General features: G+C 38.1%; 54 protein-coding genes and 1 pseudogene (1 of these 55 running past the window's edge). 21 read left to right on the top strand and 34 right to left on the bottom strand.

Annotated features, from left to right (window positions below):
- The 7 genes from Q1B07_RS14505 to Q1B07_RS14475 form a co-directional block, all read right to left on the bottom strand.
- A protein-coding gene (locus Q1B07_RS14505; protein WP_299091343.1) for a YhgE/Pip domain-containing protein crosses the window boundary here: on the bottom strand, positions 1-1,005 show its start. Its footprint begins 1,218 nt before the window's first position; only the first 1,005 of its 2,223 coding nucleotides appear in the window; its start codon is at positions 1,003-1,005; its stop codon lies beyond the left edge, outside the window.
- 75 nt (positions 1,006-1,080) lie between these two features.
- Positions 1,081-1,653: a TetR/AcrR family transcriptional regulator gene (locus Q1B07_RS14500; protein WP_299091345.1), complete on the bottom strand. Its 573-nt coding sequence runs from the start codon at positions 1,651-1,653 to the stop codon at positions 1,081-1,083.
- Positions 1,654-1,802: 149 nt separating this feature from the next.
- Positions 1,803-2,819 carry an SDR family oxidoreductase gene (locus Q1B07_RS14495; RefSeq protein ID WP_299091348.1) on the bottom strand — a complete coding sequence of 339 codons (1,017 nt, stop codon included), beginning with the start codon at positions 2,817-2,819 and terminating at the stop codon, positions 1,803-1,805.
- A 142-nt stretch (positions 2,820-2,961) separates the two neighbouring features.
- Positions 2,962-5,028, bottom strand: coding sequence for an alpha-glucuronidase family glycosyl hydrolase (locus Q1B07_RS14490; RefSeq protein WP_299832955.1), 2,067 nt, complete (start codon positions 5,026-5,028; stop codon positions 2,962-2,964).
- A 279-nt stretch (positions 5,029-5,307) separates the two neighbouring features.
- On the bottom strand, positions 5,308-6,240 hold the full coding sequence (gene hemH / locus Q1B07_RS14485) for a ferrochelatase (RefSeq protein WP_299091350.1): 933 nt from the start codon (positions 6,238-6,240) through the stop codon (positions 5,308-5,310).
- A gap of 58 nt (positions 6,241-6,298) precedes the next feature.
- Positions 6,299-7,351, bottom strand: a complete 1,053-nt coding sequence (gene hemE, locus Q1B07_RS14480; protein WP_299091351.1) for a uroporphyrinogen decarboxylase — start codon at positions 7,349-7,351, stop codon at positions 6,299-6,301.
- Between the two features lie 387 nt (positions 7,352-7,738).
- On the bottom strand, positions 7,739-9,880 hold the full coding sequence (locus Q1B07_RS14475) for a transglycosylase domain-containing protein (protein ID WP_299091353.1): 2,142 nt from the start codon (positions 9,878-9,880) through the stop codon (positions 7,739-7,741).
- A 139-nt stretch (positions 9,881-10,019) separates the two neighbouring features.
- Here Q1B07_RS14475 and Q1B07_RS14470 point away from each other — a divergent pair, with 139 nt between their 5' ends.
- From Q1B07_RS14470 to Q1B07_RS14460, 3 genes are all read left to right on the top strand, one after another.
- Positions 10,020-10,523: an antibiotic biosynthesis monooxygenase gene (locus Q1B07_RS14470; protein WP_299091355.1), complete on the top strand. Its 504-nt coding sequence runs from the start codon at positions 10,020-10,022 to the stop codon at positions 10,521-10,523.
- Between the two features lie 120 nt (positions 10,524-10,643).
- The gene (locus Q1B07_RS14465; RefSeq protein WP_299091358.1) at positions 10,644-10,826 is read left to right on the top strand and encodes a hypothetical protein; all 183 of its coding nucleotides are present in this window, start codon (positions 10,644-10,646) and stop codon (positions 10,824-10,826) included.
- A 157-nt stretch (positions 10,827-10,983) separates the two neighbouring features.
- Positions 10,984-12,372, top strand: coding sequence for a hypothetical protein (locus Q1B07_RS14460; RefSeq protein WP_299091360.1), 1,389 nt, complete (start codon positions 10,984-10,986; stop codon positions 12,370-12,372).
- A 67-nt stretch (positions 12,373-12,439) separates the two neighbouring features.
- Here Q1B07_RS14460 and Q1B07_RS14455 read toward each other — a convergent pair whose 3' ends face one another.
- From Q1B07_RS14455 to Q1B07_RS14425, 7 genes are all read right to left on the bottom strand, one after another.
- On the bottom strand, positions 12,440-12,970 hold the full coding sequence (locus Q1B07_RS14455) for a chromate transporter (RefSeq protein ID WP_299091362.1): 531 nt from the start codon (positions 12,968-12,970) through the stop codon (positions 12,440-12,442).
- On the bottom strand, positions 12,967-13,542 hold the full coding sequence (locus Q1B07_RS14450) for a chromate transporter (RefSeq protein ID WP_299091365.1): 576 nt from the start codon (positions 13,540-13,542) through the stop codon (positions 12,967-12,969). The genes Q1B07_RS14455 and Q1B07_RS14450 overlap by 4 nt, the downstream gene beginning before the upstream one ends.
- A gap of 326 nt (positions 13,543-13,868) precedes the next feature.
- A complete protein-coding gene (locus tag Q1B07_RS14445) occupies positions 13,869-14,318 on the bottom strand; it encodes an Lrp/AsnC family transcriptional regulator (RefSeq protein WP_299091367.1) in 450 nt (149 codons plus the stop codon).
- 123 nt (positions 14,319-14,441) lie between these two features.
- Complete coding sequence (gene ggt, locus Q1B07_RS14440; protein ID WP_299091370.1) at positions 14,442-16,022, bottom strand: gamma-glutamyltransferase; 1,581 nt, start codon at positions 16,020-16,022, stop codon at positions 14,442-14,444.
- Positions 16,019-17,266 (bottom strand): MFS transporter, encoded by a 1,248-nt coding sequence (locus Q1B07_RS14435; RefSeq protein ID WP_299091373.1) that lies wholly within the window; start codon positions 17,264-17,266, stop codon positions 16,019-16,021. Before Q1B07_RS14435 ends, ggt begins: the two co-directional genes overlap by 4 nt.
- Before the next feature lie 332 nt (positions 17,267-17,598).
- Positions 17,599-18,582: an aldo/keto reductase gene (locus tag Q1B07_RS14430; RefSeq protein ID WP_299091375.1), complete on the bottom strand. Its 984-nt coding sequence runs from the start codon at positions 18,580-18,582 to the stop codon at positions 17,599-17,601.
- 113 nt (positions 18,583-18,695) lie between these two features.
- Positions 18,696-20,147 carry a YfcC family protein gene (locus tag Q1B07_RS14425; protein WP_299091378.1) on the bottom strand — a complete coding sequence of 484 codons (1,452 nt, stop codon included), beginning with the start codon at positions 20,145-20,147 and terminating at the stop codon, positions 18,696-18,698.
- A 609-nt stretch (positions 20,148-20,756) separates the two neighbouring features.
- On the opposite strand from Q1B07_RS14425, the gene Q1B07_RS14420 reads away from it, so the two are divergent.
- Positions 20,757-21,959: a M20 family metallopeptidase gene (locus Q1B07_RS14420; protein ID WP_299091381.1), complete on the top strand. Its 1,203-nt coding sequence runs from the start codon at positions 20,757-20,759 to the stop codon at positions 21,957-21,959.
- Positions 21,960-22,031: 72 nt separating this feature from the next.
- On the opposite strand, the gene Q1B07_RS14415 is transcribed toward Q1B07_RS14420, so the two are convergent.
- Positions 22,032-23,531 (bottom strand): flotillin family protein, encoded by a 1,500-nt coding sequence (locus Q1B07_RS14415; RefSeq protein WP_299091384.1) that lies wholly within the window; start codon positions 23,529-23,531, stop codon positions 22,032-22,034.
- A gap of 290 nt (positions 23,532-23,821) precedes the next feature.
- On the opposite strand from Q1B07_RS14415, the gene Q1B07_RS14410 reads away from it, so the two are divergent.
- Entirely contained in the window at positions 23,822-24,439 is a 618-nt protein-coding gene (locus Q1B07_RS14410) for a hypothetical protein (protein WP_299091387.1), read from the top strand.
- A gap of 138 nt (positions 24,440-24,577) precedes the next feature.
- Here the strand turns inward: Q1B07_RS14410 and Q1B07_RS14405 are convergent, their stop codons facing one another.
- The 3 genes from Q1B07_RS14405 to Q1B07_RS14395 are packed head-to-tail and all read right to left on the bottom strand — an operon-like array spanning position 24,578 to position 27,248.
- Positions 24,578-25,285, bottom strand: coding sequence for an EcsC family protein (locus Q1B07_RS14405; RefSeq protein ID WP_299091390.1), 708 nt, complete (start codon positions 25,283-25,285; stop codon positions 24,578-24,580).
- A gap of 3 nt (positions 25,286-25,288) precedes the next feature.
- Positions 25,289-26,515: an ABC transporter permease gene (locus tag Q1B07_RS14400; RefSeq protein WP_299091392.1), complete on the bottom strand. Its 1,227-nt coding sequence runs from the start codon at positions 26,513-26,515 to the stop codon at positions 25,289-25,291.
- On the bottom strand, positions 26,502-27,248 hold the full coding sequence (locus tag Q1B07_RS14395) for an ABC transporter ATP-binding protein (RefSeq protein WP_299091394.1): 747 nt from the start codon (positions 27,246-27,248) through the stop codon (positions 26,502-26,504). Before Q1B07_RS14395 ends, Q1B07_RS14400 begins: the two co-directional genes overlap by 14 nt.
- An 870-nt stretch (positions 27,249-28,118) precedes the next feature.
- Between Q1B07_RS14395 and Q1B07_RS14390 the strand changes: the two genes are divergently transcribed.
- The 3 genes from Q1B07_RS14390 (at position 28,119) to Q1B07_RS14380 (ending at position 30,527) form a co-directional block, all read left to right on the top strand.
- Entirely contained in the window at positions 28,119-28,541 is a 423-nt protein-coding gene (locus Q1B07_RS14390; RefSeq protein ID WP_299091396.1) for an HIT family protein, read from the top strand.
- A 198-nt stretch (positions 28,542-28,739) separates the two neighbouring features.
- Entirely contained in the window at positions 28,740-29,825 is a 1,086-nt protein-coding gene (gene serC / locus Q1B07_RS14385; protein ID WP_299091465.1) for a 3-phosphoserine/phosphohydroxythreonine transaminase, read from the top strand.
- A gap of 177 nt (positions 29,826-30,002) precedes the next feature.
- The gene (locus Q1B07_RS14380) at positions 30,003-30,527 is read left to right on the top strand and encodes a tryptophan transporter (protein WP_299091399.1); all 525 of its coding nucleotides are present in this window, start codon (positions 30,003-30,005) and stop codon (positions 30,525-30,527) included.
- A 90-nt stretch (positions 30,528-30,617) separates the two neighbouring features.
- Here Q1B07_RS14380 and Q1B07_RS14375 read toward each other — a convergent pair whose 3' ends face one another.
- A complete protein-coding gene (locus Q1B07_RS14375; protein WP_299091402.1) occupies positions 30,618-30,809 on the bottom strand; it encodes a hypothetical protein in 192 nt (63 codons plus the stop codon).
- 329 nt (positions 30,810-31,138) lie between these two features.
- On the opposite strand from Q1B07_RS14375, the gene Q1B07_RS14370 reads away from it, so the two are divergent.
- Together Q1B07_RS14370 and Q1B07_RS14365 are read left to right on the top strand one after the other, a co-directional pair.
- The gene (locus Q1B07_RS14370; RefSeq protein WP_299091404.1) at positions 31,139-31,495 is read left to right on the top strand and encodes a YtxH domain-containing protein; all 357 of its coding nucleotides are present in this window, start codon (positions 31,139-31,141) and stop codon (positions 31,493-31,495) included.
- Between the two features lie 297 nt (positions 31,496-31,792).
- A complete protein-coding gene (locus Q1B07_RS14365) occupies positions 31,793-32,383 on the top strand; it encodes an HTH-type transcriptional regulator Hpr (protein ID WP_299091406.1) in 591 nt (196 codons plus the stop codon).
- Positions 32,384-32,401: 18 nt separating this feature from the next.
- Here Q1B07_RS14365 and Q1B07_RS14360 read toward each other — a convergent pair whose 3' ends face one another.
- Positions 32,402-32,731: a DUF1878 family protein gene (locus Q1B07_RS14360; protein WP_299091409.1), complete on the bottom strand. Its 330-nt coding sequence runs from the start codon at positions 32,729-32,731 to the stop codon at positions 32,402-32,404.
- A 351-nt stretch (positions 32,732-33,082) separates the two neighbouring features.
- On the opposite strand from Q1B07_RS14360, the gene Q1B07_RS14355 reads away from it, so the two are divergent.
- Entirely contained in the window at positions 33,083-33,262 is a 180-nt protein-coding gene (locus Q1B07_RS14355) for a hypothetical protein (protein WP_046586239.1), read from the top strand.
- 131 nt (positions 33,263-33,393) lie between these two features.
- On the opposite strand, the gene Q1B07_RS14350 is transcribed toward Q1B07_RS14355, so the two are convergent.
- Positions 33,394-33,477 carry a YjcZ family sporulation protein gene (locus tag Q1B07_RS14350; RefSeq protein ID WP_299091467.1) on the bottom strand — a complete coding sequence of 28 codons (84 nt, stop codon included), beginning with the start codon at positions 33,475-33,477 and terminating at the stop codon, positions 33,394-33,396.
- A 107-nt stretch (positions 33,478-33,584) separates the two neighbouring features.
- On the bottom strand, positions 33,585-33,671 hold the full coding sequence (locus Q1B07_RS14345; protein WP_299091469.1) for a YjcZ family sporulation protein: 87 nt from the start codon (positions 33,669-33,671) through the stop codon (positions 33,585-33,587).
- 304 nt (positions 33,672-33,975) lie between these two features.
- Between Q1B07_RS14345 and Q1B07_RS14340 the strand changes: the two genes are divergently transcribed.
- Positions 33,976-34,869: a peptidylprolyl isomerase gene (locus Q1B07_RS14340; protein ID WP_299091416.1), complete on the top strand. Its 894-nt coding sequence runs from the start codon at positions 33,976-33,978 to the stop codon at positions 34,867-34,869.
- Between the two features lie 78 nt (positions 34,870-34,947).
- Here Q1B07_RS14340 and Q1B07_RS14335 read toward each other — a convergent pair whose 3' ends face one another.
- The 6 genes from Q1B07_RS14335 to Q1B07_RS14310 all read right to left on the bottom strand — a co-directional run bounded on the left by Q1B07_RS14335 (position 34,948) and on the right by Q1B07_RS14310 (position 43,017).
- The gene (locus tag Q1B07_RS14335; RefSeq protein ID WP_299091418.1) at positions 34,948-35,163 is read right to left on the bottom strand and encodes a sporulation YhaL family protein; all 216 of its coding nucleotides are present in this window, start codon (positions 35,161-35,163) and stop codon (positions 34,948-34,950) included.
- Between the two features lie 103 nt (positions 35,164-35,266).
- Complete coding sequence (gene yhaM, locus Q1B07_RS14330) at positions 35,267-36,211, bottom strand: 3'-5' exoribonuclease YhaM (RefSeq protein WP_299091420.1); 945 nt, start codon at positions 36,209-36,211, stop codon at positions 35,267-35,269.
- Between the two features lie 180 nt (positions 36,212-36,391).
- Positions 36,392-39,376: an AAA family ATPase gene (locus tag Q1B07_RS14325; protein WP_299091422.1), complete on the bottom strand. Its 2,985-nt coding sequence runs from the start codon at positions 39,374-39,376 to the stop codon at positions 36,392-36,394.
- Positions 39,373-40,620 (bottom strand): DNA repair exonuclease, encoded by a 1,248-nt coding sequence (locus tag Q1B07_RS14320; protein ID WP_299091424.1) that lies wholly within the window; start codon positions 40,618-40,620, stop codon positions 39,373-39,375. The genes Q1B07_RS14325 and Q1B07_RS14320 overlap by 4 nt, the downstream gene beginning before the upstream one ends.
- Positions 40,621-40,871: 251 nt before the next feature.
- Positions 40,872-42,125 carry an ABC transporter permease gene (locus Q1B07_RS14315; protein ID WP_299091427.1) on the bottom strand — a complete coding sequence of 418 codons (1,254 nt, stop codon included), beginning with the start codon at positions 42,123-42,125 and terminating at the stop codon, positions 40,872-40,874.
- A complete protein-coding gene (locus Q1B07_RS14310; RefSeq protein ID WP_299091430.1) occupies positions 42,118-43,017 on the bottom strand; it encodes an ABC transporter ATP-binding protein in 900 nt (299 codons plus the stop codon). Before Q1B07_RS14310 ends, Q1B07_RS14315 begins: the two co-directional genes overlap by 8 nt.
- 129 nt (positions 43,018-43,146) lie before the next feature.
- On the opposite strand from Q1B07_RS14310, the gene Q1B07_RS14305 reads away from it, so the two are divergent.
- Complete coding sequence (locus Q1B07_RS14305) at positions 43,147-43,332, top strand: YhzD family protein (RefSeq protein ID WP_299091431.1); 186 nt, start codon at positions 43,147-43,149, stop codon at positions 43,330-43,332.
- A gap of 75 nt (positions 43,333-43,407) precedes the next feature.
- Here the strand turns inward: Q1B07_RS14305 and Q1B07_RS14300 are convergent, their stop codons facing one another.
- Together Q1B07_RS14300 and Q1B07_RS14295 are read right to left on the bottom strand one after the other, a co-directional pair.
- Positions 43,408-44,184: an enoyl-CoA hydratase gene (locus tag Q1B07_RS14300; RefSeq protein WP_299091433.1), complete on the bottom strand. Its 777-nt coding sequence runs from the start codon at positions 44,182-44,184 to the stop codon at positions 43,408-43,410.
- 148 nt (positions 44,185-44,332) lie between these two features.
- Complete coding sequence (locus Q1B07_RS14295) at positions 44,333-45,829, bottom strand: coproporphyrinogen III oxidase (protein ID WP_299091435.1); 1,497 nt, start codon at positions 45,827-45,829, stop codon at positions 44,333-44,335.
- A gap of 189 nt (positions 45,830-46,018) precedes the next feature.
- On the opposite strand from Q1B07_RS14295, the gene Q1B07_RS14290 reads away from it, so the two are divergent.
- Positions 46,019-46,348: a hypothetical protein gene (locus tag Q1B07_RS14290; RefSeq protein WP_299091437.1), complete on the top strand. Its 330-nt coding sequence runs from the start codon at positions 46,019-46,021 to the stop codon at positions 46,346-46,348.
- Positions 46,349-46,380: 32 nt separating this feature from the next.
- Here the strand turns inward: Q1B07_RS14290 and Q1B07_RS14285 are convergent.
- Positions 46,381-46,644 (bottom strand): annotated as a pseudogene (locus Q1B07_RS14285) (phosphatidate cytidylyltransferase); the annotation flags it as partial.
- A gap of 15 nt (positions 46,645-46,659) precedes the next feature.
- On the opposite strand from Q1B07_RS14285, the gene Q1B07_RS14280 reads away from it, so the two are divergent.
- The gene (locus tag Q1B07_RS14280; protein ID WP_299091439.1) at positions 46,660-47,163 is read left to right on the top strand and encodes a hypothetical protein; all 504 of its coding nucleotides are present in this window, start codon (positions 46,660-46,662) and stop codon (positions 47,161-47,163) included.
- Between the two features lie 250 nt (positions 47,164-47,413).
- Here the strand turns inward: Q1B07_RS14280 and Q1B07_RS14275 are convergent, their stop codons facing one another.
- From Q1B07_RS14275 to Q1B07_RS14265, 3 genes are read right to left on the bottom strand one after another with little or no spacing between them, the layout of a single operon-like run.
- Entirely contained in the window at positions 47,414-48,367 is a 954-nt protein-coding gene (locus Q1B07_RS14275; protein ID WP_299091441.1) for a proline racemase family protein, read from the bottom strand.
- On the bottom strand, positions 48,364-49,401 hold the full coding sequence (locus tag Q1B07_RS14270; protein ID WP_299091442.1) for a proline racemase family protein: 1,038 nt from the start codon (positions 49,399-49,401) through the stop codon (positions 48,364-48,366). The genes Q1B07_RS14275 and Q1B07_RS14270 overlap by 4 nt, the downstream gene beginning before the upstream one ends.
- Positions 49,398-50,573, bottom strand: coding sequence for an FAD-dependent oxidoreductase (locus Q1B07_RS14265; RefSeq protein WP_299091445.1), 1,176 nt, complete (start codon positions 50,571-50,573; stop codon positions 49,398-49,400). Before Q1B07_RS14265 ends, Q1B07_RS14270 begins: the two co-directional genes overlap by 4 nt.
- Positions 50,574-50,909: 336 nt before the next feature.
- Between Q1B07_RS14265 and Q1B07_RS14260 the strand changes: the two genes are divergently transcribed.
- The 6 genes from Q1B07_RS14260 to Q1B07_RS14235 all read left to right on the top strand — a co-directional run bounded on the left by Q1B07_RS14260 (position 50,910) and on the right by Q1B07_RS14235 (position 57,469).
- Complete coding sequence (locus Q1B07_RS14260) at positions 50,910-52,583, top strand: sigma 54-interacting transcriptional regulator (RefSeq protein WP_299091448.1); 1,674 nt, start codon at positions 50,910-50,912, stop codon at positions 52,581-52,583.
- Positions 52,584-52,657: 74 nt separating this feature from the next.
- The gene (locus tag Q1B07_RS14255) at positions 52,658-52,930 is read left to right on the top strand and encodes a (2Fe-2S)-binding protein (protein WP_299091450.1); all 273 of its coding nucleotides are present in this window, start codon (positions 52,658-52,660) and stop codon (positions 52,928-52,930) included.
- On the top strand, positions 52,927-53,259 hold the full coding sequence (locus tag Q1B07_RS14250; protein ID WP_299091453.1) for a (2Fe-2S)-binding protein: 333 nt from the start codon (positions 52,927-52,929) through the stop codon (positions 53,257-53,259). The genes Q1B07_RS14255 and Q1B07_RS14250 overlap by 4 nt, the downstream gene beginning before the upstream one ends.
- Positions 53,256-54,500, top strand: coding sequence for an FAD-dependent oxidoreductase (locus Q1B07_RS14245; RefSeq protein WP_299091456.1), 1,245 nt, complete (start codon positions 53,256-53,258; stop codon positions 54,498-54,500). The genes Q1B07_RS14250 and Q1B07_RS14245 overlap by 4 nt, the downstream gene beginning before the upstream one ends.
- 540 nt (positions 54,501-55,040) lie before the next feature.
- A complete protein-coding gene (dapA, locus tag Q1B07_RS14240) occupies positions 55,041-55,922 on the top strand; it encodes a 4-hydroxy-tetrahydrodipicolinate synthase (RefSeq protein WP_299091458.1) in 882 nt (293 codons plus the stop codon).
- A 92-nt stretch (positions 55,923-56,014) separates the two neighbouring features.
- The gene (locus Q1B07_RS14235) at positions 56,015-57,469 is read left to right on the top strand and encodes an aldehyde dehydrogenase family protein (RefSeq protein WP_299091460.1); all 1,455 of its coding nucleotides are present in this window, start codon (positions 56,015-56,017) and stop codon (positions 57,467-57,469) included.
- The last annotated feature ends 202 nt before the right edge of the window (positions 57,470-57,671 follow it).

The following is a 57,671-nucleotide window of genomic DNA, read 5'->3' as shown; positions in this document are numbered from 1 at the left end:
CTTATTAACCCCAGCAGTCACCTGTGATAAATTTTGTGATAAATCCGCTGCTCCATCACGAGCAGCAGTGCTTCCATCTGCAAGCTGTTTAGTGCCTTCCACCAGGTTCGGAGCACTATTTTTTAAGGCTCCAGCCCCCTTTGTCAAGCTTGGAAGATTATTTTGCAATTCCTTCATGCCTGTTAATGAATCATTTAATCCTGCTACTAATTGTGAAGACCCCGATTCCAGTTTGGCAGATCCGTCATATAATTCCTTCTGCCCCTGTTTCATGGCAGCTAAACCACTATCTAATTCACTTACCCCCTCTACAAGCTTCGTTGACCCTGATGAGGCGTCCTGTAACCCATCTTTAAAAGTAAGTGATTTCGTTACAAGCTGATGGAGATTTTCTGAAAGTTTGCTTGAGCCTTCCTTTAGCTCGCCAGTACCATCGTTAATTTTTTCGGCACCTTCGCTTGCATCTCCAATTCCGTCTGCCATTAGCTCAATATTATCAAAAATCGTTTCTGCATAAGTTTTCGTTATTGTATTAGCGACCTCTTCTTTAATTTTTGCAACAGCACTTTCACCGATTTGTCCGGAAATAAAGTTATTCCCTTTATTTGTGATAAACGTAAGCTCTAAGTGCTCCGGTTCGTTGCTTTGTAATGTTGTCGCATTGCTTGAAAAGTTTTTTGGAATTTCAATGACCATATAATAGTCTAGTTGTTCAAGACCTTCTTCTGCTTTTTGCTGATCGACAAAATGCCACTCAAACTTCCTGTTTTCTTTTAAATGATCAACTAATTCATTCCCTACATCCAGCTCTTTTCCCTCATAGGTGGTGCCAGTGTCATTGTTGACAACCGCAACAGGCAGCTGATCAAGCTTTCCATATGGATCCCAAAAGGCACCAAGGTAGCCGCCGCTATACATTAGCGGAATAAAAAGAACCCCGATGACAGCGATCAAAACTTTTTTATTTTTAAATAATGCCTTCCATTCTTGTTTGATTAATGACAATTTCCTTCAACCTCCTGTATATCTAAATGACCGTTTTGTTCATTTGGTCATAATATGACAAAAAAGTGAGGATTATCAAATTGATAATCCCTTTAACAAATACTGATCAAATACTTCAGCAATTTTTTCTTTTTCGAGCGGTTCATGATGTTTTTCCCAATCAAAAATTAATGAGATATAGAGCTTTAGTAAAATAAAAGCGGTCAGCTCCGGGTCACATGGTTTGATCTCTTTATTTTCAATTGCCACAATGATTTTTTGCTTAATATAATTCAAAATCATCTGTTCAACCTTTTTAACACCTTCATTCACAGTAGGTGTTCCAAGCTCATTACTTTCCTGAAAAAGCTTGATCGTTAATTGATGTGTTTTTCGAAATTCCAAAATACTGTATAACGCTCTGTGGACATTTTCTAAAAATGACCTATTGGGATCAAACGCATTCTCTGCAGCTTCCTTCATATCCGCCAGCAGATCATCAATGATTTCAGAGAATAGTTCTTCCTTATTTTTATAAAACGTATAGATCGTTCCTTTTCCGACGTTTGCAAGCTTTGAGACTTGATCCATTGTTGTTGCTTTATATCCAAATTGGGTAAAGGATCTTGTTGCGGCCTCCAGAATTAGCTGCTTTCGATTGATGCCCAAGCTATTCACTCCTATTACTAGAATGACCAAATGAACAAATCGGTCAGTTTTTATATTGTTACTATAACATTTGGTTTAATTGATTTCAATAGCTGGTTTGGGAGACTGTCTTTTAATACAGCATCTCTCTTATCTACCTATCTTTAAACCTATTCATTTATCGCTTTTAACGCACCCTGTAAGGCATCAATAACCCGATCACACCAAAGGTCGAATTCCTTATCTTCTGTTTGAAGCTCTGGGTTAGCTAATATGTTTTCAATCGTTTGCTTAATTCCTTGGTCAACTCGGGTTGTTGCAACAAAATCTGGAACAAGTCGTTTTAGCTTTGAATTATCGAATACAACGGTATTCGCCTTATCTCCTAATAATCCGCCTCTGTAATCCTCTTTACTGCATGCGGCTAAAAATTCGGATGGAACATGGACAGCATTAAGTTTTACGCCAAGGGCATCGGCAATTATTTCGTAAATTTGATTCCAGGTAACGCTTTCATCTGAGGTAATGTGAACAGCTTCTCCAATCGCATGAATATTGCCCATTAAACCGATAAAGCCTTTAGCAAAATCACGATTATGTGTCAACGTCCATAAGGATGTACCATCCCCATGAATAATCACAGGTTTGTTCTCTAACATCCGCTTAGCAACCTGCCAGGATCCCTTTCTTCCATGTACACCAAGCGGAATGGAACGTTCATCATAGGTGTGGCTTGGCCTTACAATTGTTATAGGGAAGCCAGTCTCACGATATTGTTTCACCAAATACTCTTCACAGGCAATTTTATTGCGGGAATACTGCCAATATGGATTTGCCAAAGGCGTTCCTTCTGTAATTCGATAATCTGACAAAGGTGTTTGATACGCGGAAGCAGAGCTTATAAAAATAAATTGCTTCGTTTTGTCGTTAAATAAACGATAATCTCTTTCCAACTGAGCTGGTTCAAACGCGATGAAATCTGCTACAACATCAAACTCTAAATCTTCGATAAGTTTAGCTACATGCTGTTCATCGTTAATATCAGCTTGAATCAAGTTGACAGATGCAGGCAAGTGCTTCGTTCGATTTCCTCTATTAATAAGGTAAAGTTCGCAGCCTTTTTCTGCTAGTTGATTTGTAATTGCTGAGCTAATTGTTCCAGTTCCACCAATAAATAACGCTTTCATACTTTTTAACCTCCGCCAGTATTTTTTTCTTTACATACCCTAAATCCTCGATAATGGCCACCTGCAAACGCCTTTAGTGCAGCATGTCCAATACAAGCATCCGTTTCACTCATGAGTATTTAACTGGATGACTTTGGACGCCTTATTTATATATTAATCTATTTTTTTCGTCCTCAATACCCGATTTTCTATAAAAATACGTATTGATTTGATCACGCCATTCTTTAGCACTTCTAAGCTGCTCACTAAAACGGTCCAGTACGTTATGAAATGCCTTTGGAGAAATCTCACCTTCTAGTTGCTTCCATAATTCCATGTATTTCTCAACTTCTTCCACACCTTCAAAATGAGTGTCATAAATATGCTGAATTACCGTTTTTCCTGATTGTAGTCGATGTGTATAGGAAACATAGTGGAAGAATAATAGTAACTCATCTGGACATGTTTCTACGTTTTCATAAATTTCTGTGTTCTCAGGGAAATATTGACCTGTATAGCCTGTTCCATCTTTTACTGTTCGATTGACACCAATGCCATTGCGATCGGCAAAGTGATACGTTCCCCATACCGAATATTCATACCCATCGACATTTGGCCCATAATGATGTCCTGGATTCACCATAAACCCAATCCCTAACGGAGCCGTATATTTTTCGTATGTCAGCCAAGATCCCATTAGTATTGTATAAATATGTGTAAACACTTTCTCCTCTTTACCAAAGGTCAATTCAATCCATTCTTTGGCAATTTCTTCTGACGTTAAATCAGGATTCCAAATTAACCGGCCATAGCCATATAAATTTGCTTGGGATAAAGTATGTCCTGTCCAATTATCGTCATCACCAATATTCGATACCGCTGCTACTCCTGCCAATTCTCTCTCATATAAGGAGCCATCAACAATTGATTTAATTTTTGAGTTCTCCCCTTTTGCATATGTATCAAATTCAAAAACTTCCTTCCATTGAGGGACAAGGAAACAAACATGCTTTTGTTGACCTGTATACTCTTGGGTGATTTGAAATTCCATCACGTGATTCGTCTTTTCTATTGCTCCTAATAAAGGAGAAACAGGCTCTCGTACTTGAAAATCGATTGGACCATTTTTTATTTGCAGAATAACATTATCTAGGAACTTTCCGTCTAATGGTTTGAAATGATCATATGCCGCTCTTGCACGATCTGTACTTCGATCACGCCAATCTTGTAAGCAATTGTAGACAAAGCATCTCCAAATCACAACTCCGCCAAATGGTTTCAATGCCTCAGCTAAAACATTTGCCCCATCCGCATGATTTCTTCCATACGTAAACGGTCCTGGCCGATGTTCCGAATCCGCCTTCACCACAAATCCGCCGAAATCAGGAATATACTGATAAATTTCTGCCGCTTTCGTTTTCCACCATTCCTGCACTTGCGGATCTAAAGGATCTGCGGTACTTAATCCTCCTAACTGAATAGGACTTGAATAATTAATACTTAAGAATAGTTGAATTCCATAGGCACGAAAAATATCAGCTATTTCAGCGACTTCTGGTAAAAACTCTTTTTCAATTATTTTCGTTTCTATTTGATGAACATTAACATTATTAATAGAGATTGCATTAATCCCCACTGAAGCCAAAAGCCTTGCATAATCTCTTATTCTCGTTTTATCTTCTACTATTTTTTTATCAGCATAGAATATTGACTTTCCAGCATAGCCCCTCTCCACACTGCCCATCGCATTTGTTTCATCCATATTATCCCATTGGTTAATCATTCTTATTTTATTTCTCGGGTTTTCACTAATAGATAGGCTGTTTAGATCTGCTCCTCTTTGGATTAATCTGAAGAAATGATACATTCCATATAAAAGGCCTTTATCATTGGAAGCGATAACATAAATTGTTTGATGAATTGTTTTAATGGCATAGCCTTCATCATTCATCACATTTGAAAACTGGTTTCTTATCTCACCGCAATCGTCCAATGTAGAGAAAACGATTTGACAATCTGGTGTTTTCTTTTCATTAAGTCTAATCTCTCTTTTAAAAGTATGAGTAAAGGTAGAAACGATTTCACTTTTCACTGTATTTAATATAGGAGAATCACCTATTACTGCCACATCATTAATTGATTGGATAAACTCCTTATTAAACTCTCCTTCAGCTCTTGGTAGCCAGCATAGATCAGCTTGTCGTTCAGACGTATTCATTACTCCCATCATATTCTCTCCCTTGTCTAATTATTTCGGCTTTTAACCAAACGAGCTTACACCCCATATAGTAAGCCCTTTCATTTTTTGCAAGAAACTATGTACAAAATCTTTGTGAAAATTTACATATAAATATAATAGCAATCTGGTTATGCACCTACACACAAAAAGTGTATACTAGTATGGTAGATTAGTTTATTTTATCTCATTTTTATCGAATATTCAACTTATTTCTACTGCATCGTCGAATAAACAACCAAAAAACGAGCTTGCTTCCAAGCTCGCTTTCCGCTAATTCACTTCATTCAAATGCTTTAAAACAACCGTCCCAAGACAATCAATAAACTCCTGCTTTGCATTTGGCATTTCCGGACGATAATAGTGAGCGCCTAGCTCATCTGTCACAACCTTGCACTCATAATCATTGTCATAGAGTACTTCCAGGTGATCTGCGACAAAGCCGACAGGAATATAAACAAATGTTTTGTATCCTTCTTTATATAAATCCCTAGTCAAATCCTGGACATCTGGTCCTAACCATGGCTCCGGCGTATTTCCGGCACTTTGCCAGCCAATGACATAATTCTTTACGCCTGCTGCTTCTGCAATTAAGTCAGCCGTTTCCTGTAACTGCTGTGGGTATGGGTCGCCATGTGCCGTGATTTTTTCCGGAAGACTATGTGCAGACACAATGAGTACAGCAGCTTCTCTTTCCTCAGCTGACATGCTTTCATATGTACCTTTTACACGATCAGCCCAGTAGGTAATGAATTTTGGCTCTGTATACCAGCTTTCAACAGACGTTATGTTGACGCCATGCTTGTCTGCCTCTTCTTTTGCCCGTCCATTATATGACTTGACACTGAAGGTTGAGAAATGAGGCGCTAATACGATGCTTACCGCTTCCGTAATCCCGTCCACATGCATTTGCTGAACCGCATCCTCGATAAATGGTTCAATATGCTTTAAGCCAATATAGAGCTTAAATTCAATCTCATCCTGTACACGATTTAAGTGCTCCTCCAGCTTTTCACCTTGCTCCACCGTAATTTTGGCCAATGGAGAAATTCCGCCGATTGCTTCATATCGTTCTTTTAAATCCTGAAGCATTTCCGGAGCAGGCTTACGGCCATGTCGGATATGTGTATAGTAACGTTCAATATCTTCTTCTTTGTATGGGGTCCCATATGCCATGACTAATAACCCCATTTTTTTCTTAGTCAAAATGATTCACCTCTAGTTCATTTCTAAATTTCTCGTTGTTCTTTATTAAAAAAGCAGATTAAGCGTTCACTTTTACTTTTCTTGAATAATGGTGAATAAAAGTAGTCAACTTCTTCAGATTTTCCGGATTTACCTCAGGAAATACACCGTGTCCAAGATTAAAGATATAACCATCCGTTTGCATTCCTTGGTCCAAAATTTGCTTTGCTCTTTCTTCAATAACTTCCCATGGAGAGAGCAAAATTGCAGGATCAAGATTTCCTTGGAGTGTTTTTGTTAGTCCCATCGAACGAGCTTCCTGGATCTGAAGTCTCCAGTCAAGACCAACAACATCCAAAGGAAGATCATGCCATTCTTTGGCTAAATGACTTGCTCCGACACCGAACATGATTAATGGAACATTCTCTGATTTAAGCTCACTAAAAATCCGTTCCATCGTTGGCTTAATATAATAGCGATAATCTGCCACATTAAGGGCGCCAACCCATGAGTCAAAAATTTGAATCGCTTTTGTCCCTGCTTTAATTTGCGCCTTTACATAGGTAACGCTCATATCAGCAAGCTTATCCATTAAAGCGAACCATGCCTTCGGTTCTGCATACATAAATGCTTTTGTCTTGTTATAATTTCTAGAAGGACCTCCCTCGATCATATAGCTGGCCAGTGTAAAGGGTGCTCCCGTAAATCCGATTAACGGTACCTCAAGCTGTTCTTGAGTAAGCAGCTTAATCGTCTCTAATACATATGCAACATCTGTTTCAGGATCAATTTCCCCTAGCTTTTCAACATCACTAAGAGAACGAATAGGGTTATCAATGACCGGCCCGATTCCTGACTTTATTTCAACATTCACGCCGATTGCCGGGAGTGGAGTCATTATATCTTTATAAAGAATCGCAGCATCAACATCATACTGTTCCACAGGCAATCTTGTTACATATGCACATAATTCAGGCTGATGTGTGATTTCAAAAAGGCTGTATTTTTCTTTTATTGCACGGTATTCAGGCTGTGATCGCCCAGCTTGTCTCATATACCAAACCGGAACATAGTCCGTTTTTTCACCGCGACAAGCTTTTAAAAACGTATCATTTATTTTTTTTTCAGCCATCCAAAAAGCCACCTTTCTATCCTAAGAAGGGAAATCCCTTTTGTTAAATAATAATAATTATAATCTGATATTAATTCTACATTAAAACCTCAACACTTACAACTATAACGTTTTCAAACCATGTTGTATAGTTATGATGAGGAAATGTCGAAAAAAAGTCGAATTACGAATTATGCTTCTACAAAAGAAAACCCATCTTAACGATGATGACCCGTTAGATGGATGTTTCTCTTCAAAAGGTAAGAAAATTATAACCTAGTTTTTTGTGTCTAGCTCCAGCGCCTAGCCCCCTCTAGGGTCTAGTCACTCATGAATTGAAGGCAAAGAACGCCTTCTATTCATGAGCGTCTTATTTGCCCTAGGCTGATCAAGGCGCTTACGCTTTTCTTATTTATTTGAACCAAATAAGCTTGGTTTCGAGAATTCAACTGCGACCCCTTCTTCCCTGGTTTGGACATTAAATGGGGCAACCTTATACGTGCTTTCTGAAAAGACATTTACATACGGAATTTCATAAAATCCTTTACCTGTAACGGTTCCGACAAGCTTTTGTCCACTTTCAGATTGTTCATATATTCGGTATTCCACTCGCTCATCCTGTTGTGCTTCCCATTGAAGTGTTAACGTGATTAATCCAAGCGGTTTAAACGTGTATCTTGCATCTACTCTATCGATTTCCTTGAGGCGGATTGGACTTTCTAAATCATTCACACCTTCTGGAACCTTAAATACCACGTTTTGTTCCCACTTTGCCTCAGTTAAAATATCCTTAAACAATTTAGTAGGGTAGGAGCTTCCATGTTTTAAATAATGAGCTTTATCGGTCTTATCATATCCCATCCAAATAGCGCCAACGACATTTTCGGTAAAACCAACAAACCAAGCATCCTTCGCCGCTCCCTCAACCCCTGGGAATGAAGTCGTCCCTGTTTTCCCAGCAAGTTCACCTTGAAACGCGCCATGCTTTGCTGTTCCTTCACTTACGACATGCTGAAGCATTCTCGTCATATCCCAGGCCGTTTGCGGAGAATAAACCCGCTCCGCCTCTTGTTTGTTTTCAGCAATGACTTCTCCTTTGCGATCCGTTATTTTTTCGATAAGATGATGTTCACTGTAGTTTCCATTCGTTGTGAACGTGCGATAGGCATTTGCCATCTGAATAGGCGTTACCCCTTTTGAGAGTCCTCCCAAGGCGATAGCTAATCCATTATCCTTAAAGGAAATCCCTACCTTTTGTAAATACTTCTTACTGTTCTCAATTCCTAATTCAGATAATGTCCAGACGGCTGCCGCATTTTTAGACGAAATAATGGCATCAAACATGGTTACCTTTCCAGCATATTGGTTATCATAATTTTCCGGTAGGTAATCTCCATATTTCAGCTTTTCATCCTTTAATAACGAATAAGGATGAAACAAGTCTGACTCAATCGATGGGGCATAAACCGCAATCGGTTTAAATGTTGAACCCGGCTGTCGCATCACATTCAATCGATTTAACCCCTTTGGCACGTAATCCCGTCCGCCAATAGCTGCCAAAACGCCTCCTGTTTTATTATCAATTAAAATAAATGCACCTTGTGCATGTTCATCTGTTCCCGGAAAGTACTCTTTCTTTTGGAACAATTCATAAGCAGACTTTTGAAGCTCTTCCTGAAGGGAAACAGTAATCGTATATCCTCCTCTTAATAACTCCTCATTAGAAAGAGCATACTTTTCTTTTGCTTCATCAAATACCATATCAATATAGGTTGATATCCACGGGCTCTCCTGTTTTTTGTTTACTTTTAATTTCACTGTTTTTCCTTGTGTTCTAACAACCTCTTCGTATGAAATATAGTTTTGATCACCCATTAAGCTTAAAATAACATTTCGGCGTTCTCTGCTCTTTTCAGCATTGTCGATTGGCGAGTATGTTGACGGTGCTTTCGGTATCCCTGCTAAAAGGGCCCCTTCCTCAAGAGTCAGCTCTGAAACATCCTTATTAAAATAAAACTTTGCTGCAGATTTAATTCCATAAGCACCGTGCCCAAAATAAACTTGGTTTAAATACATTTCCAGTAATTTTGCTTTGCTGTATCGCTTTTCCAGATTTATAGCGATAATCGCTTCCTTTGTTTTCCGAAGCAGTGTTTTGTCATTTGTCAAAAAGATATTTTTCGCCAGCTGCTGGGTAATCGTGCTGCCTCCTTCAACTTTGCTGCCAGCAAGGATATCCTTATATAACGCCCTGCCTATCGCTCTCATGTCAATGCCATAATGCTCATAAAACCGTTGGTCTTCAACTGAAATAAATGCCTGCTGCACATGATCCGGCACTTCAGAAATGTCAACAAGCTCCCGATTCTCAATATAGAGCTTTGTTATTTCTTTTCCTTCTATGTCAACGAGCTTAGAAGCTGTGTTCATAACTAATTTCTCATCATCTATTACGTAATTCCCCATAAAAATAATAAATATATAGCCTAAAAACGAGAAAGCAACAGTAATTATTAGTATCAGACACGATAAAAGAAATTTCTTTTTCATATGCTCACCCCTTATTTCTTTTAGTATTGTTAAAAATAGGCAGGTATATGTGTGAACACAATAAATTTTGGGAAAAGGTGAATAGTAACTGGTATACTAAAATGACCATTTAGCATAATGAACAATGAGGTGATGAGAGATGAAGCTTTACATAACCTATGGTACGGTTGATTACTTAGCCAAGCTGGTGAAGAAACACACCGATAAAAAATTAAGGCTTATGGCTAACAATCAAACCGCTGTTTTATTTCATGAAACGGATGGTAAAACGATCTTTAATGTTCCCAAAAAATATGACATCCTTTATTCATCAGGGGATTTGGCGAACGGAGCATATGCTCTCGTGAATAATATCCCTGTTTCATCTGAAGCTAGACCGTTATTCGAAAAAACCTTTCAGGACGAGTCACTAAAAATGGAAAAACAAACCGGCATTTCAGCCATTCGTTTATTGCGACCTTTAAAAGGTGACACTTACATTATTTTAACATTATGGGAAAGTGAACAGTACTCTAAGGCATGGCAGGAGTCGACCTCTTTTGATACGATTCTCAAAAAAACGGGCTCAAACGGAGGATTAGGTCAGCCCCTTGCAAATCCTGCATATGTTGCGAAATACTATTCTGTTGATTTGGATGAATAATAATAATGATGGCTGTGTTGCAAGAGGAGATGATTGGAAGAAGTCTTCAGGAGTAAAAGATAAATTTTATACTCGGATTCATGAACTAAACTTTGAGATAGAAACACTGACAAGGGATTCTTGGGAATTGAACCACTGACAGCGGGATCACCTTCTTTCCGGGTAATTGAACCACGAATTGTTGGGATTGAACCACAAACTTCATTAAATGAGCCACAATTCGTGGGATTTGAATCACAAATTTCAATAATTGAACCACTAACAGCGGGATTACCTTCTTTTCTTGGTCCAACCCACGATTAGACAACTTATGCACTTCTGACAATATTTCCTTGGAAATGACAACTTCTTTCTACATGGCTTATGCATGAAATTTTCTTGCCCCACTCACATTCTCTTTCACTCATTCATACAGTATTAAGAACCTATTATAGGCATTTTCCCTACAGGAGTGATAGAAATGGAAATAGATCTTACACTCATTCATTGGATCTACTTAACATTTATTCTTGCAATCGTTGGCTTTATGCTCTTTCGCCGTGATACGACGATTATTTGTATAGTTGGTATACTCTCACTTGCTGCTGCATCGACATTTTCTGTTAGTGATTCTATTAGCAGTCTTTTTAATAGTTTTATCTTTGCCATCACCGAATTATTGCCTACGATTCTTGTTATCTCCATTATTGTTGCAATGAGTAAAATATTAACGATATCAGGCATAAATGAAGTGATGATCTCTCCCTTCTCAAAAGTCATAAAAAATCCGACCACTGCATACTGGACAATTGGGATTTTAATGATGATGATTTCGTTTTTCTTCTGGCCATCTCCAGCAGTTGCCTTAATTGGAGCTGTCCTGCTGCCAGTTGCTATCAGAGCAGGCTTGCCGGCGTTAGGTGTTGCGATTTCAATGAATTTATTCGGTCATGGTATCGCTCTTTCAGGTGATTTCATCATCCAAGCTGCACCAAAGCTGACGGCAGATGCTGCAGGCTTGCCAGTTGGGGATGTCATTCAAGCAAGTTTTCCTCTTGTGATTACAATGGGAGTTGTTACAACCATTTCTGCTTATTTTCTCTTAATGAGAGATATTAAGTTAAAAAAACCCTTTCCAACAGTATCAACCACATCGCCTATTCAGGACTCATCTGATAAACAATTATCAACAGCAGCTAAAAAAATCTTAGCTTTGTTGATTCCGATTATTTTTCTAATTGATGTTATCCTCATGTTCACTTTAAACCTTCAAGGCGGAGATGCAACTGCTTTAATCGGTGGAACTGCATTGCTCATTTTAATTGTGACAACTTGTCTGACTCACAAAAAACGCGGTCTCGAAGAAACCACAAACTACTTGATCCAAGGATTTCAGTTTGGATTTCGTGTATTCGGTCCAGTTATACCGATTGCTGCGTTTTTTTACTTAGGGGATGCTGGATTTTATTCCATCATTGGAGAATATTTACCGAAGAGCTCTGAAGGAATTATTAACGATCTCGGTGTTGCTCTTGCCAATGTCGTACCTCTTACACCAGAGATTGCAACTATTACGTTAACTGGTGTCGGAGTTTTAACAGGACTTGATGGCTCAGGCTTCTCAGGAATTTCCCTTGCAGGTTCGATTGCGCAATTGTTTTCAACGGCCATTGGGGCTAGTGCGGCAACCTTAACAGCTTTAGGTCAAGTAACAGGAATTTGGGTAGGAGGAGGAACGTTAATTCCGTGGGCGTTGATTCCAGCGGCAGCAATCTGCGGCGTTGACCCCTTTGAATTGGCAAGAAAAAATCTAATACCCGTTTCAATTGGGCTTGTTGTGACAACGATTGTTGCGATGTTTTTAATATAGAAGAAAAATCTAACAATGTCTTTAAAGAGACTTTGTTAGATTTTTTTATTTTGCCTGATAAAAACCATTACGTAATAAAAATTGCTCCATATCCCATAGCCCCAACAATAACAAGGGCAGGGTGCACCTTCCACTTTTCTAATAATAAAAAACTGATGACGATTAGAAAAAGTGTCTGCCAAATACCAGTATCAATGTAGGCTGTAGAAAAAAAGCTAAATGCCATAACCCCAAGTAATACAGCAATTGTCGGTCTAATATAAGTAGTCATTCTTTTGACTTTAGGAGAATCTTTATATTTATATAAAAATCCTAATAATACGATCATTAAGATTAACGATGGGGCAACGGTCGCAAACATGCCTACAAAGCTTCCTAAGATACCACCTTGCTGATAGCCAATATAGCCAGCCATCTTTGTCGCGATTGGACCAGGAAGAGCATTGCCTAATGCAAGCACCTCGCTAAATTCGTTTACACTCATCCAACCGTAGCGATCTACAACCTCATTTTCAATTAATGGAATGGAAGCTGGGCCGCCTCCATACCCTAGTATTCCCGGAATAAAAAAGGCAAGGAAGATTTCCCAATAAATCATGAAGCATTCCCCCTCTCAACTGTACGATCTGATTCAGGATTTTTATCTTTTTTAAAGATGGCTGCAAGTAAAAGGCCGCCAATCAAAATGGCTGGATGTAACCCTATAACCTCCAATAACAAGAAACTGCCGACTAAAAATAGAATTGATTTTAGCCATCCCAAGGATTCTTTAGATTTCGCAAAAAATTCCCATGTTAAGGTTGCAAGCATAACGCCAACTACAGGAACGACCGCAGCAGTCATCCCCTGAACCCAAGGATAGTCTTTAACAGAAGAAATAGTCGTTAGCAGAACGATCATTAAGATAATTGTTGGTAATATAGTCGACAAGGTTGCATTAATAAGCCCTAATATTCCTGCTACTCTATAACCGATATAACCAGCCATTTTGGTGGCAATTGGACCTGGCAATGTGTTGCCTAATGCCAAAACATCGGCAAATTCATCATCATTCATCCATTTATAATGATCCACGACTTCTTTATGTACAAGCGGTATAGAGGATGGACCTCCGCCATAGCCTAAAATCCCAACACGGAAAAACGCTAAAAATAATTGAAGATGTTTCATATGATCTTCCTTTGCAAATTATTTTTTCTACTTACATTAAAACTTTTTGTAAATTATGACTTATCTTCCCCGAAAGCACTTTTTCCTTTTTACCTTCTTACGATAAACTTTATGACGAATAATTTATTATATGTCAATTTTATATCCTATTGTTAATATATATTAAAATATAACCTAACAAACGGAAGATTTTTTACTCTTTTACAATTATAAAGTAAAAATTCACTTGTTTCTATAAATTCTTAAATATTTTTCAAAAAAAGAGGTTAAGCTCATTTCCCCTTTTCTCAAGGGCATAATGAGAGTAACCTTCTCGAATAGCCATTCTATAATTTCAAGCCGCTTCGACTCTTAAAGCGTCGAAGCAAAATATGGCTCTCTACTCTTGTAATTCCTTCAAGTGCATACAGCTCATTATTGATAAACTTTTCTAACGCACCAAAGTCATCTACTAACACATGCATATGCAGTGTACTTGGACCAGTCATTTGATAACAGCTGGATACACAAGGATTATCTGCTAACGTTTCTGCAACCGATACTAAGGATCCAGGCTCACAATCTACTTCAAAAAAGGCAGAAACATTCTTTCCCATTTTTTCGGAATTAATCACGACGCTGAATTTTTCAATGACTTCATTTTTTATTAGTTGGTTTACACGTTCGCGAACAGATACTCTGGACAAATCCAGTTCTTTCCCTATATCAGAATACGACATTCTTCCATTAACTGTTAGTAACTCAAGAATTCTCCTATCAATGTTATCGATCTTCACATTATACCCATCCTTTAGCATTATTTAGTATGAGTATAATATTAACAGACATTGGATGAAAGCCTTTAAGACGAAAGAAAGTTTATACCTAAAATCATTCAACGAGATTTTTAGGAAGTCAACTTATCTTCCAATAGCAGCTCCGTCACTTCTTGGATCAACTCCGCCATGCAGAAAGCCTTGATCATCAATCATTATCGCATTTGCATGCCCCATAATTCCATCAAATTCACCTACCCTTTTAACGAGATGCCCCGCTGCCATTAATTGCTCAATAACAGCTAAAGGTACGCGGCCTTCAATCTTGAGCTCTTGTGTAGCTTCTCCCCAGGTTCTGCCCCATACAAATCGAGGTTCACTAATAGCCTGTTGTGGATCCATACCATAATCGATCATTCTTGTTATCATAACGGTTTGTGTTTGCGGCTGTCCTTCACCACCTTGGGTACCGTAGAGAATGCGAGGTCGTCCATCTTTAAACGCCATCGCAGGCATTAGTGTATGGAAGGTTCTTTTTCTTGGCTCCAAGCGATTGACATGTGAAGAATCAAGCGAAAAGAATGAACCCCTGTTCTGCATAATAATTCCAGTATCCCCTGCAACTACTCCTGATCCGAATTCAAAGTATAGACTTTGTATAAAGGAAACAGCATTCCCCTCCTCATCTATAACTGCAGCATGAGCGGTATCACTGCCAACCGATTGTGTTTGAATATGCCTTGCTCGATCAAATTGAATTGAGCGTGCCATTTTTTGTGCATAAGATTTACTCAGTAATTTATCTAATGGAATGGAGTGAAAGTCCGGGTCAGTTAAATAATGATTTCGATCATGAAAACATCTTTTTAATGTTTCTACTAATAAATGATAATATTCATATGAGCCTTGTAAAATCGAAGAAAAGTCATAGTTTTCAAGGATATTTAGGGCCATTAGACCTGTAAAGCCTTGTGAATTAGGCGGTGCTTGATACATATGGTAGCCTCGATATGTAGTTGATATCGGCTCAGTCCATACTCCCTTATGTTCAGCAAAATCAGTCTCATTAAGCAATCCGCCTTTTTCTTTTAAACGATGGATGATTCGCTTTCCTAAGTCGCCTTTATAAAAGCTCTCCCTGCCGTTTCTGGCAATCTCCTTCAATGTGTCGGCTAAATCAGCTTGGATAAATCTCTCATTTACATTTGGCACCTTGTGATCAGGAAGAAAAATAGCTGCTGCATCGTCATCTCTTTGCAGCATCTCAATACATTTCACCGTATTCTCATGCTGATCCTTTGAAAAAGGAAAACCTGTTCTTGCATACTCGATAGCTGGTTCTAGTACTTCTACTAATGATAACCTTCCATACTCCTTCAGGATTGCATCCCAGCTATCAACCATTCCCGGTACGGTTATGACACTTTCAATCCCGCGAGTCGGAATGGAGCTTTTCCCCTTGTATACTTCACGTGTTACGTTAGATCCTGACCTGCCGCTTCCATTATAAGCACGGATCCTTTTATCCTTAGTACTATATGTCAGCCAAAAGGAGTCACCTCCAAGCCCGGTCATATGCGGATATACCACTGCAAGGCAGGCACTAACCGCTACTGCTGCATCAAAAGCATTTCCCCCTTTTTGAAGAATCGTATTTCCAGCTTGTGATGCAAGATAATGTGGGCTTACAACCATTGTCTTGCTCCCTACAATTCCTTTACTCACCCTACTTTACCCTCCTCAGCTAATTTTCCTACCTTGACAGTTGATGAAGAATCAATTGTTGGTTTAATTTGCTTATCTGTAAAGATAAACAGAATCCCTCCTACAATTAAGAGCACTCCTGATAAATAAAAGCCGAATTCAAGACTTCCCGTTTGATCAGCAAAATACCCGGTAATGTAAGGAGCAAAAATGGAAGATAGCATGCCGCTAAAGTTAAAAAATCCATAAACTCTCGAATACATGGAAGAAGGGGTAATATCAGCCATATACGAAATTAAAACCGGATCAAGCGCTAATTTTCCAAGTAATCCATAAAGAACTAAACCTATAAGAAGCAAGGAATAGTTTTCAATATAAGGAATGGCAAATTGACATAATGCCCCCGCCAACGCCAATGAAATAATTAAAGGCTTTTTGCTTTTTATTTTGTCTGATAAAATTCCAAAGATGATGGCACCAGGAATTGAAGCCCATGGCACTAAAGATGCAATGATGCCAGTTTGTGAAGCATCCACTCCTCGGGCGGTTTGTAAATAGTAAGGAAGCCAAGTCAGCATCCCAAAAAATCCATATAAAGAACAAAAGATTAATAGATACACAAAAAGATGATTTTTTGTAAATAATAGCTTCATATTGCCTTTTTCTTGTATTGCCTTCTCTTGCTTTTGCTCTTTATGGTGATTATCTTTAACAAATATTCCTATTAAAATCGCCACAATAATTGTCGGTACAGCAAATACATAAAAAGGAAATTGCCAGCCTTTATTTAATGTATATGTAAAATAACTAGATGCAATAAATCCGAGTGAGATACCAAACGCCATTCCGCTGTTAATCAAAGCCGATACAAGTCCCCGATATTTTTTAGGTGTTATGCTCGATGATATTCCATACTGGGAACCATAATACGTTCCTTCTCCTAAACCTGTTAAAGCTCTCATCAATAAAAAAATAGCAAAGCTGGCGGCTAAACCGCTCAAATAGGTTGCAACACCAAATAACACATACCCGGCAACTAACACTTTTACCCTTCCAAACTTATCAGCTAAAAACCCTGTAGGTATTTGCATAAGGGCATAAGCAGCAAAAAATACAGTTGACATCAAACCTAACTGAGCCTTATCAAGTCCCCATTCTTCTCCGATGCTGCCCATAACCGGAGAAAGGATGTTGCGATCAGCATACATAAATACCCAACCTAAAAAAAAGAGAAAAATAACAAATGCCGGATGTGTCTTTTTCATTAAAAATCCTCCTTCTATTGTCTGAATATTGAGATCATTATAACAACATTCTTTTCAACAGAAGGGGTTCTTGTCACATATTCTCACACAGTTTTTTAACATTTTGAAATTAATCAATTAATTTTAGTTTCGTTTCGAAGGCTTTTAACGTTTTTTAATTCTCAAAACGAAACAGAGTAGCTCAACCACCGTTAATGCTATTTTTAAGCATGTTAGATTTCATCTTACACAATAAAAGGAACAACTATTACCATCAAAAGTGGTCAAAAAATTGGCCAAAATCTCTCAGAGGATTTTGGCCGACATGCTAATTTATTTTTTATTAGAATATTTTACCGACGAAACTTCTCAAGAAACCTTGTCGGATATTCACTCGGAAGCTTGCTAACTTCATCGAGTTTATTCCATTGCTCTTCTGTTAATCTCCAACCAACACTGCCCATATTTTCTTCGAATTGCTCAAGGCTGCTGGCACCAAAAATCGGTGAGGTGACTTCTTCTTTATTTAGCAGCCAATTTAATGCGACTTGAGCAGGGGTTTTGTCCAGTTCATGCGATGCTTCCTGAACGACTTTTAAAATAGCAAAGTTCCTTTCCGTGGCTCTATTTTCCCAGCTTGATTCACCACCCCCATGGGAAAGTCTTCCGCTTTGAGGTTTTTCACCTTGCTTGTATTTCCCAGTTAAGAAACCTCCCCCAATTGGTGCCCACGGAATGACACCGACATTTTCTTCTTTGCACAATGGGAGGACTTCCCTATCCATTTCACGGTTAAGTAAACTATATTGTGGCTGTATGGAGATAAATCGAACAAGATTATGAAAATCACTATAAGATAAAGCCTTCATCATTTGCCACGCCAAAAAGTTTGAACACCCTATGTATCTTACTTTGCCAGAACTGACAAGATCATCTAATGTTCTGATCGTTTCTTCAATAGGTGTGATATTATCCCAGACGTGAAGCTGATAAAGATCGATATAATCCGTGTTTAAACGCTTCAAACTTTGGTCGACACCTTCCATAATGCGACGGCGTGAATAGCCAAAATCATTTGGATGAGGACCTACCCGCATTCTTACCTTTGTTGCCAGCACTACTTCGGAACGGCGATCTTTAATCGCCTTGCCGACAATCCGCTCAGATTCACCGCCAACATAAACATCTGCTGTATCGATGAAATTTCCTCCCTTATCCAAGAAGCGATGAATCATCTCAATAGAGTCAGATTCATTGACCTCCTTTCCAAAGGTCATGGCACCTAAACAAAGTTCTGATACTAATAAACCGCTTTTGCCCAATACTTTGTATTCCATTTGTCTCTCTCCTATCTCGTTTTCTAACTTTCAATATATTATTCGAGATAAGAATGTTTATTCCTTTAAATGAATAAAGGTGATAAATTGTAAAAATCTTTATTCTACTGAATTTACCCGTTCCACTGTATCAATTGTGCAATAATAAGAAATACAATGGCCAGCACAAGCCAGATTAAAAACAACGGCATGTAGAAACGGACCCATTTTTGCCAAGGAACACCAGCAAGTGCCAAAGTTGCCAAAAAGTATCCGGAAGTTGGGAATAATATATTTCCCAGACCATCACCAAATTGATAGGCTAATACAGCCGTCTGCCTTGTTACTCCAATTAAATCCGAAAGCGGCGCTAAAATTGGCATTGTCACCAGGGCTTGCCCGCTTCCAGAAGGAACTAAGAAGCTAAACAGCATTTGGACAAAGAACATTCCAATTGCACTAAAAATAGCTGGAAATTCACCAACAGCAGCACCTAAGCTATTCACAATCGTATCCATCACCTGGCCATCTTCCAATACGACTGCAACCGCTCTGGCTACGCCAATAATAATGGCACCAACCAACACCTCGCGGAAGCCTTCATTAAATCCTTCACAAATATTCGTTAGGCTTAATCCGGAAATCATTCCAACAACGATTCCCATCAAAATGAACAGTCCTGCCATCTCTAGCATAAACCACCCTTTTGCTAATACTCCATAAACGAGTAAAACAAAAAACCCAAAAAGGACAAGGAATGCAACTTTTTGACGCATTGTTGCATCTGGTTTATTTCCTTCCGATTTATTTAAATAAACGGTTCTCTTACTTACATCTTCCTCATATACCAGACTTGACTTTGGATTTCTTTTTATCTTTTGAGCGTAACGGACAATATAAAAGATTCCGACCAATACAAATACAACGAAAGCGATGAATCTCATCTCTATTCCCGAAAACACGGGAAGACCTGAAATCTTTTGCCCCAAGCCTGTATTTATTGGATTAAGAAACCCTGTCATAAATCCTGCAGTAGTTGCAACTAAAGCTACCGCAGCAGCAACCATTGAATCATAGCCCATAGCAATCATCAACGGTAAGATAACCGGAACATACACCAGACTTAATTCCTGTGTACCGATCAAACTGCAGACAGTGGCAAACGCAACCATAAGCACGGGAATTAGTGTAATACTTCTGGTTGAAAACTTTCTTGTTAGTCTGTCAACTCCTATTTCAATAAGCCCTGTATTTCGAATAACCGCAAAGATACCGCCAATAATAAATGTAAAAAACACAACCTCGCCAGCAGCAACCAAGCCCCTCGGTATAGCTGTCATAAATTCAGTCAATCCAACAGGTGACCGTTCAACCCATTGAAATGAATCAGGATCAATTGTTGTCCTCCCCTCAGGACCAGGTATTCTTTCATATACTCCAGCAGGAACGAAATAAGTAGCGATAGCTGCAAGAGTAATAAACAAAAATAAAAGAACGTAAATATGCGGCAGTTTGAATCTCTTTTTAACTTTATTGGATTCCATTGGAATATCCAAAGCAGCCTTCTCCACTTTCTCTAACGTCATTCTTACTCCCCCTTTTTTGTTATAATAACTATCATTGAATGTTAATAAATATAACATTCAATTTATGACTAGTTTAACCGATCAATTTATAAGTTTCATTAGAAGATTTGTGAAATTTCATACAATTCCTTGTACAATTTAACTAAATGAATAAGGAATTATATAAAAACATTTACTCCAATATTAATAAACCTCACATTTAATAGAGCTTTATTCGGAATAAAAAAACTTCAGCACCTCGACCTTAATGGTCCAAGTACTGAAGTTTAGTGTCAAAACTCTATCCTCATTCATATATATTCCATAGCAGCATCTTGATTGATTTTTCTCCTTTCTAGCTTGCTGCCCCTTTCCAATCATTGTGTCGAACCTGTTGATAGCATTGGTTTTAATAACTAAGATGAGTCCAAATAAGGCAAATAACAACAATAATACTACATATAGCTTTTTCACCATTATCCTCCAGTCGAATTAAATTCTTGAATTTTTTAAATTTTTTAACTACAATCAAGCTAATATAAATTCCTTACTTATTCTAATACATTTTGATATCGAGATATATGTTTTTATAAAGCTGTTAACAATTTTTATCTTTGAGGAGGAGGAATTATGCTAGATCAGTTATGGTCATCATTAGATGCCCATTATTCAGAAATGGTAGAGATTCGCCGGTTTTTACATATGCATCCAGAGCTCTCCTTTCAGGAAGTAAATACAGCCAGCTATATTGAGAATTACTATAAAAAGCTTGGTATCCCCGTTAGAGCCAATGTAGGCGGAAACGGTGTTGTGGCAACCATCAAAGGAGATTTGCCGGGTCCCACCGTTGCATTACGAGCAGACTTTGATGCCCTTCCGATACAAGATGAAAAAGATGTTGACTATAAATCTACGGTTCCTGGGGTCATGCATGCATGTGGTCATGACGGCCATACCGCTACATTGCTTGTCTTAGCAAAGGTGCTTCACAACAACAGACATCTAATAAACGGAAAGATTATTCTGATCCATCAGCATGCAGAAGAATATGCGCCAGGCGGAGCACTTTCGATGATCGAAGATGGCTGCTTGGAAGGTGTTGATGTAATTTTTGGGACACATCTTTGGGCAACTGAGCCTGTTGGAAAAATCCAGTACCGGGTGGGACCGATCATGGCTGCAGCTGATCGATTTGAAATCACGGTCCATGGGAAAGGCGGTCATGGAGCACAGCCACATAAAACAAAAGATGCCATCCTGATCGGCTCCCAAATCGTCACCAGCCTGCAGCAAATTGTCAGCCGCAAAATAGATCCTACTCATTCCGCAGTTGTGACCGTTGGTTCATTTGTAGCTGAAAATGCCTTTAATATCATTGCCAACTCTGCCAAACTAATCGGAACAGCACGTTCATTTGAGGAAGAGGTAAGAAAACAACTCGAACAAGAGATTGAGCAGGTGGTTAAAGGTACGTGTCTTATGAATGGAGCAGCATATGATTATCTGTATTATCGAGGCTACCCAGCTGTTGTAAACCATCAAGCTGAAACCGAATTTCTTAAAAACATAGCCGAAAAGGTTCCAGGTGTTTATGAGGTAGAAGAAAGCCCGCTGCAAATGGGCGGTGAAGATTTTGCCTATTATCTGCAGCATGTGAAGGGAACATTCTTTTTCACTGGAGCCATGCCGGCTAAAAAGGAAGCAGCTTATCCACATCACCATCCTAAATTCGATATTGATGAAAAGGCGCTTCTTATTGCCGCTAAAACATTATGTAAGGCGGCGATTCAGTATCAGCTTGATTCGGTGAGTGATCAGCCAATTTCAATTTAGAAAGGTTCAGACTAAAGGCGCTTTCCATTAAGGAAGCGCCTAAGAGTTTAATAATCTAGAAGATTAACGGTTTCATATATTCTGTTGATTATTTTCAATAGATAATGCTTTACCACTGCCATGATCTAACCTATTTACATGAGGAACTGTATCAGTGCCATGATTCACTGTCCCATTTGACCTCGATGCATAAGATTTGATTAACTCCGCTACATCAATACCAGTCATTTCCTTTAACGGCTCCTGCATATCTACCATTGTTCTCGTAATACTTTTGCCAAAGGAAGGCACACCCTGGCCATTGCCTGAATCAATAATTTTAACAGATTCAATATTGTTAAGCGGCTGGGCAATCTTTTCTGCAAAAACTGGTAGCATTTCGATTAATTTTTCGGTGATAATCACCTCGCCATGCTTTTCCATCGCTTCAGCTAATAGCTTTCTTGCTTCAGCTTCCGCTTTCCCTCGTTCACGGATTACATCTGCTTCAGCAGAACCCTCCTCCCTGCGGATTTTTGCTTTTGCTTCACCGGCAATTTCCGCTTTTCGGGCTTCTGCTTCTGCTTTACGAGTTGTTTCATAGTATTCGGCATCCGCTTTTGTTTTTCGAACCTTGCTTTCTTCTTCCTCAAGCTTAACTGCACGTTCACGCTCTAAAAATTTTAGCGTTAATTCTTCTTCTTTTACTTCTTTTGCTAATTTTGCCTTTTCCAATTCATAGGATTGCTCTGATTTTGCCCGGGCACGTTCTGTTTCTTCTTTAAACGCGGCATCCTTAATATCCTTTTCTTTTTTCGATTCTGCGATTGCAATTTGGCGTTTGTATTCTTCCTCTTTCGCCTCTTGATCGGTTTGTGCACGGTGAATACGAGTTTCTCGCTCACTGTTAGCCTCAGCGATTTCCGCCAGTTTACGAACCTCAGCAATACGCGGTCTGCCCAGATTTTCCAAATAGCCATTCTCTTCATCTGCATCACGTAAGTCTGTTAGTCCTAATGAGGTTATCTTAAAGCCCATTAAGTCAAGCTGCTTTTGCGCTACCTCGGATACATCCTGATTAAATTTTTCCCGGTTGCTGTTAATATCTTCAACTGTCATCTTTGAAAGAATCGCACGCAAATTACTTCCGAGCACCTCAATAATTTCCGCTTCAATCTCTGATTGCTCCTTGCCTAAAAACTGCTCCGCATAGTTTGCGATACCGTTTAACGTATCAGCAACCTTTACCATTGCGACCGCATCTGCAACTATTGGGACACCGCCATTTGTGTAAACTCTTGGTGTGGATAGTTTTAATTGAAACGAAGTCAAATTAACAGGTGTAGATGTCTGAAAACGTCTAAGGCGATACCCGCCGCCACGAATGATTTTCATCGAGCGGCCTTCTTGATCGGTAAATATATTCGTTTCCTTCTCAGGATCTCCTAATCTTGGTCCTGTAATAATTAAAGCTTGGTTGGACTTTGCTGTACGGTAGCGATATTTTATCCAAAAGAAATAGCCAACTCCTGCAAGTGCAGCAACAATCAATATTGGAATTAAAAACATAAGTACTCCAATCACATCTAACATCTTCGCTTCCTCCTCCATTTAACATATCTATATAACCCATACATCTAATAATGCATGGAAATTGAACTTTTTCCCTGTACAAGGTAGGTTTTTCAAACATATTGATCAATATGTATTGTTATACGAATAGAAAAGGGAAAGGTTTCAAAATTGGGAAATTTCTACCTAGCTTCTTCTTCCACATGTTAAATCTTAAAAGAAAGCGCAAAAAAACAGACTTTTATCCTTATATATATAATAGGGGTTTAGACTTCTATACATAGCTACTACCTGAGGAAAGGAGAAATCCATTGAACACGGATCAAGCATTTACCTTGTTAAAGGAAGCTGGGATAACGGATAATATTGAAACCTTTAAGCGGTGGCTCCGTGAGGGCAGAATAAAAGCAACTGGATTCACGGTAGATGATAAGGCCTTAATGCGTTTTATGAAGGAGCAAACTAAGCTGGATAAGGACGAGGTCATTCGCCAATTAAAAATAAAAATAAAAGCAAAGGATGAGGAAATTAAGGGCATAGAGGAATTACATGCAAGTTCAACAAGGATACTCATCCAGCAAAGAGATAAGCTATATAATGAAATTGGCTTATTGCAAATTGAAAGGAATCATTTAAAAAAGGAAACAATCAATTTATTAAAAGAAAATATTGAATTGCGGGATGAGTTGATTGCATTAAAAGAAAAGTTCCATAAAGGGGAAAAAGATGGGGATGCTACTCATTCCACCTCAATGTTGAGTGATTTTCGCCAAAAATTGAGCATTTCAAAAAAAGCAGATGAAAAGGAGATATTTACAGCATTTAAAGAATTATTAAAAATAGCTCATCCAGACCATGGCGGCAATGAAAAAATCTTTCATTATATAAAACAAGAATACGACCAGTTTAGAAACTGGACCAATAGATAAATATCGGGGATAGTCCTGTTGTGAGGCCTTCTATCGGACTTTTCCTCGTTTCTCTTACCTTATTTTGTCCTATAGAAGCAGTGATTTTTACACAAAATGCAAAAATCACTGCTTCATTTAATTTCCCCCAAATACTCATTAATTCGAAAAGATCCGCAACCGATAGCAATTCATGGCACATTCACCAAGCTGTTGAACAAGGTGATAATTAGCCACTCCCCCTACAACAGCACCAATGCCTGGAAGAATCTGCATTAACTTGACAACATCAATATAATCTCGATATTCCTGCTGAAACACCCGCCAGTCCAAATCCTTCACTTCGTTTTTTAGTGTATCCCAATGTTCGATCTTTTCAAGAGTTTCTTCTTTATGTGTCTCACTTGAAAATGCCAGCTGAAAAACATATAAAAGAAACAGCCTTTCCTCATATTCCTTCGTGCTGTATCCATAAATGCTGGCCACTTCAAATAAAAACTTCATCTTGATACTTAGGAACAAAGGGAAGTCGGCAAGCCCTAATAAAATTCCTCCGGCACCGGTTGAGGCACCTTCAATGGCAGCTGTCTTCTTAAATGTTCCTATCGTTTTTTCAACTAGCTGTTCACGTTCCTTAAACGTAAGGTTCTCTATTTTTTTCGGAAATGTGGTGACATTTGAACCTACAAGTGTGGCTTGAACCATTTTTTTAATACTTTCTGTAATAGTTGTATGTACCTTTTCTGGAATCAATTGATTCATTTTCGTCTGCGCTTTTTTAGAGGATCTTTCTAAAAAAGAAGGTCTTCGCAACTGCCTTTGCTTCCAAAGTCTTGCCTCTTCTGCCATCTGTGTTTCATAGGTCATCTGTTATACACCCTTTTCACTCTTCTTTAACCTCGTTCCCATATACATATATGTAAACAGACTAGCAAACACCACATTTACAGCTAAAGTGATGACAAAAATGAAAGCTGTTGATGTTATCAGTGTTACCACAGAGTAGACGATCGCTTGAACAATAAGCACGCTAAAAATAATTTTTAAAAAGCTTTTTAACTTTTTTCTTTCCGCAGTCGGATAAAGATTTGGCAGCTCCAATAAATCAAAATGTTTAAATAAACTCATTATCTGTATCCCTGTTAAGAATGAAAAAATGACCACGATGATCACATTCCCAATTAACTGTTGATTAATAACCGCTAAAATCACACTGCCGATTATGGTAAGTCTCACCACGATCCCAAAATAATCCCCAGATCGTAAAAATGCTCTGCCAAATAAATATTCATAAACATGATCTTGATGGTATGATACTTGCTTTAGGAACAAATCAAGATACTTACGGCGTTTCGCTTGTTTTTTCAATTTAGGGACATCGGTAAATAAGTTGGCCAGCTTATAAAAGGACTGTTTCCTTTCCTCTTCCATCTTGATCAACTGATCCCATTTAATGGCTTTCGATTTAACAAGCTTGGAAAAATAAGCATCATAGCCCACCATAATGAGAAAAATCACCAGCACAAAAAGATACTGTCCGGAAAGGATAAAAAAGATCATACAACCGTTCATGACAAATCTAACAGCGAGATCGCTCCATTTTGCAGATGCTTCCGTTAAGTATCCCATTTTCCAGCTTATCCGCAAATTCCAGACCTTCACGCCAAGCAGCAAGATCAAGCTTATGATGAGGCTATTTCCATTTGCGGTCGTTGCTTTAAAATACAATGGAGCAAATAAAATCATGACCACAATAATTGGAAAGCTCTGTGTTACTAAACTATAGGCAAAAGCCTTTTGAAAGTAACCATTAAGCTTATGCTCCATAGGAAGCAGGAACACGATGTCAGCCTCTTTTAACAAAGTGCGGACATGGGAACGAAGCAAAATCAACGAAAAAACGGTCGCCATGATCAGAACAGCTGGAAAATCAGGAGACAAAGTCTCAAGCCATTTTTGATAGGTGACAGCCCCGCCCGCTGCTAAGAAAATAACCACAAATAAAAGATGGTCATTTAACATGTATTTCAAATATGCCCTTGTTTCATTTATATGATGATTAACCCTCGTTTTCCAAATCTCATCAATGCTCTTCATCTTGATCTTCCTTTGTCAGCTGAATATAAAGATCATCAAGAGTGGCCTCTCTCATGCCAAACTGTTCCCTTAGCTGGATTAACGTTCCTTTCGCACGGATTTCGCCATTATGTAAAATAATAAACGAGTCGCAATACCTCTCCGCTGTAGCAAGGATATGTGTAGACATTAAAATTCCCGATCCTTGCTGTTTAGCCTTTTCCATCATTTCCAAAAGAGAATTGATCGCTAACGGATCTAATCCGACAAACGGCTCGTCAATAATGTACAGTGCCGGCTCAATTAAAAACGCGCACATGATCATCACCTTTTGCTTCATACCCTTTGAAAAGTGAGCAGGAAACCATTTCAGTCGTTTCTCCATCCTAAATTCCTTTAAAAGCGGATGAAGGCGTTTTTCAAATGTAGACTGATCAAGACCATAGGCCATTGCCGTTAATTCCAAGTGCTCATATAAAGTTAATTCATCATATAAGATCGGTGTTTCAGGTATAAAGCTGAATTGTGAGCGATAGGCCGCTGCATCGTCAGCAAATGTTTTTGCATTTATTGAAATGCTGCCCTTATGTGCCTCCATCAATCCAATAATATGTTTAATGGTTGTGCTTTTTCCTGCACCATTTAAGCCAATAAGACCAACTATTTGACCTTTATCTACCTCAAACGAAATATCCTTCAAGACAGGGTTTCGCGTATACCCTCCAGTTAACTGATCTACTTTTAACAACGCCATTTTTTAGTTGTTCTCCTTTTTCTTTTTATCTTATCAAAATCAAAAACACTTGTCCTAATGAAGCAAACTTTTTCGCATAATGAAGCACGAACAGGACATCATAATCAATGAGGAAGGGATAGCTTGTCAAACAAAACCCAAAAAAATGAGGTGTTTGTTCCAGACAACTATTTTTCTCAAAGAGCTTGGGAATTCTTTGTTTAACCATTGATGTAAAACACTTACGAAATGAGGTGTCTACGGGCCGCAATTCTCTGAATTAAACGCTCGCATCTAATCATTTTGTAAATGAGGTGTTTGTCAAAGACAATATCTTTGATTGTTAAGATTGATTTAACACTTAACAAGGGGATGATCGCTTTGAACAATGGTGATTTTCACATCAGGTAGCATTTACTAAAATGTTAAATGAGGTGTTTGTCAAAGCAAACTTCTTATAAAAGAAGCAAAATTGTTTAACCATTGAAGAACAACCTTACGAAATGAGGTGTCTACGGGCCGCAATTCTCTGAATTAAACGCTCGCATATAATCATTTTGTAAACGAGGTGTTTGTCAAAGACATTTTCTCAATCTGTTAAGAAGGATAATCACTTAACAAGGAGATGGTCGTTTTGGACAATGGTGATTTTCACATCAGATAGCATTTACTAAAATGTTAAATGAGGTGTTTGTCAAAGACAATATCCCGAATTTTGAGTAACCTTTCCCTTCTTCTGGAACAGGGTGAGCATCGTTCACCTTGTTCTTTTTTCTTTTCCCTTAAAAATTGTGATAAAATACGATTATCCATAAAACATAACATAATAGCTCTAAAAATGATGTTGAAAAATGTTTTACTAAAAAATTTAAAATAAAGGTGTGTGAGAACATGAGTGATTGTATTTTTTGCAAAATCATCAACGGTGAGATTCCGAGCGCAAAAGTATTTGAAAACGAGCATGTGTATGCATTTCTTGATATTAGTCAAGTAACAAAAGGACATACCCTTGTTATTCCAAAAGTACATAAAGAAAATATTTATGAAATGACGCCTGAAATTGCAAGCAAGCTGTTTGAGGTTGTTCCGCAAATTGCCAATTCAATTAAAAAACACTTCGAGCCTATAGGATTGAATTTATTAAATAATAATGGCGAAAAAGCCGGACAATCCGTTTTCCACTATCATATGCACATCATTCCTAGATATGGTCAAGGAGACGGGTTCGGGGCTGTTTGGAAAAGCCATGCTGACCAATATACACCTGAACAGCTACAAGAAATTGCAACAAAGATTAACGAAGGTATTTCTTAAAAGGGTCTGTCTGTTTAGACCCTTTTTATACCGTTAAAAAACATGTTTTATTAAGTGCCTAACCTCTCATTCATTACTCTTTAATATTGATAACGCTTTCCATATCAACATTCACAAAGATGAAAATATTCAGTCTATATTTCCGGCAATTTTCATGTTAGGATATGAGTATTATTCAACGTACAAACCAAGGAGGCAATACAGTTGAGAGCTTATAATTTCAATGCAGGACCAGCGGCGATTCCATTACCTGTGCTTGAACGGGCACAAAAAGAATTAGTTAATTTCCAAAATACAGGAATGTCTGTAATGGAGCTTAGTCATCGCAGTAAGGATTATGAGGAAGTACACAACCGAGCAAATGCTTTACTTAGGGAGCTTTTAGGTATTCCCGACACATATGAAGTCCTATTTTTACAAGGCGGGGCAAGCCTGCAGTTTTCAATGATTCCAATGAATTTTCTTCACGAAAACAAAACAGCTCATTTTATTATGTCTGGGGCATGGTCTGAAAAAGCACTAAAAGAAGCACAGCTTTTAGGAGAAACCCGTATTTTAGCATCAAGCAAGGATGAGAATTATACGCATATCCCTAAAGACTATTCTTTAAATGAGATTGAAGATGGAGCTTATTTGCATATCACATCTAACAACACGATTTTCGGTACTCAATGGAAGGAATACCCAACTAGTCCAATCCCATTAATTGCTGATATGTCCAGCGATATTTTATGCAAAGAAATCGATGTGAAGAAATTTTCACTTATTTATGCCGGAGCACAAAAAAATCTTGGTCCTTCAGGTGTAACAGTTGTTATTGTGAAAAAAGACTTTTTAGAAACAGCACGTACGAATGTGCCTACCATTTTAAAGTATTCAACACATGCGAAAAATAACTCTTTATATAACACACCGCCAACCTTCGCCATCTATATGCTGTCACTTGTATTAGAGTGGGTTAAGGAGCAAGGCGGCGTGAAAAGCATTCAAAAAATCAACGAAGAAAAAGCGGGCTATATTTATGCCGCTATTGACGAAAGCGAAGGGTTTTATAAAGCACACGCTACTGAAGACAGCCGTTCTTTAATGAATATTACCTTCACGCTGCCTAACGAAGAGTTAACGAAGAAATTCCTTCAAGCAGCAAAGGAACGTAACTTTATTGGTCTTGCAGGCCATCGTTCAGTAGGCGGCTGCAGAGCTTCTACTTACAACGCGGTTCCTAAAGAAGCATGTATCGCATTAGCTCAATTCATGACTGAATTTAAAAATCAACATCAATGATCTACTTCTTAACGGGCTGACTCATCATTTAAAGAGTCAGCCCTTTTTTCACTTGCTGAAAAATTCTGTACGTTCTGACACTTTACTGCTATAATATGACTAACATCTCTCGCATTAGGAAATCAGTTCACTATTGGGGAGAAATTAGTTCTTAGTTTAGAAGAGGAGAGTGGAGAAATGAATACAAGAGTGTTAGTTATCCTTTCTTTATTTGCTGCGATCGGGGCCGTGCTTCATATGGTGATCCCGCCCTTTTACCAAGGGATGAAACCGGATATGATGCTGATTATGATGTTTATTGGAATCCTTTTATTTCCTAGTTTAAAAAATGTCACATTACTTGGGATTGTGACAGGAATTCTGTCTGCCCTGACAACACAGTTTCCAGGCGGTCAACTTCCAAATCTCATAGACAAATTCATTACAGCATTTGTGTTCTTCGGTTTATTGTTAGCAGTAAAGAAAATAGCCCAAAAAGTAGCAACGGCTACAGTGCTAACTGTAATCGGAACAATTGTTTCAGGAACTATTTTCTTGTCATCTGCACTTGTTATAGCTGGTTTACCTGAGGGTACAGCCTTTACCGCACTGTTCTTAACAGTTGTTTTACCAGCAACATTATTTAATGGAGCAGCAATGGTCATTATTCTGCCAATTATTCAAGCTATTTTTAAACGCTCAAATTTAACAACTACTGTCTAAGTATCGTAACCCGATCCATTCCATGATCGGGTTTTCTTTTTCCCGCCGTTTTTTGACTTTCATCAAAAGCAATAAGCTACCCTTAAAAATCTATTGAAAATAAAGCAAAAGTACACCAATCAGCAATGCTACTGCCCCTCCAGAAGCAAGAACAGTTATTTTTTGTTTGACAATTTTTTTAGGTGGATAAGATGCTGATTGCTGGAGAAGTTTAAAATAATGAAAAGCTCCAATAAAAAGTAATAGACTAATCACAAAAAATAAAAAGATCACACCTGCCATACTCATCCCCCTTTAAATTTTTTTGCTCTTTAAACTAGTTTGTTGATTTCCGCTGCAGGAGTTCATCTTTAGCGGGTGTTCTGGGAGCCTTCTCAGCGTTACGTGCCTGATTAGGTCTCCCCTGTCCCGTTGTTCCCGACCTTAGAACATGTCCAATGATAAACCTGCCTAAACAACCAAGCCACTTAAGCCTTATATAAATAACTATGCCAGATACGATTATTCTATGTATAATGTTTAATGAAGACAGATTTGGGTACTTTGGTAAGAAGGATGTTTTTTACTGATGAAGAAATTTACATATACCAATAATGATTGGAGTGCTGAACATGTCAAATAACAAATCATTATTATGCGGTTTCGTTGTTGGCGGCATTATTGGAGGAATTGCTACGTTACTTGCGGCTCCTTCGTCTGGAAAGGAGCTTCGCAGCCAACTGAACCTTAACCGTAAAAAGCTTGAGGAAACACTAAACCAGTTGAAGTCCGAAAGCATTGCCTTAAAAAATCAAGTGATCATAACAGCTAAAGAAAGCTCTGAAGTCATAAAAGAAGTTTCCACTGATCTAAAAAGAACCATTAATCAATTTCAGAAAGAAATCGAACCACATAAAAAAGATCTGCAAAAAGAAATTGAAGAAGTAGAACAAAAAATAAAGCAGCTTGAACAAACGTTACAATCATAGGATAAGAGTCTCTGCTGCAAAATCCGCATAAAGACTTATTTTAATCGCTTTTCCCTAGTCATTTGATAAAGTTTTTCCCTCGCTTAAATTAACATTTGTTCATCTAAATATTTTTGTTTTCAAATAAAAAGTGTGTTAGACAAAATTTGTTAACACACTTTTTTATGCCGTCAAGTCTTGATATATAAGGAATTATGAAAATATTTAAAAATTTCGTAAATTTACATCTTTATTAATCTTTATTTTATTGGCATAATAGAGAATAATACATTTAGGGAAGAACAGGGGTGACCGGTGATGAAGCATAATGAAAAGGAATATACAATTAAAGAAGCCTTATTATTTAGTCAACGCGTTGCGCAGCTTAGTAAAGCATTATGGAAAACAATCGAAAAAGATTGGCAGCAGTGGATCAAGCCTTATGATCTGAATATCAACGAGCACCATATTCTTTGGATTGCTGACCATTTAAATGGGGCTTCCATTTCAGAGATTGCTAAATTCGGAGTAATGCATGTGTCTACTGCATTTAATTTTTCAAAAAAGCTTGAGGAAAGAGGCTATTTAGAGTTTTCCAAAAAAGTTAATGATAAGCGAAATACGTATATTAAGCTTACTAAACAAGGTGAGGAAGTTCTTGCACAGCTTTTAGAGGATTTTAGCCCAGATAGGAACTCTGTTTTTAAAGGGGCTCTCCCCCTCCAAAATCTGTATGGGAAGTTTCCTGAAATGATTGAAATGATGTGCATCATCCGCAATATTTATGGAGATGATTTTATGGAGATTTTTGAACGCTCCTTTAATAATATTGAGAATTCATTTTATGAGGAAAATGGTACCCTTACAAAAAAAGAACGTAAGACTGAGCAATTATTATCCTCGAGCTGACGTTACTCCATGCAATCTTCACATTAGGGCAAGAAATTCTTTCATTAAAGAGCGATACAAGCCCTGTTTTGCCATAGCTTGAATGGTTTCACCGATTTCAAGCTTTTCATTTAGCTGACCTGCAAACTGCGTAAGGAGATCTGTAAAGATCACTAATCCTTGCGCTTTTTGTTCCTCATGAAGAAAAGCGAGTTCATCGCATATTTTATATAGTTCTTCTATTTCATCCCTCGTCAATCCTTTTTCCATAACCAAACGATAGAAAGGAAATCGATTGGGCTCAATCATTTGCAGCAACAACGTTTGATAATATTCCAACGTCTCCAAACGTTTTTCTAATGAATCCATGCCGTACCTTCTTTCTAATCACCATTCTTGACCTTTATTGTATAGTATTTCCTGTTTTTTAGAAAGCTACAAAAGACAAACGCGACCAGATTTTTTTACTTTTTTCGTATACTGTTAGAATGAAAGGTAAATGATGTTATTTGATTAATAGGATCTTGATTTCCCATCCAGGACGTAGCGGTTTAAGTACGATAAGTACTAAATCTACTAGCTTAAGTTTCAAAATGATCATAACGACCAGATGCTTTTGTCACTTTTTTACATTTTCATCATTTTCCTAAGATTCAAAGCTATCTTTTTCATAAATAGTTTGGTAATCTAATATGTATAGTGAGGGAAGGGGGATCTCAAATGTTAATTTTCTTCATTTTGTTTGCAGTCTTTATCTTGTTTTATATAAACAAGCTTACAAATGCTTTATGCTTAGTACGTGAGATTCCTGAAGACCGCCAAACAAAGGTATTTAGAACAATAAATGTTCTTATTACGATTTTGTTAATTTCTTCATACATAGAAATCTTGTTTACTTAGGAATTAATAACCTGGACAGATGAGTTAAAATGGCAATTCAATTCATAATTAATGATGGGCTGTATCAATTGGTCTTTAACATTAAACAAAGAGGCTGCCTCTTTTGTTTGAGACAGCCCCATTTTCTCATCTTATAACCATGCTGCACCAACAATGATTAACAAAATGAACAATACAACGATCAAAGCGAATCCGCTTGCGTATCCTCCGCTCATTATGACACCCCCTTTCAATATAGTTACGGTATCCTATGCTGAAAAGCCTATGACCGAATAGGCATCTGCCGCATTTATAAAAAAATTATCCGGTTTCCGGTCCTCTTTTAATAAAGATAAGAAGCCCCAATAATGATTAGCAAAATAAACAATACGACAATCAATGCAAAGTTGTTATTATATCCTTTACTCATATCAATTACCTCCTTTATCTTTTCAAAATATCCTATGATAAATGGTCCTTTATGTTTGGACGTTTGCCCAGTTTTTAAAAAATTCATCTTATTCCCTAAAAAGAAACGTCTAAAAATGTTGAATAACCTTGAAAAAACTTTTTGATTTTGTCACATTATGGTATAGTATTTCTTGTACTATCTTGGAATGTAACGTTTCCATTTCTGGGGCAGTATAAGAATAACAGCGTCTTTCGCCATTTAGACTTGGCGTTTTACCAATGTAATACTTTCTAAATATCATAACTAGGAGTTGTATTAAAGGATGAAAAAGGTAGCAATTGCACTAGCAGCAGCGACAAGCCTCTTTGCTTTAAGCGCTTGCAATAACGGAGATTCAGAGGCTGTTGTAGAGACGAAAGCAGGTAATATTACAAAAGAAGAATTTTACGGAGCGATGAAGGAACGATTTGGTGAAGATGTTCTAACAGAGCTTGTTCACGAAAAGGTGTTAAGCGAAAAATATGAAGTTTCCGATAAGGAAGTTCAGGCAGAGTTCGATAAATATAAAACACAATTAGGCGCTCAATTTACAAGCATGGTTGAAATGCAAGGAGAAGATGTTGTTAAACAAATTCTTAAAGTCGACTTGCTTAGAAAGAAAGCAGCCGAAGCTGAAGTAAAAGTGACAGATGAGGATTTAAAGGAATACTACGATACGCTTGAAGGTAAAGTGAAAGCAAGCCACATCTTGGTAGAAGATGAAGCGAAGGCGAAAGAAGTAAAAGATAAGCTTGCTAAAGGCGAAAAATTTGAAGACCTAGCAAAAGAATACTCAACAGATCCAGGATCAGCGCAAAATGGCGGAGATTTAGGCTGGTTCGGGAAAGGTCAAATGGTGAAAGAATTTGAAGACGCAGCCTTTAAATTAAAAGAAGGCCAAGTGAGTGAACCAATTAAAACAGATTACGGTTATCATATTATTAAAGTTACCCAAACAGTAAAACCATTTGATGAAATGAAGGAATCCTTAACAGAGGATGTACGTAACCAAAAACTCCAGCAGCCTGACACAGTCCAGTCTGCGTTAGATAAAGCGATAAAGGATGCAAATGTTGAAGTAAAGGATGACGACTTTAAGGATTTATTTAAGGAACCTAAAGCTGAAGCTGAAACAGATACAAAAACAGAAACAAAAGCTGACTCAGAAGAAAAATAATAAACACCCACCGAAAGCATGGTGTTGTAACAAAGAGAAAAGAGGCTGAAATCCAGCCTCTTTTTTGCATTAAAGTTTTTAACTCGCAGATTGGTCATTTGGAACCTGTTGTTGTTCCAATAATTCCCGCTTCTTTTGGCGCTCTTGTTCGATTCGATCAATAAATACTTGTCCTTCCTTCTCGATAAACTCATCATCAATCTGTTTATCCTCCCGAGCGGTTTTAAACGCCATGTAACCACTAACAAGGATCCCGATAATACATACATATATCCACCACGGTAATAAAAGCATGTATGCTCCCCCTTTTATAACTTGTGTATGATATGACAAGCCCTTTTACTAAAAACTATGCAAGGAAAGCAAATGTTATTCCTACTATAGATGGATCGATCATTTATTTATGAAAGGTTGGTTTGTAAAAAGAGCGGTTATCTAAGGCAAAGACTCTCTCTGTATATTCGCCTGGCTTCACTCGTTCAAGAGCACGATCGAGCATGTTCATTTTCGCATCAAGGTTATCAATATAATGAAGAATTTCTGCCTCTTTAATCATTGGCGGTTTTGGACTTCCCCATTCTGCCTTGCCATGATGACTTAAAACTAGATGCTGAAGAACAACCACTTCTTCTCCTTCAATTTGCAAATGCTCAGCAGCTTTGGCAATTTCATTTACCATAATCGATATATGACCTAATAGGTTTCCTTCGACCGTATACGTTGTGCTGATTGGTCCTGAAAGTTCAATTACCTTCCCTAAGTCATGTAGGATGACACCTGAATAAAGCAAGTCGGTATCAAGACTTGGGTATAAAGTGGCAATTGATTTGGCTAAATCAAGCATTGAGACAACATGGTATGCTAAGCCTGAGACAAATTCATGATGATTTTTTGTTGCAGCTGGATATTCCATAAAGGCTGCTCCATGCTTTTTTAAGAGATATCTTGTTATCCGTTGAATTTTAGGGTTTTTCATTTCAAAAATATATTGTGTAATTTTATCGTTCATCACGTCCTTTGGAACTGGAGCCGTTTCTAAAAAGTCCGAGATATCAACAGTCTCATCCTCATTCTTTGGACGTATGTTACGAATTTTCAATTGATTTCGGCCGCGATAATGGTGGATATCTCCATAGATTTTTACAATGCTTTGGGGAGCATAGGTAGCCTCATCTTCCGGAGTAGCATCCCAAAGCTTTGCTTCTATTTCACCTGAAGTATCCTGTAAAATAAGTGTTAAGAATGCCTTTCCATTGCTGGCAATCCCCTTTGTTGAAGACTTGATAAGCAGATGTACATCCACTTGCTCCCCAACATCATAATAGAGTATTCCTTTCCCCATAATCAAAGCTCCTCTCAGTTTTTAAAGTTTCTGTTTAAGGTATATTTTATCAATGCCATTTTGCCATTGTTAGCAAATTACCTTTTCCAAAATGCATATCTTTTTATCTTAAATCATTTATGTATGGTTTAGTATAGCATAGGAATCGATTCTACGGCTTTATCACACATAAATCTTACCTTATCCTGCATTTATCTCTGATAGATTGATAACATGATGAAACAAAGCTGATTTTGCCATATGCTGATGACATGTAAAGTAAATGACCTGGTTTTCCTGCTTAAGCTCCTGTAAAAGCTTCACGCTATTAGCCGTTCGCTGATGATCAAAATGAACAAAACTGTCATCAATCATAATCGGTAGTCGAATCTGTTCATTGATGGATTTAATCAAAGCTAAACGAATCGACAGATACAATTGTTCGGCAGTTGCTTGGCTAAGTTCTTCCGCATAAAAGCTAATCCCATCTTTGCGTTCAACAATAAACGATTGCTTATTTTCAGGTAAAAACACATGCCGATATTTATTAGATGTGAGCTTTTTAAAATACAGTTCAATATAGGTGATTAATGCGGGAAGCTTCGTTTTCCGATGTCGTTCTACTGTTTGGTTTAATAAATCCTTTGCTAGCGCCCGAATGACCCACTGCTCAGCATACTCCCTCACCACAGCCTTTTCATTTTCAAATGCATGGCGGAGATGTGAATACATACCGCTTTGTTCCATGTCCTTAAGCTTAATAATGACACTGGAGTATTTTTGCTGTGCTGCTTTTTCACTGTTTTCAACAGCCTCTATCGCTTTTTCGAGTTCAAGTAATGTTTCATCAATCCCATCACATTCGGCAACATGAATCGTCTCTAGATCAAGCAGCTTTTCTGTAGTCAGCTGCTTTTCAATCCACAATAACTGTTTATTTAATTCTTCCCTTTCAAGGTGGCTTTTGGCAAGCTTACGGAATTCTTCCTCATCCTCAACGCCCACTTTCTTTAATAACGTCCCCTTTTCCTGTTTCAAAAAGCTAATCTTTTCTGTTAGTGTGTTCATTGCTTCTATCGTTTCTGCTTTACGTTCCAATACTTTCATTCGCTTCTTATTCTTATCAGCTTCGATACTGGAAAGATTCATTAACTCATATACCGCTTCTTCAATCTCAGTTTGTGTAATGCCACAAGCTTCCTTTGCTTCAGCAACTGCTTGTTCATATTGCACCAGCTCTTCCTTTATTTCTTTTAGCCCTGAGAGAAGCTGCTGTTTTTTTAGCAGCAGCTGTTGAAGATGCTGCAAAAGGTCAAATGCTTCTAACAAAGCTTCTGCTGAGGTATTTTTCTCTAGTTTTAGCTGTTTCGCTAATTGAGCAATCCGCTCTGAACATTGAAATTGGTCTTTTTCCCATTCCTCATAAAGCTTTAACACACGATCATAGGTTTTTTCATGCTGTTTATGCAGAAGCTGCTCATGATGAATCTCCTGCTTTCGTTTATTATCTTTTTCAAGCAAATTCATCATTTTGGACAATGATTGAACGTCTCCGTCTCTTTCCCCAAGTGATGATAGTTCTCTTTCAAGTGCCTGCTGTTTTTCCCTTAAATGAATGATCAGAGGGTCCTCTTTTTGCAGAACACGCTTTACTTGCAGACAGGCTAAAATCATACCGCCTATCAAAATGCTAGCAACCAGCCAGTTTTGTTGAGTGCTGAAATAAAGGGCAATTATTAATAATAACACAGACAAACCGCCAAGAAGAAAGCCGCGTTGTTTAATCTCTTGCTTATGCTCACCTTTTCTCTGCTTTATTTGTGAGAGAATTTGCTGATGCTCTGCTTTTAAATGGGATGGATTTAAAGCTTCTTTTTTCGCAATTTCATTTTCCAATGAGATTCTTTCCGCATCTGATAAGACATCCTTTTCGAGATCACTAAGCTTCCATTCAGCTTCTTCCAATGAGGTTTTAGCTTGCTCAAATTGGCTGTCTAACATTTCCTTCCGCTGTTTTAAGTGTTGGTCATCAGCTAGTACCTTTTTGATTGACTCCTTTATTGGAACAGTGGCTGGAATCTTGACTATATCCTCATCTTGGAGGTGAGGATATAACCTCTGTTTATAAAGAGCTAATTCATTTTGCAGCTGCTCAAGACTTTGTTCCTGCTGATGTCTTTTTTTGCTTTTTTCCTTATATAATGGAAGCTGTTCACGCAAAGAGTGAATGTCTGGAAGCATTTGCAGCAGCGTCTCATTGACAATAAGCTTTTCCTCCTCAGCTTCGTATTGCCGGATTTTACTTTGCATGGAATGCAGCTGTGCTTCCATTGGCTGAAGAGTCAATAACAGATGATCCAGTTTTTTCAACCCATCCTCTGGAAAGCCCGCCGTATCGGGAAGCAGTCTTAATTGTTCTAAACACCAATTTTTTTCCCTGATCATAGGAAGAACCGATTGCAGCTTTTCAAGCTCCCTTTGCTTTGTTACATACTGCTTTTTTTCCTCATCTAACGAATGGAGCTGTTCTTCCAAAGATTCTCTTTCACCTACCAAATATTGGTACCCGTTGTTTTTTCGTTTTGCTTCAAGCAATTGACTATTGCTCTCTTTTAGCTTCGAAAGGGCCTCATTCAGTACGGGCCTTTTTCCGCTAGGCTTATAGAGCGAGTCTTGTTGCTTGATAAGGGAATGTTCAACTGCAAATAAGGCATCTGCTCCATAAATGCTTGATAAAAACAAAAACTTTCCAATTTGATCTGAATTTAGTTTTTGGACCTGTTGAAGCCCGTGTATATCAAAAGAGAAAATCGACTTATACGTTTCTCTGTCGATCCCTCCCAGCAATGTTTGTAAATGCTCTTCTTTAACCATATCACCCTGTTCTGATTCAATCTTTAGTTCTCCACCAGCTTTTCCAGGGCGTCTTTCTATTTTTAGACGAATATTATCTATCGTACGTACAATCAAGTAACCACCATATGCAGAGCCATTTTTGGGTTCATAACGATTTTCGGTTTGCAGCTTTGTAGGAAATCCAAATAGAATGCTATGAATAAAGGACATAATTGTCGATTTTCCGGCTTCGTTTTCACCGTAAATGACCTGGAGCTCTGGATCTTCTAATGTAATACGTTGATTCTCAAACTTTCCATAGCCATATATCATTAGTTCTTCAATTTTCAAGACTTCTTCACCTCACTTTGCTCTACTAATTCTTTATGTATAAGCTGTTCTGCCTCTGCTAATAGCTGCTTTTGTTCCTCCAACGTAAACGCAGCAATGTATTTTCGGTAGAGTGGATGCTGAGCGAGCGGCTGAATGACCTCTTCAAAAGACTGATAGTTTTCAACTGTCGTATGCAAATCATTGAAAAAGGAAGAAAGCTTTGGATTTTTTTCAATAGAATCGGTCGCTTGATTAACAATTTTGACCACCCAGACAAACGGGTCATATTCGGCTTCTTCCTCATTAAGCGCATCGATTAAATCTTGTATCGTTTCCTTGGATTGCAGAGAGCGGGATAAATCACCAGCACCTGTTAATGTTATCGTTAAACAAACAGAGCGTTGATTCTTACGAAACTGTTCAATTGCACTTTGACACTCACTTATTAATTCTGAAAAACTAGTAAGGCTGCTAATTGAGAGTTCAACATCTTCCCAAATCACTTCCTCTGTGGAAATGAACTCCATACTCGCCCTGTCTTCATGCATAGCAACTAAATAAAACCCTTTTTCACCTGCTTCCTTACGATGCCTTCCTTGAATATTTCCCGGATACGCGATAATTGGATTTCGTTCATGAAGAATCTGACGTTTATGAATATGTCCCAATGCCCAATAATCAAAGTCCTTGCTGACTAAATCACTGATTTTAAACGGACAATACACATCATGCTCTTTATTTCCCTCTATTGAACCATGGAGCATTCCAATGTGAAAAACAGAATGATTGTCCTTTTTCTGATAGTGAGTTGTCATATTTTCGATAACCGAACGGGAAGGATAGCTATATCCATATATATAGGCATGGGGGGTTCCGCCTTTTGAAAAGATCTCCAATTCAACCTGCTTGCTTGAGAAGACATGAACATTGCCGGGCCAGTCAAGATCCAGCCATTTTCCTCCTAAATGATCATGATTGCCATGAATAACATATACTTTTATGCCAGCTTGAGCCAGTCGTTCAAATTCCTTTTTTAACCTTAGCTGTGCCTTTAGACTTCTCTCCTCAGCATCATATAAATCCCCTGATAGAAGGACGAAATCAACCTGTTCTTTAATCGCGATTGAAATTAACTTCGAAAAAGCTAGGAACGTGCTTTCCTTCATTTTCTCAAATAACTGTGAAGGCAAATGCTTTAAGCCTACAAACGGACTATCAATATGCAAATCTGCGGCATGGATAAATCGAATTGATTTTCTCATAAATTTATTCCACCTTTATATTTGGACCTTCTCTATCTGTTTCCCATCTTAATGATAAAGTCTTACTTTATTTTACCATCGTTAAAATGCGAATGCACGTTCCCAACTCAAAAGAATAAGGGCTGCCTTAAAAAAGTCAGCCCATTTTCATGTTAAAGTAATTTAAATATATATAGTAAACATATGTGATTGAGGAATTAAGAGCCGGTCTCCTTTAGTTTGAGTCCCGGCTCTACTTAAGCACATAATCCCTACTTATCCTTCGACATCAGCAAAGCCCTTTTTAAATCTTTAAAGGATGAGGACTTTCCGTAAATAAGAACACCGCCTTTATACACTCGGGCGCCAAAGATAGCCAGCAGCGTAATGGAAGCAATGAGAATGACAAACGATAAACCGATCTCCCAAGCCGGAATATTCAGCATACCTACCCGCAAAAACATAATCATTGGAGTAAAAAATGGTATATAGGAACTAATAGTAATAAATGTAGTATCCGGGTTTGACAGTCCAAACATCGCGATCATAAATGCTCCAACGATTATGAAAATCATTGGTGAGATTAATTGCTGGGCATCTTCAATTCTGCTGACAAGCGAACCAAGAAAGGCTGCGAGTGTTGCAAATAGGAAATATCCTAATAGGAAGTAAATTCCTGCATAAATAAACGTTGAGAGCGGAAGCTCGGTAAATCCTAAAAACCCGCCTGTTACTGTATTTAAATCTTCAAATTTTGATTGAATCGATAAATACCCGCCTACAAGAATAATAACCATTTGCGTGATGCTCACTAAACCAATCCCAATTAACTTTGCAAACATTTGCTTTACTGGAGACACACTGGATATGAGGATTTCCATCACTCGAGATGATTTTTCTGTTGCGACTTCAGTTGCGATCATGCTGGCATAAAAGATTACAGAGAAATAGATGACAAACAGCAATACATAGACAAGCCCTCTCGCTTGATTCAATTCCTCTTCTGATTTCGCATTATTTTCTAAAGCGACTTTATTTACTTCAACAGGCTGAAACAATTGGGTTAATTCGTCCGACTCAATGCCAAGCCGCTCTCTGCCTATTTCCAGCTTTGATTGCTGGAGAACCTGCTCAATTTGAGTAAAGACCTCTTGATCTGTTATTGATAATGTTTTAACAGTTGCTGTGGGAAACTGATTTTCGTCATAAGCTAGGATAATAAAGCCATCCAGTTCCTCTTCCAGCACTTGATTTTTAAGCGCAGATTCTGAAGTTGCAGCTTTTTCCACCTTAAAAGGCACTCCATTGACTTCGAGATTCCTTTCAAACACAGGATACAGATTTTCTGTTTGATCAAGAACAGCAAAGTTTTTTGGACCATCGTCATTAGAGAAGGTGTCAATAATGGTCGTGATATTTGATAAACCAAAAAGAATGAGTACCGTCAGTAAAGTAGTAATAATAAAGGATTTTGTTTTAATTTTGTTCGTATACGTGTGTGCAACCATAATCCAAAACTTATTCATAGGAAGCACCTACCTTCTCTACAAAAATATCATTTAATGATGGTTCTTCAAGGGCAAATTTTCGAACAAAGCCTTGATTTTGCAGCTTCTGAAAAATATGTTGTGAGATTTTATCATGTTCAACTTGGAGCTCGACACCTTCAGAGGTTTTCTTAAATTTTGTCACACCGGGGGTTTCCTTTAAGAAGTCCATATCAAAATCACCTTGTACAAATACGTTCTTCTTCCCAAATGATCTTTTAATCTCACGAAGTGAACCATGAACAACAGGCTTTCCATGATGCATAATACATAAATGCTGGCAAAGCTCTTCAACATGCTCCATACGATGGCTCGCAAATACAATCGAGGTGCCAGATTCTTTTAAATCAACGACGGCTTTCTTTAATAATTCAACATTTACTGGATCCAATCCGCTAAAAGGCTCATCTAAAATAAGAAGCTTTGGTTTATGTAAAACAGCTGCAATAAATTGAATTTTTTGTTGATTTCCTTTTGAAAGCTCCTCGACCTTTTTATTTGCATATTCAGGAACTTTAAACCGCTCAAGCCAACGATCCATTTCAGCTAACGCTTCGTTCTTGGACATTCCTTTTAATCTGCCTAAATAAATGAGTTGGTCCTTTACTTTCAGCTTTGGGTACAAACCTCTCTCTTCAGGTAAGTATCCAATTTGATTACTTTCTTCATAGGAAATTTTTTTATCATTCCATGTAATTGATCCTTCAGATGGGGTTAATAATCCGAGAATCATCCGAAAGGTTGTCGTTTTGCCGGCACCGTTTGCTCCAAGGAAACCAAAAATCTCTCTTTCTGGAATCGCTAGTGATAGCTGATCAACTGCAGTGTGTGAACCGAATCGTTTTGTAACATGATCTACATACAGAACCATACGCTCTCCTCCTTTGTGACTACTTTATACGAACAACATTGATAAAGGTTTCATTTACCAAGCAGGAAATCGAAAGAAGACTAAGAATGATATAAGCATAATATTTTTTACAAGGGAAGGAATGGGAGAATGGCCATTTACTATTTAACCGTTTTCGAGAAAAATGGGGAAAAGCTATGTGATGAAAGCTTTGAAGCTCAATCCGAGCAGGAAGCAAAAGAAATCGGACAGCGTAAGCTTGAAGAAAATAATTGGGCAGAAAAAACGCACCGCTGTACTTCAGCAGCTGGAAAGCTCTTATTGTTTGGACGTTAAATCGAGACTTCCATCAGTGAGGGTTACGTTAAGCTAGGATAAAAAGGGCTGGGCCTCAGCCCTTTTATCTTGCGCTTAATTTCCGCTAAATTGCGGCACACGCTTCTCTAAAAATGCTTGAACCCCTTCACGATGATCGTCTGTGCCCCTCATCTCGAGCTGTTTTTCTGCTTCCTGATTAAGTGTATCGATTAATAGAGGTAGTCCTTGTTTCCTAAAAATCGCTTTTGTTGCAATCATAGCCTTTAACGGCCTTGCTTCCATTTTCCGTTTCAGCAGCTCAAGCTGTTCTTCTGTATCCCCCTCATACACTGCGTCAATTAGCCCTGCCTGCAAAGCTTCATCTGCAGTCATTGCTTTCCCTTCCCAAATCATCTGTTTAGCTGCATGCTCACCAAGTCGATTCATTAAGAAAAAGTGGCCGCCGCCATCTGGAATAAGTCCTATATTAATAAAATTCATTGCGGTCTTTGCCTGTTTTTCTGCCATGACATAGTCACATGCTAAGGCAAAGCTAAGTCCTAGTCCTGCAGCCGCCCCATTTAAAAGGCTCACCGTGACAGCAGGCATTGTATAAAGGGCCAGCACCATCTTCTTAATATTGTCCATGACAGGCTGATATTCTTCATCACTTGTGCTTGAAAGCATTGTCTTTAAATCCCCTCCAGCTGAAAAAGCGCGACCTCTTCCAGTGATAAATAAAAGCTTGATATCAGATGCTGCTATTTCCTCTAACATTTCTGATAATTCCTTGATCATCTTTATATCCATTGCATTTAAGGAATCCACTCTGTTGAAATATAGTGCAGCCGCCTTTCCGTCCTTCACAAGTTCAACCGTTTGATTGCCCATTCCATACACCCCTTATTTATATTAAAATACCATTTCGGAATACCGGCACCTTTTTCCTGCTTTTGATAAGAAAATAAATACGAACGAAAAAAAGCAGTGAGTCTCTTTACCCGTACTCACTGCCTGTCATGTTGATATTTTTGTAAGATTAATTAGCAAACAATTCTTCCAAAATGGCAATTTTCTCTTCTGTATAATGCTTAAAGCCGTCATTGTACGATTTTGGATCTTTCGGATTCGCAAAATGAGTAATTTTCTTCGTTTCCGGATGAACAAACTTGCTTGAAGCACCACAGCCAATTCCAATAATCGTCTGCTGCTCCTCCATAATCATAATATTATAAATGCTATCCTGACCTTTTAAGGCATAGCCGACATTTTCTAAATTTCCAAGGATGTTTTTTTGACGATATAAATAGTATGGTGCATAGCCGTGCTCCTTCGTCCATGTTACCGCATGATCCATCATCGTACTGATCTCCTCGCGGCTGGCCACCTTATATTTATGTTTATTTTTCGTCATTTCAGAAGCACGTTTAAAGGATAAGGTATGAACCGTTAATGATTCGGGCATAAGCTTTGCGGATTCAGCTAATGTATAATCAAATTCTTTCACACCTTCACCTGGAAGCCCAATAATCAAATCCATATTAATATTATTCATCCCCATGCTTCTTGCTAAATGGAACTTTTCGATGGTTTCTTCAACAGTATGGTGGCGGCCGATCGCCTTTAATGTATCCTGAATATAGGATTGCGGATTGATACTGATGCGATCAATCTTCCATTTGTTTAAAACGTCCAGTTTTTCCTTTGTAATCGTATCCGGTCTTCCTGCTTCAACCGTAATTTCTCGAATGTTTTCAACATCTGGGAACGACTCGACCATTTCTTCATAGAGCATATCCATTTCTTCTGCTGTAATACTTGTTGGTGTTCCACCGCCATAATAAACGGTTGTAATCTTGATTCCTTTTTCCTTTAACCAGCGGCCGATTTCCCTCATTTCATAATGCAGCCCGCCAAGGAATGACGTAACAGAGCCTTGACGGCCGTTGATTGCATATGCCGGGAATGTACAGTACGCACATTTTGTCGGGCAAAACGGAATACCGATATAGATGCTGACCTCATTAGAAAGAGAGTCAAGATCAGGAACGACCTCCAATTGACGTTCGACGATTTGCTTCATCAGCTGGATTTTTTCATCTGAGAGCAAATATTCAGCTTTAAACATGTGATGAATCGCTTCTTCTGACATACCTTCCTGACGTTTTTTATGATACAGCTTTGTAGGACGGACTCCAGTAAGAATCCCCCATTTTTGAATGATTCCTGTATACTCCTGAAGAAGGGTTAAATACACATAGGAAAGGGTATTTTTTACCAGCTTTAAATGCTCCTTTTCATCAAGCTGAGCGGGAATGTGCTGTTCTTTCCTTGCCGTATATTCTTTTTCATCCTCCGTACGTAAAAAGCCAGTTATTAAAACGCCTGCATCGCTCTCCGTAAAGGAAAACTCAGCTTCAAGCTTTGCCTCTCCTGGTGTAAAGTAAAGCTCGGTTTCTTCAAAAAATAAATTCCCAATCAAGCGCAGCGGCCGATGGAAGCGTTCATCCTCAATACCTTTTATATATATTTTCATTGATAATCACCTTAACTTATTTTCAAAACTCCTTTAAGTGTACAAAAAAGTTTCTATGCAGGTCAATGTTAGATGTTAGGAGTGTATAAATGACCTTTTTTCTTGCAAGATATCACCAGACAAATGCATATTCTTAAAAAGGACAAACATACAATGGTAATAACTAAATTCTTTAGGAGGCAGCACCCTTTGAAAAAATTTGCTCCTATTTTTATTATTGTTGCAACGATCGCCATTATTGGATACTTTGATTCTGCAATCTTCGCAGAAAAGGAAGAAGCGATTGCAAGCTTTCCCCTCCCGGTTGAAGATACAGCTTCTGCGGCTTCTTCAAATGAAGAAACCGATGAACAATCTCCGCAACTACCTACACTTGAAACAAAGCTGGTTGATATTACTATGGAAGATGGATATGTCGTTGAAGTTTATCGCGAATACGAGGTTTATAAGGACGAAGAAGGAAACATCATTGATACAGTCGCAACAGATAATTATCAATATTTACGCTATAAGGAATAGGGCTGACTTAAGTTGACAGCCCCTTTTCATCTCTACATAAAATCAAAGAAATACCGTATCACGTGAAAAAATACGGGTGAGGTATATGTTAGCCTGTCCACTCGATTTAAATAGCTTTTTTTCAATGTATTAAATTTCTCACTATCACCTATTAATAAGTCCCGTTTTAAAACAGAAATGGTCAAGCTTCCAAAAAAACCGCTGAAGCTTATTAATATGCCCGACAAAATACCAAACGTACCATTTAGTGGAGTTAAATATGGATAAATAATATAAGAGACAATTGTTGTTACAATTTGCGACACCTGAATATGGGGCAAACCATTACAAAATCAATCAAAAAATATACAAAGGCTCCATATAATCATGCGTCCATTGCTTTTGATGAGAAATTAAATGAAATGTACAGCTTTGGAAGAAAAAATCCAAATAATCCGATAAATGGGGGATTTGTAAAGGAAGACATCTATATAGGAACCTACAGCAAGTACCCTGAAACGACCTGTGTCATTTATAGGCTGGAAGTAACGGAACGTGATATCGTAAAAATGAAACGTATTTTAAACGTGTTCATTAAAAATCAGAAGAAGTTTTTGTACAATTTAATTGGTGTGCTTGGCGTATCCTTAAATGAACCTGTTGAATTTAGCAACTCTTATTTTTGTTCACAGTTCGTTGCAGAGATCCTATATCGCTCAGGAATAAAACTATGGGATAAATTACCGGCACTGGTTACTCCTGATGATTTCAGGAATCATAAAGACTTAGAATTGGTTTACGAGGGGAAGCTATTTGACTATGAAGTAATAAAGTGAGAATTCCATCAGTAGGTGGTTTTCCTACTGATGGTGTGCTTGACTTATCGGATCTTTACAGGAAGTTCCCCCCATCTGCTATTTTAACAGTCAAAGCTTCAATTAGGAGATTACTACCTATTAAGATGGGGTAACGATGATTCTATAAAGGAATAAATTACTGTAATCAAAGAGATGAATGGGTTGGGCAAGCGTTTTGTTCAACCTTACGGCACTGAAAATCAAAAATATAGGAGCTGTTACATATCGTTTATTTTAATAAAAATCCAGCAGGCAAAGGATCCGTCGGATCTAATACAAATGTCTGCATTCCTGTAATGAAGCCGCGGCTTGTCAAAGTGAACTGGTATCCACTCTCTGTTTGGTTGACTGAATGTATTGTCAAATAGCTGTCAAAAATACTTTCATTTACGAATGGCGGTTCCATATCCAATCCACCTTTAGAAAGTAAGCTTGTATAACATGCCATCGTCGATCCGAATCCAGGAGAACGAACAATATAATTGTCCTCACGGAAAGTAATCGTCTTAATTCGCCCTTCTTCTAGATGAGAGTCATCCATTAATATTAAACCTTTTACAGGAATATCGGACTTTAGAGTCTGAAGCACTGTTTGTCCCCATCTTTTCAATTCAGAAAGCTCCTTAATACGAATCTCTGTAAATATTTCGCGTTTCTCAAACACTGCATATAATTGATCCACTTGCACAAGAGAAAAATCTGCTTTTAAATGAGGATGAGACAATGGGACGTTTGTTTGAATTAATTGACATGCTTCACTTTCTATTACAACTAAAACTACTTCATCCCTCTCCATAATAGCGGTAACGGAAATCAAACCACAGATTGTTTCGATTTTGTATTTACTTGATGACCTAGGCTGCAAATGTCCACATTCCAGTAAAGCTGTAGTCAGAGCAACAATACCACCGTAATGAAGAGGAACTGTTCCTTCATGATTGAAAAATAATACTGCGGCATCTGCTTCCGGGCTAATCGGCGGAACAACTAAACAGCCATTTATGCCTGCAAACCCGCGCGGTTCATTCAATAAAAGATTGAATTCTTCTGCAAACACATTCAAAAACTGCTCATTTAACTGTTCTAAACTCTGATAATGAATGAATGGGACGTTTTTGATAATACGGAACGCCTCACCGGCAACGTGTACATCTGTTGTTGAATATAGCTTTTGGATCTTCATTTTATGTCCTCCATTTCATGTTCCATCAGGGGTATGAGGAGAAACCCTTCTTTAAGCGGATCTTCTTCATGGTGAAAGAACCGGTGCATTCCCATTAGCCATGCTGAACCCGTAATCTTAGTCACAACAGCCTCGACACCTTTTACATCTGTTGTTTCTAGTACACATCCTCTAAATATAGAACCCACTATACTTTCATGAACAAATTCTTCTCCAATTGCAATTTTTTGATTAGCATATAGTACAGCCAATTTGGCAGAAGTACCAGTTCCACATGGAGAACGATCGATTCCTCCTGGAGGAACAATCACTGTGTTTTTCACATCTGCTTCTTTATGGGTTGGTTCAGTAAAAAACTCAACATGAGTTAACCCTCTAATAAACGGATATTGCGGATGAACAATTTCAGTTTTTTCATTAATGGTATTTCTGATGGTAATCGCTTTTTCGATGATGTTAGAAGCATTTTCTGGAATTAAATCCAATTCAACCGATTTAGCGTCAATGATTGCGTAAAAATTGCCGCCATACGCAATATCAGCATCTACACGTCCAATTCCTTCCACATCAACAGAAACACGTTTTAAAAGAAACGCTGGGATATTACAAAAGGATACTTCTTTTGATTTTCCATTTTCTACAAAAATATCCACTACCACGAGTCCAGCAGGTGTATCCAATTTTATTGAAGTAATTGGCTCTTGAATGGGGATCAACCCCGCTTCCACTAGGGCAGTACAGACACCAATGGTGTCATGTCCGCACATTGGCAAATATCCACCCGTCTCTATGTAAATCACGCCAATATCCGCTTCAGGATGACATGGATCCGTTAACAAAGCTCCAGACATTACATCATGGCCACGTGGTTCATTCATTAAAAACTTGCGGATCCAGTCATACTCCCTTTTCATATGAAGCATTTTTTCTGACATTGTTTCTCCAACTAGTTTCGGGAGACCACTAATCAGCGTCCTCGTTGGATTTCCTCCCGTATGTGTATCAATTGTTGTAAAAATTCTATGTGCCCTCATCTGCTCAACACCCTTTCTTTAAAGCGGTTAAAGCTAAGTGGTTCAATGAGAATAGACGTTTCTTTTTCATTAATTAGTTCTTCTATTATTTTCCCTGTTACGGCTGCGAGGCTGATTCCGTCACCTTCATGACCGGCCGCAATATAATAGTTTGGAACTTTGTCAACCCTTGAAACGATTGGTAAATGGTCTTCCGTCCAGGGGCGTAACCCTGCATACGAACGAATGACCATCATATCCGCCATTTTTGGATAAAAGCGAATTGCCCGGTTAGCTATACATTTAATAACTTCATTGTTTACTTTCGTATTGAAGCCAACAAATTCACGACTGCTTCCGATTAAAAAGTTTTGACTTTCCGTTGGTTCAAAGACAAGGGCTACTCCGTATTTTTCAGTAAGCGGATCAACGCTACGCTTTCCGCCAAACTTAGAAATTAAATAGCCAAATTCCATTACTTTTCGAGATCCCACATGCTGCTGTCTTGAGGCAACGATTATATGCCCTTTTCTCGGTTCAATCGGTATTGAAAGATCAAGCATCTCTCCAATTTGAGGGGCCCATACCCCAGCTGCATTAACGACATGTTTTGCAGTAAAAACTCCATTTGTCGTTTCTATATTAAATGAACCGCTTTCCATTCTTTTCATATGTGTGACTTCGGTATGTTTCAAAGCTATAGTCCCTTGTTTTTTTGCTTCCTCTAGAAGCGAAAAAGCTAAGAGATAAGGATTGACAGTGGAATCAGTGGCACACTCCAAACCTCCTAATAAGTCATCTGCAAAAAAGGGAGATTCCTCCCGGATATCTTGTCGATCAAGCATTCGGAATGCTAAACCAGCAGCCTTTTGACGGTCGACCCATTTTTGTGCCGCTTCCATTTCCTCGTCCGACTCACAAACGAGGATGCTTCCTGGTGCCCGATATTCAAAAGGATGCTCCAAGTCTCTGCTCAATTCATCCACTAAATTCTGACTAAATAAAGACATCTGACTATCAAAACCCGGATCTTTATCAATCGCCAAAATATTGCCGTCACATCGTGATGATGTGCCACTGACAAACTCCCCTTTTTCAATGATCGTTACGTCTCTTCCGTATTTAGAAGCATAATAAGCAATCGAGCATCCAATAATTCCTCCACCAATGACTAAAACGTCACAGTGTTTCACATATTATTCCTCCCCTTCGAAGAATTGGTTTCATAGATTAATGTGCAAATAGTATGCCAACAATGAAAGTTTTACTAGGAAATTTATACCTATTGCTATTTAGGTGTGAATGGAAAGACGTTGCATAAATCAGTAAGATTTTGAAAGAAATAGCAGTGCACAAAAAAAACGATAACTTTTGAGAACTTGGCGCTTTTAATTTTTGTTTCTATAAATAGATTCTCTTTTTCTAGAAATGAGAGGTTTTATATTGTAAAAAAATTTTGAATATTACACAAAATAAATGTATAATTTTTTTTACAGTGTTAATAATTTTTTACATTCTAGGAGGTTATCATGGTATTTTCATTACCATCGGTGAAAGAAATTATAAAACGTCAGCTAATAGAAACAGCGTTCGATAAGCATGAAATAAAACAGAAGAACGGTCAATTTTATTATCTTTCATCAAGAAAAACAACTGAGTTTCCATGCAAGATTGTATATGAGGATGATTCTTTCTACACTTTGATTCAGGCGTTTAATGATCATTCCACAGTTGTTATTCTTGATATAAACAAAAATCCAATTGGATGTTTAACTGCCGCACAAATGATTAGTTTTCTTCATAACTCTCACAATCAATTAAAAGCATTTTATGAGACTGTCATCAAAACGATAGATACCTCTGTCACGGTTATTGATGAAAATGAGCGTGTTTGTACATGGACTGAAGGAGCAGAAAAAATTTTCTCAGTCAATCATCAAGATATAATTGGTCGGCCGATTACCGATTTTTTTGACTATCAAAAACTTGAAATCTTGCAATCACTACATAAAGGGAAAAGTATTGCAGGTCAGCACCATCAGGCTCGGTCTGATTTGTTTGTCTTAATTAACTCTAACCCCGTTTATTTTAATGGCCGGATTATCGGTGCTGTTGTTTCAGAAACGGATGTCACGAACCAAGTGGTACTTAATGAAAAATTATTTAATATGTCCAACGAAGTTCACCGTTTGGAACAAGAAGTAGCAAAGTATAAAGACACATATGACCCCTTTAATTTTATTAAAGGAAAGAGTCCTGCCCTACAAAGAACTGTCCATTTAGCTAGAAAAGTATGTTCTGTTAAATCAACGGTTCTTATACTGGGCGAAAGCGGTGTCGGAAAAGAAGTATTTGCTAAAGCTATTCATGAAGCAAGTGAAGAACCAAACGCACCGTTTATTTCAATTAACTGTGGTGCGATCCCAGCCTCTTTATTTGAGAGTGAATTATTTGGGTATGAGCGGGGAGCCTTCTCTGGTGCTGACAGTAAAGGAAAAAAGGGGAAAATAGAACTGGCAAGAGGAGGTACATTATTTCTTGATGAAGTAGGCGAGATGCCGCTCGACATGCAGGTAAAACTTCTACGCGTACTGCAAGAGCGGAAATATTATCGTGTCGGTGGAGAAAAAGAAATCAATATCGACTTCCGTATTATCGCTGCTACAAATCGTAATTTACAAGAGTTAATAAAAGAAGGTCAATTTCGTGAAGATTTATATTATCGATTGAACGTAGTCAGTCTGCACATCCCTCCTTTAAGAGAGCGAAAAGAAGATATTATCGAGTTAACCCACTATTTTTTAAATGATTTCTCATTGAATTATCAGCGGCCAATTCATGAATTTCCTCCAGAAGTAATAAATGAACTGCTTCGTTATGATTGGCCCGGCAATATTCGCGAACTTCGCAATGTGATTGAACGGCTTGTCGTATTCGCCACAGATGGCGTGATAAAAGGAGATTACTTGTCCTTTAATACAAACAGCCTTAGCTTTGATAACACCTCCAAGAGTGCACCTAATATACCTAGAGAAAGTGACTTCACCATTTTATCGTTACAAGAAGAAATGGACAAACACGAAAAAAAGGTACTTGAAAGAGCGTTGCAAATTTTAAATGGAAATAAACTAGAATGTGCAAAACAACTCGGCATTACAAGAGCCACTTTATACAATCGATTGAAGCGTCTTGGCTTAAATTAGTCCTCTTCCTCCTGTATTATTGGCATGCTTTTTGCATAGTACTTTTATGTAAAGAACATGGAGGAGGAATTCAAATGGCTAACAAAGAAAGCATTGTTATTTGTCGTTGCGAAGAAGTTACGTACGGACAACTTCAGTCAACAGCAGATGAACATAAATGCACAGCAAGAGAATTAAAATTAAGAACGAGGGCCGGGATGGGTTTTTGTGGAGGCCGCACGTGTAGGCAAGCATTAGATAGGATTATTGAAAGTATCATCCCTAATATATCACCTAATGAAATCCCTTTAAAATACCAGCCACCAATTCGTCCGGTGACATTCGGAACAGTAGGTGAAAATCAATGACTAGAATCATAGATCATCCAGTTTTGGGGAAATTAGATAATAGAGTATGTATCCCATTTCAATTTGATGGACTTAGATATGAAGCGTATGAAAATGAAACGATTGCTGCTGCTCTTTTGGCAAATGGGATAAGAAAACTGCGTAATCATGAAGATAGCGGGACACCTAGGGGTATTTATTGCAACATCGGCCACTGCTTAGAGTGCCGTGTAACAGTAAATAATCAAGCAAATGTAAGAGCCTGCTTAACGATTGTAGAAAAAGATATGATCATTGAAAGCGGCAAACAGCATCCGAATATTGTAAGAAGGATGATAGAACAGCGATGATGGATGTAATTGTGATTGGAGGAGGCCCTGCTGGTCTAGCAGGATCTATTGCCTGTGCGAGCTATGGTCTCAAAGTAACCGTTATTGATGAATTTATTAAGCCAGGCGGCAGATTACTCGGACAACTTCATCTAGAACCCTCTGGTGAATGGTGGAATGGAATAAAAGAATCAGAACGACTTCATCAAGAAGCAAAAAAATTATCAGTCGATATCCGCTGCGGTGTATCCGTTTACAATTTAGAAAAAGAAGATCACCTATGGAATGTGCATACGAGCATAGGTACACTAGAAGCGCCATTTGTTCTACTAGCCACTGGAGCAGCCGAATACCCTATTCCACTACCCGGCTGGACCCTCCCTGGTGTAATGTCGATCGGTGCGGCTCAAGTAATGACGAATGTACACCGTGTCAAAGTAGGTAGAAAAGGAATCATTATCGGAGCGAATATTTTAGCATTTGCCATTTTAAACGAATTACAATTAGCTGGCATAACAGTTGATCGGATTGTACTCCCAGAAAAGAGTGATCTTAGTCAAAAAGCGGGTGAACCTAGGGGAGTTATGAAATCGCTCTTAAATGCTGCTCACCTCGCCCCATCTCGTCTATTACGTCTAGGAGGGCGGTTGATGAAGAATGATTGGACTAGAAAAATCGGTTTGAATTTTTATCCTAAAAACGGTCTGAAAGTGAACGGTACCACTCTCCAACTTCGAAAAGCAGCTCTAGAAATTATTGGTAAAGATCAGGTCGAAGGAGTTCGTGTTGCTGATATTGATGTTAATGGCAATATTGTTACCGGATCTGAAACGATTTACGAAGCAGATTTTGTCTGTATAGCAGGCGGCTTGTACCCGCTAGCAGAGCTTGCTGCCGTTGCCGGGTGTCCATTTCAATACATTCCTGAACTTGGCGGCCATGTGCCACATCATTCAGAGACAATGGAAACCCCTCTCGAAGGGCTATTTGTAGCCGGTAATATCACCGGTATCGAAAGCGGCAAAATTGCTATGGCTCAGGGAACAATTGCTGGCCTATCGATCATCAAACACGCCGGAAAAGAATTGGGTACAATTGATAAACAGATGCAACAAGCAATTCAAAATGTCCACACTGTTCGTCAACAAGCAACAATTCAATTTAATTCTGAGATTGATAGCGGCCGAAGAAAAATGAACGAGCTTTGGGAAATTCTCTATTCAAATAATAGGGGCGGGCAAACCAAAAAGAGTATTGTGTAGTTAATGATGGACCGTCAATTAAAAGCATTGGTAATAAAGGGTTAGCATAACAGTATATTTAGCAGGGGGATAACCTAAAAAGAGATGTTTCTCTATTTGGGTTACCCCCCTTTTTCTTTAAATGCTAAATCGCTTATAATATCAAAAAAATATACAGTGTATAATTTTTTATACACTTTTCTTTTAATATTTTTTACATCCTCATTTCCTTTTTATTTTCAAAGTTTTTGCTTCAATACAAAACGAATATTAAGAAAGAATTATATAAAGATTCAGTGTCAATTGAAATTAGAACGTTATTAAAAATCTATTATCTCTTAGTTATGAAAACGGATTGCTCAAAATGCAGCATAATCAACCTATTTTTAGATGTCTATGTACTCTACACTTATTCTTAAGTTACGGTTGAATGATTGGAAAACGATGTATCTTTTTTGAGACCCCAATCTTATTGGCATAAAAATTGCATTTATATTAGAGTAGAATCCATTTTTATATTTTGGATGAATAAAAGAATGAATTGAAAGGGGAAGAATCAAAATGGCAAGATTTGAAGGTGTACATGTTGCAATAGTTACTCCATTCACAGATTCATATGAAGTAGATTATCAGAGGTTGAATGACCTGTGTAATTGGCTGATTGATGAAGGGGTTGACGGTCTGGTTCCAGCAGGATCCTTAGGTGAATATGCAACGTTAACAGTTGAAGAAAGATCAAAAGTGGTTGAAACAGTTGTAAAGGCAGCTAACAAAAGAGTAAAGGTAATTGTTGGAACAGGAGCTCCTTCCACAAAGCAAGCAGTTCAATGGGCACAACATGCCAAGGATATCGGAGCAGATGCAATTATGGCACTTCCACCTATTAACTATCGCCCGCTTAGAAATGAAATCATTGTTCATTATAAAGTTTTATCGAATGTTGGGTTGCCTATTATCGCCTACAATAACCCGCTTGATTATCCAACTGACCTGACACCAGAACTGTTGAAAGAAATCTCAAAATTTGAAAATGTAGTAGGTGTAAAAGAGTTTTCTGGTGATATTCGTCGTGTTCATAAAATTTTAGAGGAAACAGATATTGAAGTTTTAATCGGTGTTGATAACCTTGCCATGGAAGGACCTCTTTGCGGTGCAACCGGATGGATTGCAGGTGTACCGAATGCCCTTCCACGTGAGGGTATAGAGCTTTTCCGTTTGTCTAGAGAAGGAAAAGTAAAAGAGGCAACTGAATTGTATCGTCGTTTACTTCCACTGTTTGATTTAGATGCTAAACCTCAGCTCGTTCAATCAATCAAATATATGATGGAGTTGGCTGGACAGCCAGTTGGCCCTACCCGTCCACCTAGACTTCCTCTAAGTTCTGATGATTATGATCATATCCAAAAGGCATTTAATCGAGCCGTGCAAAAAGTAACTCAATAAAACTAGTAAGTCTTTGGAGAGGAGAAGCCCCCCTCCTCTCGCACTTTTTTTCTTTTCGCTGATACTAATTTCATAGGGAAGGTGTAGTTAATTTGATTACAAAAACAAATTTAGTTACTAAAAATTTTGCAGGTGGAAAGTGGCAGGAACTCCAAGGTACTGGCAAAATTGTCTATAATCCATCTAATATTAATGAAAAAGTTGGTGATATGTATTTTTCTACACCTGAGCAAGTTTTACATGCTGTTTCAGAGGCACAAGTCGGATTTAATACATGGAGAAAACAAACAGGTATAGAACGAGCTAATTACTTATACAAAATGGCTGATGAGTTAGAAAAAGCTAAAGAGGAAATTGCCAATCTAGCTAGTCGGGAGATGGGAAAACCCATTAGTGAGATGCTGGGAGAGGTTATCCGAGGAGTAAATTTATTACACTATTATGCAGCTGAAGGAGTACGGTCTAACGGACAGTTAGTCCCAGCAAGTGACCAACATGTATTACAATATTCTAAACGAGTTCCTCTAGGGGTTGTCGCAATAATCACCCCGTGGAACTTCCCGGTTGCCATTCCCATCTGGAAAATAGCTCCTGCACTTATTTGCGGGAATTCTGTGGTATGGAAGCCAGCTGAAAATTCTGCATTTACAGCTACTCGTTTAATGGAAATTTTTCAAAAAGCAGATCTTCCAAAAGGTGTTCTTAATCTTGTCATTGGTGAAGGTCGGGTAATAGGGAATACATTGTTAGAAGAAGGAGAGATAAATGCTGTCAGCTTTACAGGTTCTACATTAACAGGGACCCATATTGCCTCTTTATCCGCCAAACGAAATATAAAATTTCAAACGGAGATGGGTAAAAAAAATGCAGCAGTCATTTTGAAGGATGCTGACTTAGAGAAGACCATTCCAATGATATTGAGCGGTGCATTTCGTTCCGCTGGACAAAAGTGTACTGCGACCAGCCGAATTATTGTTGAAAAGGAAATTTATCCAGACTTTATCATTGCTTTACGAGAAGCTATGTCAACTATTATTGTGAAAGATGCTTTAGATACCAATAGCTATATAGGTCCTGTAGCGTCTAATTCTCAGTACGAAACCATTTCTGAGTATGTAGATTTAGCCCGTAAAGAAGCTGAAGTAATCGCTGAAGGAAAGCTCGAAACAATAAATGAAGGCTATTATATCCGTCCAATAGTGGTCAGTGGTGTAGGACCTCAGCATAAACTTTTTAAAGAAGAAATATTCGGACCAATTGCTGTCGTCCTTCAAGCAGAAGACTTTTATGAAGCTGTAGAGCTTTGCAATCAATCTGAATTTGGTCTAAGCGCCTCTATTTTTACAAACAATATGGAAAAAGCATTACTATTTTTAGAAACAGCGGAAGTCGGAATGGTACGAGTCAACCAAGAAACTGCTGGAGTTGAATACCAAGCACCATTTGGCGGCATGAAATGGTCGAGTTCCCACACTAGAGAACAAGGGCAATCAGCTTTGGATTTTTATTCACAAGTAAAAACTTGTGCTATCAAATATTCTTTTTAATTTCTTTAACATCATTTACACAAGATTATAAATAGTTCCTAAAAGGATCATAAAAAAATCTGCCCATTTAAGGTGAATTTTAATTGATTCAATAGAATATGTTTTCCTAGTGTATACAGTAAGCCCGAAATATAAAAAATAGCGCACCTTCCGGTACGCACGACAAATGGCCAGCTATCTCGAAATTTTTACGGATAGCTGG

The sequence above is a fragment of the uncultured Metabacillus sp. genome (genome assembly GCF_947503125.1).
Lineage (GTDB): Bacteria > Bacillota > Bacilli > Bacillales > Bacillaceae > Metabacillus.
Note: the sequence above shows the minus strand (reverse complement) of the source record. Positions and strands in the feature narration are given on the sequence as shown.

Bases quoted from the DNA above. Each gene is read 5' to 3' on its own strand.
- Q1B07_RS14335 (WP_299091418.1), bottom strand. From the start codon at position 35,163: ATGCTTTTATTACCGTGGTGGATATATGTATGTATTATCGGGATCCTT.
- Q1B07_RS14460 (WP_299091360.1), top strand. From the start codon at position 10,984: ATGGAAATAGATCTTACACTCATTCATTGGATCTACTTAACATTTATT.
- Q1B07_RS14495 (WP_299091348.1), bottom strand. From the start codon at position 2,819: ATGAAAGCGTTATTTATTGGTGGAACTGGAACAATTAGCTCAGCAATT.
- Q1B07_RS14360 (WP_299091409.1), bottom strand. From the start codon at position 32,731: ATGGATTCATTAGAAAAACGTTTGGAGACGTTGGAATATTATCAAACG.
- Q1B07_RS14300 (WP_299091433.1), bottom strand. From the start codon at position 44,184: ATGGGCAATCAAACGGTTGAACTTGTGAAGGACGGAAAGGCGGCTGCA.
- Q1B07_RS14340 (WP_299091416.1), top strand. From the start codon at position 33,976: ATGAAAAAGGTAGCAATTGCACTAGCAGCAGCGACAAGCCTCTTTGCT.
- Q1B07_RS14280 (WP_299091439.1), top strand. From the start codon at position 46,660: ATGGGGCAAACCATTACAAAATCAATCAAAAAATATACAAAGGCTCCA.
- Q1B07_RS14380 (WP_299091399.1), top strand. From the start codon at position 30,003: ATGAATACAAGAGTGTTAGTTATCCTTTCTTTATTTGCTGCGATCGGG.
- Q1B07_RS14435 (WP_299091373.1), bottom strand. From the start codon at position 17,266: ATGAAAAAGACACATCCGGCATTTGTTATTTTTCTCTTTTTTTTAGGT.
- Q1B07_RS14245 (WP_299091456.1), top strand. From the start codon at position 53,256: ATGATGGATGTAATTGTGATTGGAGGAGGCCCTGCTGGTCTAGCAGGA.
- Q1B07_RS14455 (WP_299091362.1), bottom strand. From the start codon at position 12,970: ATGATTTATTGGGAAATCTTCCTTGCCTTTTTTATTCCGGGAATACTA.
- Q1B07_RS14250 (WP_299091453.1), top strand. From the start codon at position 52,927: ATGACTAGAATCATAGATCATCCAGTTTTGGGGAAATTAGATAATAGA.
- Q1B07_RS14255 (WP_299091450.1), top strand. From the start codon at position 52,658: ATGGCTAACAAAGAAAGCATTGTTATTTGTCGTTGCGAAGAAGTTACG.
- Q1B07_RS14365 (WP_299091406.1), top strand. From the start codon at position 31,793: ATGAAGCATAATGAAAAGGAATATACAATTAAAGAAGCCTTATTATTT.
- Q1B07_RS14415 (WP_299091384.1), bottom strand. From the start codon at position 23,531: ATGTTAGATGTGATTGGAGTACTTATGTTTTTAATTCCAATATTGATT.
- Q1B07_RS14420 (WP_299091381.1), top strand. From the start codon at position 20,757: ATGCTAGATCAGTTATGGTCATCATTAGATGCCCATTATTCAGAAATG.
- Q1B07_RS14270 (WP_299091442.1), bottom strand. From the start codon at position 49,401: ATGAGGGCACATAGAATTTTTACAACAATTGATACACATACGGGAGGA.
- Q1B07_RS14475 (WP_299091353.1), bottom strand. From the start codon at position 9,880: ATGAAAAAGAAATTTCTTTTATCGTGTCTGATACTAATAATTACTGTT.
- Q1B07_RS14260 (WP_299091448.1), top strand. From the start codon at position 50,910: ATGGTATTTTCATTACCATCGGTGAAAGAAATTATAAAACGTCAGCTA.
- Q1B07_RS14430 (WP_299091375.1), bottom strand. From the start codon at position 18,582: ATGGAATACAAAGTATTGGGCAAAAGCGGTTTATTAGTATCAGAACTT.
- hemE (WP_299091351.1), bottom strand. From the start codon at position 7,351: ATGGCTGAAAAAAAAATAAATGATACGTTTTTAAAAGCTTGTCGCGGT.
- yhaM (WP_299091420.1), bottom strand. From the start codon at position 36,211: ATGGGGAAAGGAATACTCTATTATGATGTTGGGGAGCAAGTGGATGTA.
- Q1B07_RS14315 (WP_299091427.1), bottom strand. From the start codon at position 42,125: ATGAATAAGTTTTGGATTATGGTTGCACACACGTATACGAACAAAATT.
- Q1B07_RS14350 (WP_299091467.1), bottom strand. From the start codon at position 33,477: ATGAGCGGAGGATACGCAAGCGGATTCGCTTTGATCGTTGTATTGTTC.
- Q1B07_RS14375 (WP_299091402.1), bottom strand. From the start codon at position 30,809: ATGGCAGGTGTGATCTTTTTATTTTTTGTGATTAGTCTATTACTTTTT.
- Q1B07_RS14470 (WP_299091355.1), top strand. From the start codon at position 10,020: ATGAAGCTTTACATAACCTATGGTACGGTTGATTACTTAGCCAAGCTG.
- Q1B07_RS14400 (WP_299091392.1), bottom strand. From the start codon at position 26,515: ATGAAGAGCATTGATGAGATTTGGAAAACGAGGGTTAATCATCATATA.
- dapA (WP_299091458.1), top strand. From the start codon at position 55,041: ATGGCAAGATTTGAAGGTGTACATGTTGCAATAGTTACTCCATTCACA.
- Q1B07_RS14320 (WP_299091424.1), bottom strand. From the start codon at position 40,620: ATGAGAAAATCAATTCGATTTATCCATGCCGCAGATTTGCATATTGAT.
- Q1B07_RS14275 (WP_299091441.1), bottom strand. From the start codon at position 48,367: ATGAAGATCCAAAAGCTATATTCAACAACAGATGTACACGTTGCCGGT.
- Q1B07_RS14450 (WP_299091365.1), bottom strand. From the start codon at position 13,542: ATGAAACATCTTCAATTATTTTTAGCGTTTTTCCGTGTTGGGATTTTA.
- Q1B07_RS14405 (WP_299091390.1), bottom strand. From the start codon at position 25,285: ATGACCTATGAAACACAGATGGCAGAAGAGGCAAGACTTTGGAAGCAA.
- Q1B07_RS14345 (WP_299091469.1), bottom strand. From the start codon at position 33,671: ATGAGTAAAGGATATAATAACAACTTTGCATTGATTGTCGTATTGTTT.
- Q1B07_RS14370 (WP_299091404.1), top strand. From the start codon at position 31,139: ATGTCAAATAACAAATCATTATTATGCGGTTTCGTTGTTGGCGGCATT.
- Q1B07_RS14310 (WP_299091430.1), bottom strand. From the start codon at position 43,017: ATGGTTCTGTATGTAGATCATGTTACAAAACGATTCGGTTCACACACT.
- Q1B07_RS14355 (WP_046586239.1), top strand. From the start codon at position 33,083: ATGTTAATTTTCTTCATTTTGTTTGCAGTCTTTATCTTGTTTTATATA.
- Q1B07_RS14490 (WP_299832955.1), bottom strand. From the start codon at position 5,028: ATGATGGGAGTAATGAATACGTCTGAACGACAAGCTGATCTATGCTGG.
- Q1B07_RS14390 (WP_299091396.1), top strand. From the start codon at position 28,119: ATGAGTGATTGTATTTTTTGCAAAATCATCAACGGTGAGATTCCGAGC.
- Q1B07_RS14395 (WP_299091394.1), bottom strand. From the start codon at position 27,248: ATGGCGTTGTTAAAAGTAGATCAGTTAACTGGAGGGTATACGCGAAAC.
- Q1B07_RS14425 (WP_299091378.1), bottom strand. From the start codon at position 20,147: ATGACGTTAGAGAAAGTGGAGAAGGCTGCTTTGGATATTCCAATGGAA.
- Q1B07_RS14295 (WP_299091435.1), bottom strand. From the start codon at position 45,829: ATGAAAATATATATAAAAGGTATTGAGGATGAACGCTTCCATCGGCCG.
- Q1B07_RS14305 (WP_299091431.1), top strand. From the start codon at position 43,147: ATGGCCATTTACTATTTAACCGTTTTCGAGAAAAATGGGGAAAAGCTA.